Annotated in this window: 58 protein-coding genes and 1 riboswitch (2 of these 59 only partly in view); of the genes, 24 read left to right on the forward strand and 34 right to left on the reverse strand. The window is 71.4% G+C overall.

The genetic code is table 11. The features are described 5' to 3' along the window. Positions 1-118, forward strand: partial view of a M14 family zinc carboxypeptidase gene (locus tag OM076_RS25185; RefSeq protein WP_270042857.1) — the 3' end only. The gene continues 3,617 nt to the left of window position 1, outside the view; 118 of the gene's 3,735 nt are visible here — the last part of the coding sequence; its start codon lies beyond the left edge, outside the window; its stop codon occupies positions 116-118. 42 nt (positions 119-160) lie between these two features. On the opposite strand, the gene OM076_RS25190 is transcribed toward OM076_RS25185, so the two are convergent. After that, the gene (locus tag OM076_RS25190) at positions 161-334 is read right to left on the reverse strand and encodes a hypothetical protein (RefSeq protein ID WP_270042858.1); all 174 of its coding nucleotides are present in this window, start codon (positions 332-334) and stop codon (positions 161-163) included. A gap of 74 nt (positions 335-408) precedes the next feature. Between OM076_RS25190 and OM076_RS25195 the strand changes: the two genes are divergently transcribed. Both OM076_RS25195 and OM076_RS25200 read left to right on the forward strand, forming a co-directional pair. Next, the gene (locus tag OM076_RS25195; RefSeq protein ID WP_270042859.1) at positions 409-1,068 is read left to right on the forward strand and encodes a cobalamin B12-binding domain-containing protein; all 660 of its coding nucleotides are present in this window, start codon (positions 409-411) and stop codon (positions 1,066-1,068) included. Further along, a complete protein-coding gene (locus OM076_RS25200) occupies positions 1,065-1,562 on the forward strand; it encodes a GNAT family N-acetyltransferase (RefSeq protein ID WP_270042860.1) in 498 nt (165 codons plus the stop codon). The genes OM076_RS25195 and OM076_RS25200 overlap by 4 nt, the downstream gene beginning before the upstream one ends. On the opposite strand, the gene OM076_RS25205 is transcribed toward OM076_RS25200, so the two are convergent. Continuing rightward, a complete protein-coding gene (locus OM076_RS25205) occupies positions 1,559-1,720 on the reverse strand; it encodes a hypothetical protein (protein WP_270042861.1) in 162 nt (53 codons plus the stop codon). The two genes, OM076_RS25200 and OM076_RS25205, sit on opposite strands and share 4 nt — an antisense overlap. An 87-nt stretch (positions 1,721-1,807) precedes the next feature. Between OM076_RS25205 and OM076_RS25210 the strand changes: the two genes are divergently transcribed. Further along, entirely contained in the window at positions 1,808-2,140 is a 333-nt protein-coding gene (locus OM076_RS25210; RefSeq protein WP_270042862.1) for a hypothetical protein, read from the forward strand. Here OM076_RS25210 and OM076_RS25215 read toward each other — a convergent pair. From OM076_RS25215 to thrC, 5 genes are all read right to left on the reverse strand, one after another. Beyond that, on the reverse strand, positions 2,103-2,675 hold the full coding sequence (locus OM076_RS25215) for a hypothetical protein (protein ID WP_270042863.1): 573 nt from the start codon (positions 2,673-2,675) through the stop codon (positions 2,103-2,105). The two genes, OM076_RS25210 and OM076_RS25215, sit on opposite strands and share 38 nt — an antisense overlap. Continuing rightward, positions 2,672-4,207, reverse strand: a complete 1,536-nt coding sequence (locus OM076_RS25220; protein WP_270042864.1) for a hypothetical protein — start codon at positions 4,205-4,207, stop codon at positions 2,672-2,674. The genes OM076_RS25215 and OM076_RS25220 overlap by 4 nt, the downstream gene beginning before the upstream one ends. Before the next feature lie 35 nt (positions 4,208-4,242). After that, positions 4,243-5,124 carry a methylenetetrahydrofolate reductase gene (locus tag OM076_RS25225; RefSeq protein ID WP_270042865.1) on the reverse strand — a complete coding sequence of 294 codons (882 nt, stop codon included), beginning with the start codon at positions 5,122-5,124 and terminating at the stop codon, positions 4,243-4,245. A gap of 67 nt (positions 5,125-5,191) precedes the next feature. Further along, positions 5,192-5,470, reverse strand: coding sequence for a ubiquitin-like small modifier protein 1 (locus OM076_RS25230; protein WP_270042866.1), 279 nt, complete (start codon positions 5,468-5,470; stop codon positions 5,192-5,194). Continuing rightward, on the reverse strand, positions 5,470-6,699 hold the full coding sequence (gene thrC, locus OM076_RS25235; protein WP_270042867.1) for a threonine synthase: 1,230 nt from the start codon (positions 6,697-6,699) through the stop codon (positions 5,470-5,472). The genes OM076_RS25230 and thrC overlap by 1 nt, the downstream gene beginning before the upstream one ends. Positions 6,700-6,771: 72 nt before the next feature. Beyond that, a riboswitch (SAM riboswitch) is annotated at positions 6,772-6,895 on the reverse strand. A 93-nt stretch (positions 6,896-6,988) separates the two neighbouring features. Between thrC and corA the strand changes: the two genes are divergently transcribed. From corA to OM076_RS25250, 3 genes are all read left to right on the forward strand, one after another. Further along, a complete protein-coding gene (gene corA, locus OM076_RS25240; protein ID WP_270042868.1) occupies positions 6,989-7,978 on the forward strand; it encodes a magnesium/cobalt transporter CorA in 990 nt (329 codons plus the stop codon). A 29-nt stretch (positions 7,979-8,007) separates the two neighbouring features. After that, complete coding sequence (locus tag OM076_RS25245) at positions 8,008-8,916, forward strand: diacylglycerol/lipid kinase family protein (RefSeq protein WP_270042869.1); 909 nt, start codon at positions 8,008-8,010, stop codon at positions 8,914-8,916. An 84-nt stretch (positions 8,917-9,000) separates the two neighbouring features. Continuing rightward, entirely contained in the window at positions 9,001-9,123 is a 123-nt protein-coding gene (locus tag OM076_RS25250) for a hypothetical protein (RefSeq protein ID WP_270042870.1), read from the forward strand. Here OM076_RS25250 and OM076_RS25255 read toward each other — a convergent pair. The 10 genes from OM076_RS25255 to recJ all read right to left on the reverse strand — a co-directional run bounded on the left by OM076_RS25255 (position 9,120) and on the right by recJ (position 21,671). Next, entirely contained in the window at positions 9,120-9,563 is a 444-nt protein-coding gene (locus tag OM076_RS25255; protein WP_270042871.1) for a VOC family protein, read from the reverse strand. The two genes, OM076_RS25250 and OM076_RS25255, sit on opposite strands and share 4 nt — an antisense overlap. Continuing rightward, positions 9,560-11,953 carry a xanthine dehydrogenase family protein molybdopterin-binding subunit gene (locus tag OM076_RS25260; protein ID WP_270042872.1) on the reverse strand — a complete coding sequence of 798 codons (2,394 nt, stop codon included), beginning with the start codon at positions 11,951-11,953 and terminating at the stop codon, positions 9,560-9,562. The genes OM076_RS25255 and OM076_RS25260 overlap by 4 nt, the downstream gene beginning before the upstream one ends. Continuing rightward, a complete protein-coding gene (locus OM076_RS25265) occupies positions 11,943-12,425 on the reverse strand; it encodes a (2Fe-2S)-binding protein (protein WP_270042873.1) in 483 nt (160 codons plus the stop codon). The genes OM076_RS25260 and OM076_RS25265 overlap by 11 nt, the downstream gene beginning before the upstream one ends. Beyond that, positions 12,425-13,288: an FAD binding domain-containing protein gene (locus OM076_RS25270; RefSeq protein ID WP_270042874.1), complete on the reverse strand. Its 864-nt coding sequence runs from the start codon at positions 13,286-13,288 to the stop codon at positions 12,425-12,427. Before OM076_RS25270 ends, OM076_RS25265 begins: the two co-directional genes overlap by 1 nt. Next, complete coding sequence (locus tag OM076_RS25275) at positions 13,285-14,208, reverse strand: beta-keto acid cleavage family enzyme (RefSeq protein WP_270042875.1); 924 nt, start codon at positions 14,206-14,208, stop codon at positions 13,285-13,287. The genes OM076_RS25270 and OM076_RS25275 overlap by 4 nt, the downstream gene beginning before the upstream one ends. 5 nt (positions 14,209-14,213) lie before the next feature. Beyond that, positions 14,214-14,906 (reverse strand): cyclase family protein, encoded by a 693-nt coding sequence (locus OM076_RS25280; protein ID WP_270042876.1) that lies wholly within the window; start codon positions 14,904-14,906, stop codon positions 14,214-14,216. A gap of 79 nt (positions 14,907-14,985) precedes the next feature. After that, entirely contained in the window at positions 14,986-15,666 is a 681-nt protein-coding gene (locus OM076_RS25285; RefSeq protein WP_270042877.1) for a response regulator, read from the reverse strand. Continuing rightward, a complete protein-coding gene (locus tag OM076_RS25290) occupies positions 15,666-16,814 on the reverse strand; it encodes a GAF domain-containing protein (RefSeq protein WP_270042878.1) in 1,149 nt (382 codons plus the stop codon). The genes OM076_RS25285 and OM076_RS25290 overlap by 1 nt, the downstream gene beginning before the upstream one ends. A gap of 7 nt (positions 16,815-16,821) precedes the next feature. Next, on the reverse strand, positions 16,822-19,119 hold the full coding sequence (locus OM076_RS25295; RefSeq protein WP_270042879.1) for a RelA/SpoT family protein: 2,298 nt from the start codon (positions 19,117-19,119) through the stop codon (positions 16,822-16,824). Positions 19,120-19,181: 62 nt separating this feature from the next. Beyond that, a complete protein-coding gene (gene recJ / locus OM076_RS25300) occupies positions 19,182-21,671 on the reverse strand; it encodes a single-stranded-DNA-specific exonuclease RecJ (RefSeq protein WP_270042880.1) in 2,490 nt (829 codons plus the stop codon). Positions 21,672-21,723: 52 nt separating this feature from the next. Here recJ and OM076_RS25305 point away from each other — a divergent pair, with 52 nt between their 5' ends. Continuing rightward, the gene (locus OM076_RS25305; RefSeq protein WP_270042881.1) at positions 21,724-22,260 is read left to right on the forward strand and encodes a class I SAM-dependent methyltransferase; all 537 of its coding nucleotides are present in this window, start codon (positions 21,724-21,726) and stop codon (positions 22,258-22,260) included. A gap of 12 nt (positions 22,261-22,272) precedes the next feature. On the opposite strand, the gene OM076_RS25310 is transcribed toward OM076_RS25305, so the two are convergent. From OM076_RS25310 to ruvC, 9 genes are all read right to left on the reverse strand, one after another. Then, positions 22,273-23,025 carry an ABC transporter permease gene (locus tag OM076_RS25310; RefSeq protein WP_270042882.1) on the reverse strand — a complete coding sequence of 251 codons (753 nt, stop codon included), beginning with the start codon at positions 23,023-23,025 and terminating at the stop codon, positions 22,273-22,275. Positions 23,026-23,040: 15 nt separating this feature from the next. Continuing rightward, positions 23,041-24,030, reverse strand: coding sequence for an ABC transporter ATP-binding protein (locus OM076_RS25315; RefSeq protein ID WP_270042883.1), 990 nt, complete (start codon positions 24,028-24,030; stop codon positions 23,041-23,043). Positions 24,031-24,062: 32 nt separating this feature from the next. Continuing rightward, the gene (locus tag OM076_RS25320; protein WP_270042884.1) at positions 24,063-24,686 is read right to left on the reverse strand and encodes a PadR family transcriptional regulator; all 624 of its coding nucleotides are present in this window, start codon (positions 24,684-24,686) and stop codon (positions 24,063-24,065) included. Between the two features lie 89 nt (positions 24,687-24,775). Beyond that, positions 24,776-25,060 (reverse strand): hypothetical protein, encoded by a 285-nt coding sequence (locus tag OM076_RS25325; RefSeq protein ID WP_270042885.1) that lies wholly within the window; start codon positions 25,058-25,060, stop codon positions 24,776-24,778. Continuing rightward, the gene (secD, locus tag OM076_RS25330; RefSeq protein ID WP_270042886.1) at positions 25,060-27,966 is read right to left on the reverse strand and encodes a protein translocase subunit SecD; all 2,907 of its coding nucleotides are present in this window, start codon (positions 27,964-27,966) and stop codon (positions 25,060-25,062) included. Before secD ends, OM076_RS25325 begins: the two co-directional genes overlap by 1 nt. 113 nt (positions 27,967-28,079) lie before the next feature. Beyond that, entirely contained in the window at positions 28,080-28,529 is a 450-nt protein-coding gene (locus OM076_RS25335; protein WP_270042887.1) for a PAS domain-containing protein, read from the reverse strand. 51 nt (positions 28,530-28,580) lie between these two features. Next, positions 28,581-29,615, reverse strand: a complete 1,035-nt coding sequence (gene ruvB, locus OM076_RS25340) for a Holliday junction branch migration DNA helicase RuvB (RefSeq protein ID WP_270042888.1) — start codon at positions 29,613-29,615, stop codon at positions 28,581-28,583. Then, positions 29,612-30,190 (reverse strand): Holliday junction branch migration protein RuvA, encoded by a 579-nt coding sequence (ruvA, locus tag OM076_RS25345; protein WP_270042889.1) that lies wholly within the window; start codon positions 30,188-30,190, stop codon positions 29,612-29,614. The genes ruvB and ruvA overlap by 4 nt, the downstream gene beginning before the upstream one ends. Further along, complete coding sequence (gene ruvC / locus OM076_RS25350; protein WP_372518079.1) at positions 30,187-30,687, reverse strand: crossover junction endodeoxyribonuclease RuvC; 501 nt, start codon at positions 30,685-30,687, stop codon at positions 30,187-30,189. Before ruvC ends, ruvA begins: the two co-directional genes overlap by 4 nt. A gap of 104 nt (positions 30,688-30,791) precedes the next feature. Here ruvC and OM076_RS25355 point away from each other — a divergent pair, with 104 nt between their 5' ends. Further along, the gene (locus OM076_RS25355; RefSeq protein WP_272598394.1) at positions 30,792-31,460 is read left to right on the forward strand and encodes a GNAT family N-acetyltransferase; all 669 of its coding nucleotides are present in this window, start codon (positions 30,792-30,794) and stop codon (positions 31,458-31,460) included. Here the strand turns inward: OM076_RS25355 and OM076_RS25360 are convergent. Next, on the reverse strand, positions 31,446-31,829 hold the full coding sequence (locus OM076_RS25360) for a hypothetical protein (protein WP_270042892.1): 384 nt from the start codon (positions 31,827-31,829) through the stop codon (positions 31,446-31,448). The genes OM076_RS25355 and OM076_RS25360 overlap by 15 nt on opposite strands. Before the next feature lie 75 nt (positions 31,830-31,904). Here OM076_RS25360 and OM076_RS46315 point away from each other — a divergent pair, with 75 nt between their 5' ends. After that, positions 31,905-32,609: a helix-turn-helix domain-containing protein gene (locus OM076_RS46315; RefSeq protein ID WP_270042893.1), complete on the forward strand. Its 705-nt coding sequence runs from the start codon at positions 31,905-31,907 to the stop codon at positions 32,607-32,609. A 100-nt stretch (positions 32,610-32,709) separates the two neighbouring features. After that, positions 32,710-33,546, forward strand: coding sequence for a hypothetical protein (locus OM076_RS25370; RefSeq protein ID WP_270042894.1), 837 nt, complete (start codon positions 32,710-32,712; stop codon positions 33,544-33,546). 4 nt (positions 33,547-33,550) lie between these two features. On the opposite strand, the gene OM076_RS25375 is transcribed toward OM076_RS25370, so the two are convergent. Next, positions 33,551-34,300, reverse strand: coding sequence for a YebC/PmpR family DNA-binding transcriptional regulator (locus OM076_RS25375; protein WP_270042895.1), 750 nt, complete (start codon positions 34,298-34,300; stop codon positions 33,551-33,553). Positions 34,301-34,537: 237 nt separating this feature from the next. Between OM076_RS25375 and OM076_RS25380 the strand changes: the two genes are divergently transcribed. Beyond that, the gene (locus tag OM076_RS25380) at positions 34,538-36,526 is read left to right on the forward strand and encodes a hypothetical protein (RefSeq protein ID WP_270042896.1); all 1,989 of its coding nucleotides are present in this window, start codon (positions 34,538-34,540) and stop codon (positions 36,524-36,526) included. A 57-nt stretch (positions 36,527-36,583) separates the two neighbouring features. On the opposite strand, the gene OM076_RS25385 is transcribed toward OM076_RS25380, so the two are convergent. Then, positions 36,584-37,972 (reverse strand): RNA polymerase sigma factor, encoded by a 1,389-nt coding sequence (locus OM076_RS25385; protein WP_270042897.1) that lies wholly within the window; start codon positions 37,970-37,972, stop codon positions 36,584-36,586. 188 nt (positions 37,973-38,160) lie between these two features. Between OM076_RS25385 and OM076_RS25390 the strand changes: the two genes are divergently transcribed. From OM076_RS25390 to OM076_RS25410, 5 genes are read left to right on the forward strand one after another with little or no spacing between them, the layout of a single operon-like run. Further along, positions 38,161-38,808: a class I SAM-dependent methyltransferase gene (locus tag OM076_RS25390; protein ID WP_270042898.1), complete on the forward strand. Its 648-nt coding sequence runs from the start codon at positions 38,161-38,163 to the stop codon at positions 38,806-38,808. Positions 38,809-38,822: 14 nt separating this feature from the next. Further along, the gene (locus tag OM076_RS25395) at positions 38,823-39,650 is read left to right on the forward strand and encodes a bifunctional helix-turn-helix transcriptional regulator/GNAT family N-acetyltransferase (protein ID WP_270042899.1); all 828 of its coding nucleotides are present in this window, start codon (positions 38,823-38,825) and stop codon (positions 39,648-39,650) included. A 53-nt stretch (positions 39,651-39,703) separates the two neighbouring features. Then, positions 39,704-41,077: a phosphomannomutase/phosphoglucomutase gene (locus tag OM076_RS25400; protein WP_270042900.1), complete on the forward strand. Its 1,374-nt coding sequence runs from the start codon at positions 39,704-39,706 to the stop codon at positions 41,075-41,077. After that, positions 41,074-42,048, forward strand: a complete 975-nt coding sequence (locus OM076_RS25405; RefSeq protein ID WP_270042901.1) for an MBL fold metallo-hydrolase — start codon at positions 41,074-41,076, stop codon at positions 42,046-42,048. Before OM076_RS25400 ends, OM076_RS25405 begins: the two co-directional genes overlap by 4 nt. Continuing rightward, on the forward strand, positions 42,030-43,598 hold the full coding sequence (locus OM076_RS25410; RefSeq protein ID WP_270042902.1) for a Na+/H+ antiporter: 1,569 nt from the start codon (positions 42,030-42,032) through the stop codon (positions 43,596-43,598). Before OM076_RS25405 ends, OM076_RS25410 begins: the two co-directional genes overlap by 19 nt. Here OM076_RS25410 and OM076_RS25415 read toward each other — a convergent pair. Genes OM076_RS25415 through OM076_RS25425 form a run of 3 tightly spaced genes read right to left on the reverse strand, consistent with a single transcriptional unit; the run spans position 43,595 to position 46,306 of the window. Beyond that, positions 43,595-43,960, reverse strand: coding sequence for a hypothetical protein (locus tag OM076_RS25415; protein WP_270042903.1), 366 nt, complete (start codon positions 43,958-43,960; stop codon positions 43,595-43,597). The two genes, OM076_RS25410 and OM076_RS25415, sit on opposite strands and share 4 nt — an antisense overlap. Before the next feature lie 58 nt (positions 43,961-44,018). Beyond that, complete coding sequence (locus OM076_RS25420) at positions 44,019-45,362, reverse strand: NAD(P)/FAD-dependent oxidoreductase (protein WP_270042904.1); 1,344 nt, start codon at positions 45,360-45,362, stop codon at positions 44,019-44,021. Then, positions 45,359-46,306 carry a glycosyltransferase family 2 protein gene (locus tag OM076_RS25425; RefSeq protein ID WP_270042905.1) on the reverse strand — a complete coding sequence of 316 codons (948 nt, stop codon included), beginning with the start codon at positions 46,304-46,306 and terminating at the stop codon, positions 45,359-45,361. The genes OM076_RS25420 and OM076_RS25425 overlap by 4 nt, the downstream gene beginning before the upstream one ends. Positions 46,307-46,343: 37 nt before the next feature. On the opposite strand from OM076_RS25425, the gene OM076_RS25430 reads away from it, so the two are divergent. The 7 genes from OM076_RS25430 (at position 46,344) to OM076_RS25460 (ending at position 54,069) form a co-directional block, all read left to right on the forward strand. Further along, on the forward strand, positions 46,344-47,720 hold the full coding sequence (locus tag OM076_RS25430) for a proline dehydrogenase family protein (protein WP_270042906.1): 1,377 nt from the start codon (positions 46,344-46,346) through the stop codon (positions 47,718-47,720). A gap of 8 nt (positions 47,721-47,728) precedes the next feature. After that, on the forward strand, positions 47,729-49,300 hold the full coding sequence (locus tag OM076_RS25435) for an aldehyde dehydrogenase family protein (protein ID WP_270042907.1): 1,572 nt from the start codon (positions 47,729-47,731) through the stop codon (positions 49,298-49,300). Beyond that, positions 49,297-50,166, forward strand: a complete 870-nt coding sequence (locus OM076_RS25440; RefSeq protein ID WP_270042908.1) for a dihydrodipicolinate synthase family protein — start codon at positions 49,297-49,299, stop codon at positions 50,164-50,166. Before OM076_RS25435 ends, OM076_RS25440 begins: the two co-directional genes overlap by 4 nt. An 80-nt stretch (positions 50,167-50,246) precedes the next feature. After that, positions 50,247-50,576, forward strand: a complete 330-nt coding sequence (locus OM076_RS25445; protein WP_270042909.1) for a hypothetical protein — start codon at positions 50,247-50,249, stop codon at positions 50,574-50,576. 165 nt (positions 50,577-50,741) lie between these two features. Then, complete coding sequence (locus OM076_RS25450; protein WP_270042910.1) at positions 50,742-51,764, forward strand: DUF892 family protein; 1,023 nt, start codon at positions 50,742-50,744, stop codon at positions 51,762-51,764. Further along, positions 51,761-52,150, forward strand: a complete 390-nt coding sequence (locus OM076_RS25455; RefSeq protein WP_270042911.1) for a hypothetical protein — start codon at positions 51,761-51,763, stop codon at positions 52,148-52,150. Before OM076_RS25450 ends, OM076_RS25455 begins: the two co-directional genes overlap by 4 nt. An 80-nt stretch (positions 52,151-52,230) precedes the next feature. After that, positions 52,231-54,069, forward strand: coding sequence for a methyl-accepting chemotaxis protein (locus OM076_RS25460; RefSeq protein WP_270042912.1), 1,839 nt, complete (start codon positions 52,231-52,233; stop codon positions 54,067-54,069). Here the strand turns inward: OM076_RS25460 and OM076_RS25465 are convergent. Continuing rightward, entirely contained in the window at positions 54,066-55,169 is a 1,104-nt protein-coding gene (locus tag OM076_RS25465; protein ID WP_270042913.1) for an alcohol dehydrogenase catalytic domain-containing protein, read from the reverse strand. The genes OM076_RS25460 and OM076_RS25465 overlap by 4 nt on opposite strands. Positions 55,170-55,187: 18 nt before the next feature. Further along, positions 55,188-55,409: the 3' end of a cytochrome P450 gene (locus OM076_RS25470; protein ID WP_270042914.1), read on the reverse strand. Its footprint extends 1,131 nt past the window's final position; 222 of the gene's 1,353 nt are visible here — the last part of the coding sequence; its start codon lies beyond the right edge, outside the window — the gene reads right to left on this strand; the stop codon is at positions 55,188-55,190.

Consider the following 55,409-nt stretch of genomic DNA (forward strand, 5'->3'; position numbering starts at 1 on the left):
GGTCAGCGGCAAGGGCAAGGTCAAGGTCCGCCTGCGGTCCTCGAAGAAGCTCAAGAAGGCACCGAAGGTCGTCGTCAAGCTCGGCTCCGCCAAGAGCCGCACCTACACGGCGCGCTAGACGCGGTTCGCTAGGGCGCTCCGCGATTCGTCGCGGGGCGCCCTACGCGTCCTTGAACGCCGCTCGCTGTGCGAACCGCCCGGAATGGAAGGCCGCGAAGGTCGCCGCGGCGTCCGCGCTCATCCCGGTGATGTAGGCGATCTGGCGGCCGGCGTCGCCATTGGCGGAGCTGGTTACGTCGGTTTCCGCCCGCTCTTCTGTCTTTTCCTGGGCCATAGTCACACGCTACGCCTCCTTCCGGCGTACTACTACGCGCCGTACGTCCAGGGTTCTTGGCATCCTCAGCGTCGGTGAGCCTGGACGAGCACCGCGACGCATTCCTGGAGGGCCTGCTGGCGCGTGACTCCGCGCGGGCGCGGCTCGCGGTCCAGGCGGCGCTGGACGCCGGCGTTCCGATCCCGGACGTCTACCTCGAGCTGCTGCAGCCGGCGCTGCGCGAGGTCGGGCACCGCTGGGCGATGGGCACGCTCAACGTCGCGGAGGAGCATTACGCGACCGCCGTCGCCCGCTCGATCCTCGACGGGCTGTCGCGGCGCGTGCCGCGCGCGCCGAAGGACGGGCGCCTCGCGGTCGTTTCGGGGACGCCCGACGAGTTGCACGAGCTCGGGACGCGGATGGTCGCCGACTTCCTCGAGGCCGACGGCTGGGAGGTCCTGCTGCTCGGCCCCGGCGCACCCGCCCACGACGTCGCGGAGCTCGTGGAGTCCGAGCAACCCGAGGTCGTCGCGCTCTCGACCGCGACGGCGAGCGTCCTGCATGGTGTGGTCGAGCTCTTCGGCGCGGTCGCGGCGCTGAACCCGCGCCCGTGCATCGTCGCCGGCGGGCAGTTCTGGACGGCCGAGACGAGCGCGGCCGCGCTCGAGTTCGGCGCCGACCTGGTCATCCACGACCCACGGGACCTCGTCGCGACGCTGCAGGAGCGCATTCCCCCGCCGGGACTTGCCGAATGAGGATTCGCGAGGGCACACCGAACGATGCGCCGGCGGTGCTGGCGCTGTTCGACGAGGCGGTGCGCTGGCTCGTGGCCCGGGGGCAGACCGGGCAGTGGGGCACGGAGCCGTTCTCGGCTGTACAGGCGCGGGTGGCGCGGGCCGCCGAGTGGGCCGCGGGCGGCGGGTTGCGGCTCGCCTGCGAGGACGAGCAGGTGGTCGGGGCGATCGTGATCGGCGCCCGGCCGGATCACGTCTCCCCCGCGGACCGCGCCGAGCGCTACGTCGAGGCGCTGGTCACCTCACGCGCCCACGCGGGGCGCGACATCGGCGGCGAGTTGCTGCACCGCGCGATCAAAGAGACACGGACCGCCGGGATCCCGCTGTTGCGGGTCGATTGTTGGGCGGGTGCGCCGTCTCTGGTCGCGTGGTACGAGCGTCAGGGCTTCCATCGCAGCGGGACCTTCACCGTGCGCGGGTGGCACGGCCAGGTCCTCTCGATGGACCTTCCCTAGCCTTCCTGCTGGTCGCGAATGTGCAGCCAGCGCAGGCCGGTATGGAAGTCCAGGAACGTCTTGGCCGCGTCGGCACTCATGCCGGTGAGGCCGGCGACGCGGCCTTCCTCATGGGTGTCGAGCGGGTCCGGGCCGTCTGTGCGAATGGGGTTGTCCATTGGTACCTCCTGAGCACGGTTATCGACCGCGTGATACAGGGGGCACAACCCGCTCTTCTGTCCGAGGCGGCGCGTAGGTTCGCGTTCGTGGCCGCGATGACCATGTGCCCGCGCTGCGGGTCGACCTTCCTGCAACCACTGCGCTGCGAGGCCAAGGGGTCCGACGTGGTCGTCGTCGAGTTGCGCTGCCCGGATTGCATGACCTGGCTGAAGGCGCCGCACACGCGCGCCGACATGCGGGAGCTCGATCGCCGGCAGGCCGAGTTCCGCGCGGAGATCGTCAGTCAGTACGAGCGGCTCGTGGCCGAGAGCATGGAGGCGCTGGCCGACTGCTGGGAACGGGCGCTCGCGCTGGACCTGGTCAGCGCCGACGACTTCGTCGTCACGCCGGCACGCGACGACCGATCAGGCCCCAGATAAGCAACAGCAGCCCGCCGACGGCCCCGAAGGCGCCGGCGATGATCTCGATGATGCTGCGGAAGATCCCGGTGCCGCCAGGGGTCACGACGTAGGCGTCGGTGCTCGGGCCGGCGCAGTTGACGGAGATCTCTCCCCCGGGCGCGGTGAAGCGGCCGACGGTCGAAGCGCTGCCGAGCGTGACGCTCGAGCCCTGAAACGCCCCGCGGAACTGCGCGCCGCTGGAGGTCTCGCACGCCGTGCGGGCGATGATCTGCTCCTGGCGGTCGGTGTTCGAGAACACGCCGCCGCTGAAGATCACGTAGACGGTGTAGCGCTGACCCGCCTCGGCGCGGAAGCTCGTCGGCTGGCCGAGCGGCGCGCGGGCGACGGCGTTGTCCTCGATCGCGCTGCGGGCGGTGACCGCGCCGGTGATGCCGATCACGACCGCGACGCCGCCGGCGATCAGCAGCGCGAGGCCGACGATGATCCGCAGCGGCCCGCGCTTGCGGCGGGTCGGTCCGGCGCGCCAGCCGACCGGTGTGACGTCGCCGATCACGACAGCGGAGGCCAGCAGTAGCGGTACCGCGGGATGTCCTCCTCGGCGCCTTCGAACCAGTTGTCCCAGTGCAGGCGATCGATCAGCTCGGCGGCGCGCGCGACCTTGCCGAGCATCCCGCCGAGCTCGTCGGACTCGATCCGCCGCCGCGCGCCGGTCCCGCGTTCGAGCCGCGACTGGAGCTGCTCGTGCTGGTAGGCGGCCCAGCGTGCGCGGCCCTGCTCGTACTCCGGGCGGTCGCGATAGACGAAGACCAGCTGTCGGCAGCCGTGGGCGCGCATCCGGTCCTTGCCGTCCACGCACGGCTGCTTGGGGCCGGTGTTGGAGTGCGCGCCGCTGAGCCCGTGCACGCCGTCGACGGTCGCCTGGGCGCTGTAGCAGTCCTGCGGGTGCAGGCCGACGATCTCCAGGTAGGCCCGCAGCAGCTCCTGCGGCGTGCTCGGCAGGTACGGGAACGGCGACGGCGTCTCGGGCGGATGCAGCGTGCGGGTGTGCACGGCGCGGGCGATCGCGGCCCAGTTGAGCACTTCGACGCGGACGTCGGCGGGTGGGTGCAGGTACAGCGGGGCGGCCGCGCGCATGCGCGCGAAGTCGTCGCGGCCGGTCGGCGGATGCAGGGCGACCACGCCCCGCACGAGCGTGCACACGGGGTTGATGTGGTCGTCGCCGCTCTGGATCGACCGGAACTCCGAGATCCGCGCCAGGCCGGCGCACTGCTCCGGGCCGATCCCGGCCCCCACGCAGTACGCGAGGGCGAGCTCCTCGTCGAGCACCGACGGCTCGCCGACCCGCTTGGCCACCCAGTGGTCGTCGGCGGCGAACGCCGTGGCGACGATCGGCGGCGTCGTGCCGTCGGGATCGGAGTGCACGATGTCCCACTCGACCGGCCGGCCCTTCTCGGAGTGCGGCGTGAGCGCCTGGCTGATCCGGTCGGGGACGCGGTAGACGCCGAACATGCGGTCGGGCGAGAGCCCGCTGCCGTTCACGTAGGCGAGCACCTCGTCGAGCTGGGTCTTGCCGCGGGTCATCAGCCGGCTGATGTGGACCGGCACGCGCTCCGGGGCGTTGTAGGGCGCGCGGGCCTCGTCGCGCACCGCGCGCTCGTGCGCGGCGACGTGCGCTCGCTGCAGCGGGTCCTCGATCTCCCGCACGGACGAGCGCCCGAGCACGTCGCGGGCCGACTGCTTGGCCTGACGGCCGAGCTCGACGCGAGCGAACCGGAACGAGGCGCCGTTGCTCTGCGCCGCCAGCTGCTCGGGCGTCTGCAGCTCGGGTCCGTACACGGCGACCCCGGCGGGTCCGTAGAGCGCGCGCCGCTCCTCCTCGCGCGCCCTATTGCCCTCGTAGGCGAGCCGCGCGCCCGCCTCGGCGTGCTCGACCTGCGCCTGGTACGCCGCCCGGTGCTCCGGCGTCGCGTGTGCGAGCGCGGCGTCGATCTCGGCCTGGCTCGGCGGGTTGCGCGCCGCGCTGAGGCCTCTCGCCAGGTTGGCCGGCTTGAGTGCCTCCGCGGCGAGCTTGAGCGTCCGCTTCATGAGAATGCGGAAAGTACCGGAACCCTTTCGGCGGGTTAGGCGATGACGGCGGCCGGGAGCGAGCCGTGGGCGCGCAGGGCGGAGACGATCGCCCGGGTGGCCGGGGAGCGGTTGAGCGTGTAGAGGTGCACGCCGGGGGCGCCGTCGGCCAGCAGCTCCGCCGCCTGTGCCGTGGCGTAGGCGACGCCGAGCTCGGCGACGGCGCGCGGGTCGTCCTGGCGGCGCTCGAGCTCGCGGCGCAGGGCGGTGGGGATGCGCGCGCCGCACAGCGCCGCCACATGCTCGATCTGCTTGATGCTGGTGACCGGGATGATGCCCGGCAGGACCGGGACGTCGAGGGCGGCGCGGTCGATGAAGCGGCGATAGTCGTCGTTGTCGAAGAAGAGCTGGGTCACGAGGACCTTGACGCCCGCGTCGACCTTCGCGCGCAGGTGGGCGAGGTCGGCGGCCTGCCCGCGCGAGTCCCGATGCGTCTCGGGATAGGCCGCGCCGAGCACGCTGAAGCCCGCCTCGGCGGCGAGCGCGATCAGCTCCAGCGAGCTCTGGACGCCGCCCTCGGGCGCGGTCCAGGTCGACTGCCCGCGGGGCGGGTCGCCGCGCAGGGCGAGGACGTTGTTGGCGCCGCCGGCGCGCGCCTCGGCCAACAGCTCGACGAGACCCTCGCGCGTGAAGCCGGTCGCGGTGACGTGGGGGACGGCCTCCAGGCCGCGCTCGCGGGCGAGCCGGCGGACCACCGCGAGCGTCAGGTCACGGGTCGTGCCGCCCGCCCCGCAGGTCACGGAGACGAACGCGGGCTCCAGCGCCGCGAGCTCCTCGATCGCGCTCCAGAAGGCCAGCTCGGCCTCGACGGTCCGGGGCGGCAAGAACTCGAACGAGACGATCGGCTCGCCGCCGCGTAGGCGCTCGTCGAGCCTCATGCGAGCCACCGACGGTTCGTGGGTCCCTGGGCCACGCGCGTGGGCCCTCGTCCGCGGGTTGCCAGGGTCATGCTCCGCCCGCCACCGCCGGGAGGATCGTGACCTCGTCGCCGTCGGCCACCGGCGTCTCGAGGCCGTCGAGGAACCGGATGTCCTCGCCCTTGAGATAGACGTTGACGAAGCGGCGCAGGGCACCGTCACCGTCGGCGATCCGCTCGCGCAGCTCGCCGTGCTGCTCGTAGAGGTTGTTCAGCGCCTCGCCGACCGTGCCGCCGTCAACCGAAGCCGCCGTGGCGCCGCCGGCCGCGTCGCGCAGCTGCGTGGGGAGCTTGACCGTGACCGGCATCAGACGGCCACCGGGGCGAAGTGGGAGTCGAAGGCATCGATCGAGGCCGGGATCTCGGTGACCTCGAACGTGCCGCGGACCACGTCGATCGTCTTCAGGCCGTCGCCGGTGACCATCGCCACGACGCGCTCGTCGGGGCCGATGTCGCCGCGGGCCGCCAGCTTGGCCAGCGTCGCGATCGTCACGCCGCCGGCGCTCTCGGTGAAGATGCCGGTGGTCTCGGCCAGCAGCCGGACGCCCGCGCGGATCTCGTCGTCGGTGACGGCGTCGATCCCGCCGCCGGTCCGGCGGGCGAGCTCGATCGCGTACGGGCCGTCGGCGGGGTTGCCGATGGCCAGCGACTTGGCGATCGTGTCCGGCTTGACCGGGCGGACGACGTCGTGACCCTCGGCGAACGCCTTGGCGACCGGCGAGCAGCCCTCGGCCTGGGCGCCGTTCATCTTCGGCACCTCGCCGGAGACGAGGCCGGCGTCGATGAACTCCTGGAAGCCTCTCGCGATCTTGGTGAACTGCGAGCCGGAGGCGATCGGGCCGACGATCCGGTCCGGCAGCTCCCAGCCGAGCTGCTCGACGGTCTCGAACGCGAGCGTCTTGGAGCCCTCGGCGTAGTAGGGGCGCATGTTGATGTTCACGAACGCCCAGTTCGGCCGCTCACCCGAGACCTCGGTGCAGAGGCGGTTGACATCGTCGTAGTTGCCGCGGACGGCGACGATCTGGGCGCCGTACGCGCCCGTGGCCAGGATCTTCGGCTCCTCGAGGTCGAACGGGATCAACACGTAGGCGGGCAGACCGGCGGCCGCGGCGTGCGCCGCGACGGCGTTCGCGAGGTTGCCGGTCGACGCACACGCGAGCGTGTCGAACCCGAGCTCGAGTGCACGGGCGAGCGCGACGGAGACGACGCGGTCCTTGAAGGAGTGCGTCGGGTTCGCGGTCTCGTTCTTGATGTAGAGCTCGCCGAGCCCGAGCCGCTCGGCCAGGCGGTCGGCCTTGACCAGCGGGGTCCAGCCCGTCGGCAGCGCGCTGCGCGCCGGGCCCTGCAGGGGCAGGAAGTCCGCGTAGCGCCAGATGGTGTGCGGCCCGGCCTGGATGCGGCGCTTGAGCGCCGCCGGGTCGCCTTCGGGCAGCGAGTAGCTCACCTCGAGCGGGCCGAAGCACCGCTCACAGACGAAGCGCGCCTCGAGGGGGTAGGCGGTCTGACATTCCTTGCACTTCAGGGCATCTGCCGGCATGGGATTTCGATCCTCCGCCCGGGCTGTGCGGTGGAGGTTCGAGTTCGGCGAGATGCACCGGGAATGACCCCAACCGCATCTCCCAGGCTTTTCTTGGTTGGAGCCTGATGGAATTGCCACCTTCTTCCCGGCGTGCGACCGGGAGCAGGTTGGCGGGGGTTCATAGGGCCAATCCCTCCCCCCCTCTGGATGCGTCCAGCTATCTATCGGAAGCGTAGCGAACTTTCCCGAGAGGGAAGTACAATCCCCGCCATGTTGCCGCCCACCGACGATCCGCTCAGTCCCGGCTATGCCGAGCCTGCCACGGAGCCCATTCGGTCGGCGCGGTCGCGCCGCCGCTGAGGTCACCCCCGAACGCACCGAGCCGCGCGTCGACATCGTCGAGTCGCCCGGCCTGCGGTGGATCAACATCGAGCGCCCTCGCGCCCTCGAGCAGACGTGGCTCGAGGAGCACTTCGACTTCCACGCCCTCGACTACGAGGACGTCCGCTCGCGCAACCAGCGCCCGAAGGTCGATGAGTACGACGACTACCTGTTCATCGTGCTGCACTTCCCGCGCTACGACAAGGTCGTCTCGCGCCTGAACGCGGCGGAGGTCGACATGTTCGTCGGCCCCGACTTCCTGATCACGCTGCCCAACGAGCCGCTGCAGACGATCGACTACCTGTTCGAGCGCTGCCGCACCAACGAGGAACTGCGCGAATCGCTGTTCTCCAAGGGCCCCGGTTACCTGCTCTACAAGATCGTCGATGACTGCGTCGACGCCTCGTTTCCGATGCTGGGCAAGATCGGCAACAAGCTCGAGCGCATCGAGGAGGAGATCTTCACGGGCGAGGGCGACGACGTCGTGCGCGACATCTCAAACGCCAAGCAGGAGATCATCAACTTCCGCAAGATCGTCCGCCCGCAGCGGCTGGCGTTCCGCGACCTCGAGCGCAACAAGGCGCGCTACATCGCCGAGGACCTCGACATCTACTTCGACGACCTGATCGATGGTTCCGAGCGTGCCTGGGACATGCTCGAGAACTACAAGGAGGTCGTCGAGGGCCTGGAGTCGACCAACGAGTCGGCGATCGCCCATCGCACCAACGAGACCTTCCGCGTCCTGACCGCGATCTCGCTGATCTTCCTCCCGCTGACGCTGATCGCCAGCGTGTTCGGGATGAACGTGCCCGTGCCCGCGGAGCATGGCGCGCACGCGTTCTGGATCATCATCGGCGTCATGTTCGCGATCGTGGTGGCAGTGGCCGCCTTCTTCAGACGCCGCGGTTGGTTGTGAACCTCTCGGGAGACGAGCGCCCAAAACGCATGCTCGTGATCATCAACCCGGTCGCGACGAAGATGTCCGAGCGGGTGAAGGGCCTGGTCGTGTACGCGCTCCAGGGCCGCTACGAGGTCACGACGCGCAACACCGACGCCAAGGGTCACGCGATCGAGCTGTGCCGCGAGGCCGCCGAGCAGGGCTATGACGTGGTCGTCGCGTTCGGCGGCGACGGCACCGTCAACGAGGCCGCCAACGGCCTCGCCGGATCCGACACCGCGCTGACCTGCCTCCCCGGCGGGTCCAACAACGTCGTGGCCAAGCTCCTCGGCATCCCGACCGATCTCGTCGACGCCACCGAGCACCTCCTGCACCTCGCGGACCGCTGGGAGCCGCGCAAGGTGGACCTCGGGATCGTCAACGGCCGCCACTTCACGTTCGCCGCCGGCATGGGCCTCGACGCCTCCGTGGTCGAGCGCGTCGACCGCAACCCGCGGCTGAAGAAGCGCTTCGGCCCGTTCTACTTCGTCGAGTGCGCGATCGTGACGTTCCTGCACAAGTACGTCGTCAACCCGCCGCGCCTGGAGGTCCAGGTCGACGGGCGGACCGTCGCCGGCGTCTCGCTGTTCGTGCAGAACGCCGAGAACTACACCTACTTCAACGACCGCCCGATCCCGCTGGTCGAGGGCGCGCGCTTTGACTCCGGCAATCTGGCGGGCGTCGTGCTGACCCGCGCGCGGCCCTATGACGTGCCGACCGTGACGTTCCGCGCGCTCAGCGGCGCGGCGCGGATCGCCGCCCACAAGGGGATCGACGCCTTCGGCGCGTTCAGCGAGGCCGTCGTGCGCTCGACCGACGACCGCGCGATCCCGATCCAGGTCGACGGCGACCACATCGACGACGTGCTCGAAGCGCGCTTCAGGGTCGACCCGGGCGCGTTGACCGTCGTCAGCTAACTCTTCGTACGTTCGGCCAGCCCCACGTCGATTGACCAGGTAGTCGCCTGGCTCTCATCTCGGCGGCGCGAGACCATTCTTTCCATGCCCGCCACCCACCCGCAGCCCAAGCTTCCCAGCGTTGTCGCCGCCGCCCTGAAGCCGGGCCGGGCCGCGCACGATCGCCAGCGCGACCTCGTGCGCGCCAGCCTCCTGCTCGCTCGCTAGAGCAACTTCGGCACGCCGATCTCCGGCTCGTCGCCCGTCACGGCGACGCCCGTCTGCATCAGCTCGACGACGTTGCCGTCCGGATCGGTCACGTAGGCCTGCAGCACACCGTCCCCGCGGGGGCGCGGCCCACCGACCACCACGCCCCCGCGGGTCCTGACCCCCTCGAGGTATCCCTCCAGGTCGTCGACGAGGATCGCGAAGTGGCTCGCGTAGCCGGTCGCCAGCTCCTCCGACCGGTAGCCGGGATGCGTCTCCCGCGTCCTCCCCGCCTCCGCCTCGCCGACCAGGTGCAGCTGCCGGTCGCCCACGGCGACCCACAGGCCCGGGAACGTGAAGGTGACGGGCCGCTCGACCTCCTCCAAGCCGAGCACCCCGACGTAGAACGCCCGCGCCGCCTCGGGGTCGGAGATCATCAGCGCCGCGTGGTCGAGCTTCACGACGCGGCCCAGCCGACGATCTGCTCGGGCGTGATCGGCAGCGCGTCGATCCGCACCCCGAACGGCGCCAGCGCGTCTTCGACGGCGGTCGTGATGGCGCACGGCGCCACCATCCGCCCGCCTTCGCCGCCGCCCTTGACGCCGTAGGCGGTGAACGGCGAGGGCGTCTCGTGGTGCAGGACCTCGACGTTCGGAACGTCGCCCGCGAGCGGCATCAGGTACTCCTCGAAGGAGCCTGAGAGCGCGCTGCCGTCGGCGCCGTGGCGGATCTGCTCCATCAGCGTGACGCCGATGCCCATCGCGATCCCGCCGCGGATCTGTCCCTTCAGGGAGCGCGGGTTCACGACCGTGCCGACGTCGTGGACGGCGAGGAACTTCAGGAACGAGACGTGGCCGGTGTGGATGTCGACCTCGACCACCACGACGTGCACGGCGTGGCCCATCATCGGATAGAACGAGCCGAGATCGGTGCGGTCGTCCGACGGCAGCGTCGTGTACGGGTGGTCGTAGGTGAACGTCCCCTCCAGGCCGCTCTCCATGCCGTCCGGGAGCTCGTGCTTCATCCAGTAGGCCTTCATGCCGATGTCGGCGATCGACAGCCGCCGCGCCTCGTCGGCGACGCCGCGGACGCGTACGAAGCCGTCGACCAGCTCCATGTCCTCGGGGCTCGCCTCGAGCGAGTGGGCGGCGATCTGGAACATCTTGTCGCGCACCTTCCCGGCCGCGCCCCGGACCGCGCCGGAGAGCATCACGGTCATGCGCGAGCCGCCGGGGCCGGCGCTCGGGAGCCCGTGGGCGGTCGAGTCGTAGCCGATCGACACCTCCTCGGGCGCGATGCCGAGCTCCTCGGCGACGAGCTGGGCGGCCACGGTCTCGGGCGAGTTGCCCCAGAACGGCGAGAACAGCGTCACGCTGATGCCGCCGGTCGGGCCGACGGAGATCCGCACGCTCTCGGGCGTCGCCGACATCCCGACGTACGGCCCCGGGTTGTGGAACCAGAACTCGGTCGAGGCATAGGTCGAGCGCTGCTGGGCCGCAGCGAGACCGATGCCGATGTAGCGGCCCTCCTCGCGCCCGCGCGCCTGCTCGGCGCGCCAGAAGTCGAGCTCGGCGTGGGCGAGCGCCTTGTCGAGCACGGCGGGGTAGTCGCCGGAGTCGTAGATGTTGCCCGTCGGGATCTTGTACGGGAACTGGTCGGGCTGGATCAGGTTGCGCCGGCGCAGGTCGATCGGATCGATGCCCAGCTCCTGGGCCGCGCCGTCGACGAGGCGCTCGAGCACCCAGTTGTGGACCTCCGAGCCCGCGCCGCGGAAGACGCCCTGCTGGTTCTTGTTGGTCAGGACCGCCTTGACGACGTTCTCGCACGAGCCGATCGCGTACGGCCCGACCGTCTGCGCCATCGCGTTGGTGTTGCCGGCCACGGCGAACAGGAAGTACGCGCCGTAGTCGTCGACGACGTCGGTGCGCAGAGAGAGGAAGCGGCCGTCGGCGTCGATCGCGAGCGCCGCCTCGTAGCGCCGGTCGGGCGCCTGGGAGTCGTTGGCCAGCAGGTTGTCGGCGCGGTCCTCCATGAACTTCACCGGCCGACCGGTCAGCTTGCTCATCGCGCCCGCCAACGAGATCGCCTTGGCCGTGAGGTGCTTGGAGCCGAAGCTCCCACCCGTGTACATCGGGTGGAAGTCGATCAGCTCCGGCTGCAGCCGCAGCGTGCCCGACAGCACCCAGGCGGCGAAGTTGAGCATGTTCGAGTTCGAGTGCACGACCATGCGCCCGGTCGACGCGTCGTAGTCGCAGACCGCGCCCGCCGGCTCCATCGGGGAGGCGCACACGCGCGGCCAGCGCAGCGTGCGCCGGACGACGTGGGCGGCGCGCGCGAAGTCACCCTCGACGTCGCCGTGCGTGAACGTGCGCTCGTAGACGACGTTGGTGCCGAGGTTCTCGTGCACCAGCGCCGCGCCCGGCAGCGCCGCCGCCACGGGGTCCACGAGCGGCTCGAGCAGCTCGTAGTCGATCTCGACCAGCTCGAGCGCGTCCTCGGCGAGGTAGCGCGTCTCGGCGACCGCGATGGCCACCGGCTCGCCCGCGTAGCGCGTCTTCTCGAGCGCGACGGCGTGCTGGACGACCTCCTCCGCGCAGAAGCGCGGCATCGGGTCGATGATCTCCGCCAGCTCGGCGCCGCTGAGCACCGCGAGCACGCCCTCGACCGCCCGCGCGCGGGAGCAGTCGACCGAGCGGATCCGGGCGTGAGCGTGCGGACTGCGCAGCACCGCGGCGTGCAGCAGCCCCGGAACCGTGAAGTCGTTGGTGAACGTGGTGCTGCCGGTCAGCAGCGCCGGGTCCTCGCGCCGCTTGATGTCGCGGCCCACCCACTGAAGCGTTTCAGTGGCCATCGCTGCTCCCTCCCACGGCCTGGATCGCGTCGACGATGTGCTGATAGCCGGTGCAGCGGCAGAGGTTGCCCGACAGCGCGTCCCGGATCTCCTGCTCGTCGGACTGCGGGTTGCGCTCGATCAGCTCGCGCGCGGTCATCAGCATCCCCGGCGTGCAGAACCCGCATTGCAGGCCGCCGTGCTCCCAGAAGGCGGCTTGCAGCGGGTGCATCTCCCCGCCGTCGGCGAGGCCTTCGACGGTCACGACCTCGGCCCCGTCGGCCTGAACCGCGAACAGCAGGCACGAGCGGACGGTCTGCCCGTCCACGGACACCGTGCACGAGCCGCACACGCCCTGCTCGCAGCCGAGGTTGGTGCCGGTCAGCCCGAGATCGTCGCGCAGGCAGTCCGAGAGCAGGCGCCGCGGCTCGACCGCGACGTGGCGCTTGCGGCCGTTGACGGTCAGCTGGATCGCTCTGACATCCGCGTCCATCACGCCCTCCCTCCGGCCCGCTGGCCGGCGGCTCGCAACGCTCGCTCGACGACGACGCCGGCCAGGTGCCGGCGGTGCTCCGCGGAGGCCTGCAGGTCCGCGCGCGGCTCCGCGACCGCGGTGCGGGCGGTGGCGCCGGCGGCCGCGAAGGCCTCGGCGCCCGGCTCGGTGCCGATCAGCGCGTCGACGTCGACGCGCACCGGGACGTCCCCGACCCCGCCGAGCGCGACCCGCGCGCCGGCGATCAGCCCGTCCGCGTCGAGCCACAGCGCCGCCGCCGCTCCGGCCAGGCCCCAGCCGCGGCTGCGCGCCGAGACCTCGTAGTAGGCGCTGCCCGCGCCGTCCGGCAGACCCGGGAAGCGCACGGCGCACAGCAGTTCGCCCGGCTCGAGCGCGGTCGTGTACGCGGCGCGGAAGAAGTCGGAGGCGGCGAGCGTGCGCTCTCCGCCGGCCGAGCGGACCGTCAACTCCGCGTCGAGCGCGATCGCCACCACCGGCAGGTTGTTCGCCGGATCGGCGAAGGCGACGTTGCCTCCGACCGTGCCGCGGTTGCGCACGGCGGGATGGCCGACGCGGGCCGCGGCATCGGCCAGGACCGCGAGGCGGCCGCGGACCGCGGGGTCGCGGGCGAGCCGGTCGGCGCGGACGATCGCCCCGGCGAGCACGTCGCCGTTGGTCTCGAGCGTCGCCAGCGCGCTGAGGCGATTGATGTCCACGAGCGCCGCGGGATGCTCGCGGCGGGCGCTCATCAGCGGCACCAGGCTCTGCCCGCCGGCCAGCACGCGGGCGCCGTCGGCCGCCAGCAGCTCGACCGCTTCGCCGACCTCGGTCGGGGCGGCGTAGGCGAACGGTGGCGGCTTCATGCCCGCACCCCCACCGGGAGCTCGCCGCGGACCTCGGGTAGCGCCCCATCCTCGCGCCCGCGCAGCGCGAGCAGCTCGCGCGCCTGGGCCGGGGTGGCGACCGGACGGTCGAGCTCGGCCGCGATCCGGGCCGCGCGCTCGACCAGCTGGGCGTTGTTCTCCAGCGGCTCACCGCGCCGGTACATGACGTTGTCCTCCATGCCGACGCGGACGTTTGCGCCCATCGCCATCGCGATCGTGGTCATCGGGAGCTGCGTCGGGCCCATCGAGGTGACGTTGATGCGCAGGTCCTCCCACGGGACGCCGAGCGCACGGGCCCGGGCGACCATGTCGAGCAGGTTCTCCGGCGTCCCCCGCGTCCCGCCCTGGGTCGGGGTGTGCAGCACGAAGTTCAGGACGTAGGGCGGTTCGAGGATGCCGAGGCCGAGCAGGTGCGCGACCTCCTCGAGCATCGCGGCGCTGTAGATCTCGAGCTCGGGGCGCACGTCGCGGGCGGCGATCTCGTGGGCGAAGCGCTCGATGTCGGAGCGGTGGTTGGCGAAGAAGACCTGCTCGCCGCGGATGAAGAAGTTCAGCAGGCCCATGTTCAGCGAGCACATCTCGGGCGAGAGCAGGACGGTGTTCAGCCGCTCCTCGACCGGCAGCCGCGGGCTGCCGCCCGTCGTGAGCTGGATGACCGCGTCGGTCTCCGCGCACAGGCGCTCGTGCAGACCCTGGTAGATGGCGGGGTCCATCGTGTTCGAGCCGTCGGGGTTGCGCGCGTGGACGTGCAGGATCGACGCCCCGGCGCGCCACGCGGCGATGCCCTGCTCGACGATCTCGTCGGGCTGCTCCGGCAGGTTGGGGTTGGCCTCCTTGCCGTGGATGCCGCCCGTCAGGGCGCAGGTGACGATCACCGGCTCGGTGCTCGGATAGCGCATGGCGTCTAGTCCTCCACGATGGCGACGGCGCGGACAGGGCTCCCGGTGCCGCCGCGGATCCGCAGCGGGAAGCCCGCGAACGTGAACCGCAGCCCGGTCACCTGGTCGAGGTTGGCGAGGTTCTCGTAGTGCGTGATGTGCTTCGCCCGGCACATCATGTGCACCGGGTAGGTGCGGCTGATCGGGTTGTCGGGGCTGGGCGAGTCGACTCCGAAGACCTTCACGCCCTGGTTGTACAGCCACTGGCCGGCCTCGTCGTCGAGCCCCGTGTACCGGCGCGTGTACTCCGCCGTTCCGCCGTGGCGCTCGAACGCGCCGGTGCGGATCAGGAGCGCGTCGCCGCGCTCGAGCTCGTGCGCTCCCGCGTCCAGCGCCTGGACCAGGTCGTCCACGGTGATGTACTCGGGCGGCTCGACGTGGGAGACGTCGATGCACAGCGCCGGGCCGTAGAACGTGTCCAGCGGCATCTCGTCGATGCTCGGCGCGCCATCGGCGGGGTCGAGGTGGCTGATGGCGTCGACGTGCGTCGGCCCGTGGTCGCACATCATCAGACCCTGGGAGTGAAACGAGAAGCCGCCCTCGAAGAGCCTGATCGTCTCCGCGTGGGTCGCGTGATCCCAGACCACCGTCTTCAGGTGGCCCGGATAGACGCCCATCCCCTGGTAGATCTCCTGCGAGAGATCGACGAGTCTTGGCACGGACCCTCCTCCTGGGCACGCTCCTTGAACCGGACGGACGCGAGACTACGGCCTCCGGCGTCAATTGTGGCGTTTGTGGTCAGACGGGCGTGACCGAAAGCGTGTAGGTCTTCGCCGGCCGGCCGGGTCCGTCGGCGGCCGAGTCCGAGTGCGCTTCGCCCGAGGCGGCGAGGTACTCGAGGTAGCGGCGCGCGGTGACGCGGGCGACGCCGGCGCGCTCCGCGACCTGGGCCGAGGAGAGCGGGCCGGCGGCCGCGGCGAGCTCGGTCCGGATCTGCGCCAGCGTCTCCGGCGCGAGGTCGCGCGGCAGCGCCCGGGCGGGCTTGCGCCCACTGGCGCACAGGCGATCGACCTCCTGCTGCGCCAGCTCGCCCTCGTGCAACGCCTGCATGCGGTGGGCGAACAGGCCGAGCGCCTGGCGCAGGCGCTCCGGGGCGAACGGCTTGACGAGGTAGTCGACCACGCCGAGGTGCACGCAGTCGCGGACCACCTGGGTGCCGCGCGACGCGGTGACCGCGATCACCTCGACCGGCTCGCGCGCGGCCCGCAGGGTCCGCAGCAGCGACAGCCCGTCGCCGTCGGGCAGGGCGAGGTCGAGCACGAGGAGATGCGGGTGGTGCAGGGCGACGAGGCGGCGGGTCTCGGCGGCGGTCGGCGCCACGCCGGCGATCACGAAGCCCGGAACCGAGGCGACGAGGCGGCGGTGGACCTCGGCGACGGCCGGGGAGTCCTCCACGATCACCGTGCGCCAGGCGGCCATCAGGGCACCGGAATCGTGGCCGTGAACGTGCTCCCGCTGATCTCGAGCGTCCCGCCCGCCGCGGCGACGGCGTCGCGCACGAGCGCGAGCCCGACCCCCGCGTGGCCCGCCTTGGTCGAGAACCCGCGGTGCGAGAGCGCCGTGCGGTGCTCCTCGGCCACGCCCGGGCCGCGATCCGCGACCCGGATCGTCAGCGTCGCGCCGTCGTCGACGATCGCCAGCCGCACCCGCCGGCGTTCCGGTTCGAGGTGGGCGACGGCGTCGAAGGCGTTCTCGAGCAGGTTGCCGACGATCGTCACGGCGTCGGCGTCGCCCAGCCGGCGCGGCAGGCGCTCGAGCCGGCTGGCGTCGTCGATCTCCAGCGTGATGCCGCGCTGCTGGGCGATCGCGGTCTCGGCCAGCAGCAGCCCGGCGACGACATGGTGCTCGATCGCGCCGGAGATTCGGCCGTAGGCGACGTGGTGGGCGGTCTCGAGCTGCTCGACGAACCGCAGCGCGTCCTCCGGCGCGCCGAGGGCGAGCAGCCCGCGCACGGCGTGCAGCCGGTTCGCGTGCTCGTGGGTCTGCTCGCGCAGGCCGCGGACGAGCCGCGCCAGGGCGCCGACCTGGCGGGTCTGGCGCTCGATCAACTGCGCGGTCGAGATCGCGCTCGCGGCGTGCTCGCCGAAGAACCCCAGCAGTGCCAGCTCACTCGGCGGCCACGGCCCGGGGCGCGGCCGGTAGACGTTGAGCGCGCCGATGATGTCCGCGCCGGACGTCAACGGGACCGACACCATCGCGCGGTAGCCCTCGGTCCGCGCCACCTCCCTCCACGGGGCGAACTGGACATCCTGCTCGGTGTCCTCGATCGCGGTCGGCCGGCCGTGCAGCACCGCCAGGCCGGAGGGACCCTGCCCGGGCGCGAGCGCGGGCGCGCGGTCCAGCAGCGCGGCGTAGGTGGGGCTCAGGCCGAAGGCGCCGGCGAGGTGGAACGACGTGCCGCCGTCGAGCAGGAGGATGCTGGCCGACTGGGCGCCGACGACGCCCGCGGCCTCGGCGGCGACGCGATCCAGCAGCGCCTCCAGCGGGCCGCCGGCGGCGACCAGGCGGCTGACGGCGAGCATCGCCGCAAGTTCAGGGGCGGCCTCGAGCGTGTCCACGCCGGCCACCGGCACGCTACCCGCCGGCGGGGATGACGCGGTAGGCGTCGAAGACGCTGTCGATCGCGCGCAGGCGGTTGATCGCGGACTTCAGCGCCTGGGTGTCGCCGACTTCGATCACGAAGCGGTTGCGGGTCATCGGGTGCTGGACGAGGCAGCGCGCCTCGACGATGTTGATCCCCGCCTCGGCGAAGGTCCTCGAGAGGTCCTCGAGGAGGCGGTGGCGGTCCCAGGCGTCGACCTGGATCTCGACCTTGAAGCCGGTCTCGTTGTCACCGTCCCAGGAGACCGGGACGAAGCGCTCCGGGTCCTTGCGCAGGGCGGTGACGTTCGGGCAGTCGTCGCGGTGGATCGTGATCCCGCGGCCGAGCGAGACGTAGCCGACGATCGGGTCGCCGCTCACCGGGCGGCAGCACTTCGCCAGCCGCAGCGGGACGTCGGAGACGCCCTCCACGCGGATGCCGAACTTGGCCGCGTTGCCGTCCGGGCGCCGCAGCGCGGGGGCCTTGCGGCGGTCCAGCAGCAGATCCTCGCCCGGGCTGGGCTCCTCCACGCCCGCCTCGCCCTGCTTGAGGCGCTGCATGACCTTGTTGACGACGACCTTCGGCGAGATCTTGGCGCCGCCGACGGCGATGTAGAAGTCGTCGGCCTTCTTGAAGCCGAGCTCGCGGATGACGTCGGCCAGCAGCGGCGAGCCGGTCAGCTTCTGCGCGGGCAGACCGGCCTTGTTGAGGTGCTCCTGGAGCAGCTCGCGGCCGGTGTGCTCGGAGTCGTCGCGGCTCTCGGCCTTGAACCACGCCTTGATCTTGTTGCGGGCGCGGGTCGTCTTGACCAGGGCGAGCCAGTCGCGCGACGGGCCGCGTTCGCGCTTGGACGTGAGGATCTCGACGATGTCGCCCGACTGCAGCTCGTAGTGCAGCGGCACGATCTTGCCGTTGACCCGGGCGCCGACGCAGCGGTGGCCGACGTCGGTGTGGATCTCGTAGGCGAAGTCCAGCGGGGTCGCGCCCGCGGCGAGCGACTTGACCTCGCCCTTGGGCGTGAAGACGAAGACCTCGTCCTCGATCAGCTCGCCGCGCAGCTGGTCGGTGAACTCGGTCGGGTCGTCGGAGTCGGTCTGCCAGTCCAGGAGCGACTTCAGCCACTTCAGCTTGGCGTCAGTCGGGTCCATCCGGCTCTGGGTGGTGTTCTCCTTGTAGCGCCAGTGCGCGGCGACGCCGTACTCGGCCGTCTCGTGCATGTCGCTGGTGCGGATCTGGATCTCCAGCGGGCGGCCTTCGGGCCCGATCACCGTCGTGTGGAGCGCCTGGTACATGTTGAACTTCGGCATCGCCACCATGTCCTTGAAGCGGCCCGGGAGGGGCTTCCACAGGGAATGGATGACGCCGACGGCGCCGTAGCAGTCCTTCACGGAGTCGACGATCACGCGCATCGCCGTCAGGTCGTAGATCTCGTTGAACTCGCGGCCCTTGCGGGTCATCTTCGAGTAGATCGAGTAGAAGTGCTTGGCGCGGCCGGAGATCTCTGAGCGGATGCCCAGCGCCTCGAGCTCCTTCGCCAGGTAGCCGCCGGCCTTGGCGACGTAGCGCTCGCGCTCTTCGCGCTGCTGGTTGACCAGGCCCTTGATCTCCTGGTACTTGCGCGGGTGCAGCGTGGCGAACGCGAGGTCCTCGAGCTCCCACTTGATCGCGTGGATGCCGAGGCGATGCGCGAGCGGCGCGTAGATCTCGAGGGTCTCCTTGGCCTTCTCGATCTGCTTCTGCTTGGGCATCGCGCCGAGCGTGCGCATGTTGTGCAGGCGGTCGGCGAGCTTGATCAGGATGACCCGGATGTCCGTGGCCATCGCGACCATCATCTTGCGGTAGTTCTCGGCCTGCGCCTCGTCGCGGCTCTGGAACGTGATCCCCGTGAGCTTGGTGACGCCGTCGACCAGGCCGGCGATCTCCTCGCCGAACTGCTCGCGGACCTCGTCCAGGGACGCGGTCGTGTCCTCGACGGTGTCGTGCAGCAGCGCGGCGCAGAGCGTCGCCGTGTCCAGGCGCATCCCGGCGCAGATCTTCGCCACGCCGACCGGGTGGGTGATGAAGTCCTCGCCCGACTGGCGGCGCTGGTCGGCGTGGTGCTCGCAGGCGAACAGGAACGCATCCAGCACGGCCTTGCGGTCGATCGGCTCGGCGACCTCGTCCGCGTGCTCGGAGACGATCGCGAACAGGTCCGCCAGCAGCTCGTGCTCGAGCGTGGTCAGGTCGTCCGGGATCCGCAGCGTGCCGTCGTCGCCATGCACGGCGCGGTCGACCGGCCGGTGGGCGGCCACGGCGACCGGCGTCGCGTCCCCGCCCGTGAGCGGACGATCGCCGTCGGTGACGGTGTCGTCGCTCAGGCCGCTGCTCGCCTCGGATTGCTGCTGCTCAGGTATTGCTGGCCGTCCTCGAACCGTTGCTGGTAGGCCACGAACGCCGCGGAATGCTCGAGCGCGGTCCGCTGCGGGTGCTCGGCGACGGCGATCGCCGGTTCGGCGTGCTCGACCTCGACGAGCCCCAGTTCCGCGAGGACCCGCACCAGCCGGCCCGCGAGCGCCGCGGAGCGTGGCTGCGGCCCGTCGCCGCGCAGCAGCGCCTCACCCGCTTCACCGCGCACCAGCCTCGCCGCGCGCAGGGCGCGGTAGAGGACGGTCAGCGGGTCGCGCAAATTGAAGTCCCATTCGTGAATCCGTGCAGCAAAGTCTAGTTCAGGCGTACCCCACGCCAGGTGCGTCCACCCCTCCCCGTCCGGATGGTCGAGCAGGTGCCGTGTGGGTGGGTCGACGGCGACGACGTGGGTGAACGGCGCGGCGAGCCCCGGATCGTCCTCCAGGGCGGCCCATGAGGTGAGCGCGAACCCGCCCACCCGGTCGCTCAGCGCCCGCGCGCGGTGCGGGGCGTGAGCGGCGACGGCGAGCACGGGCTCGCCCGACGCGACGAGGTCCCCGAGCAGGCCCGCGATCCCGGTCTCGCGGGCGTCGCGGGTGATGCGCAGGCCGCCGCGGGGCGCGGCGTTGGAAGCCTCCAGGTCCCGCTCCAGCTCTCGCCGGAGGCCGTCGGCGAAGGACGGCTCGCCGATCAGCTCGATCCCGCGCGGGGCGCAGGTCGCGGCCTGGCGCAGGACCAGCTTCGGCGACACCGCACCGTTCCAGCGATCGATCTCCAGGCGGACGGCGGCGTCGGCCAGCTCGCCCTCCGCGACGGGAAGGGCGTCACCGAGCCCGAACGCGACGCAGCGCGAGCGCGCGCCGCCAGCGCTGAGGGTGAAGGCGACATGGCGGCCTTCGCCGATCGCTTTCGGCTCGCTCATCGTCGCCGCGGGCACCAGCAGCGAGACCGCCGGGTTGCCCATGCCGAACGGCGCGAGCTGCTGCAGCTCCTCGGCGAGGTCCAGCGACAGCGCGTCGCCCTGCGCGACGGCATCCACCCGCACCCGCGGAATCAGGTCGTCGTCGGTCAAGACCGAGTTCGCGTGCTCGAGGAACGTCTCGCGGAAGGCGTCGACCTCCGAGGCGGCGATCGTCAGGCCCGCCGCCGCCTTGTGGCCGCCATAGCGGAGCAGGTGACCGGCGCTCGCGTGCAGGCCGCCGAGCAGGTCGAAGGCCTTGATCGAGCGGCCGGAGCCTGAGCCCTCCTCCCCGTCGAGCGCGATCAGGATCGTCGGCCGGTGGTGGCGCTCGGCGATCCGCGACGCGACGATGCCGATCACGCCCGGGTGCCAGCCCTGGCCCGCCAGAACCAAGGCCCGGCCCTCCGGATGGTCCGCCACGAGCGCCTCGGCGGCGAAGCGGATCTGGGTCTCCACGTCGCGGCGCTCGGCGTTGACCGTGTCCAGCTCCTGCGCGACGGCGCGCGCCCGGTCGCGATCCTCGGTCAGCAGCAGCTCGAGCCCGGCGTCGGCGCGGTAGAGCCGGCCGGCGGCGTTCAGGCGCGGGCCGAGGCGGAACCCGATCGCGGCCTCGTCGAGCCCGCTCGGGTCCACGCGCGCGACATCCATCAGCGCCCGCAGCCCGACCTTGCGCGTGCCGGCGAGCACCCGCAGCCCGGCGCGGACGAGGCGCCGGTTCTCGCCCTGCAGCGGCACGACGTCGGCGACGGTGGCGAGCGCCACGAGGTCCAGGTCCTCGTCGGCCAGCGCCGGGTCCTCCCCCGCGCCCTCCAGCAGGGCCTGCGCGAGCTTGTGCGCGACGCCCGCCGCGCACAGGTCGGGGCACGGATAGCCGTTGACCCGCGGGTGCACGAGCGGCGCGTCGGGCAGCTGGCCGTCCGCGCGCGGCGAATGGTGGTCGGTGACCACGACGTCCATCCCGAGCGAGCGCGCCAGCGCGACCTCCTCGACCGCGGTCACCGCGCAATCGACCGTGATCAGGAGGTTCGTGCCCCGCTCGGCGAGCCGTTCGACGGTCGAGCGGGCGAGGCCGTAGCCGTCGTCGATCCGGCTCGGCAGGTACCAGTCCGCGTCCGCCCCGAGGGTGCGTAGCACCCGTACGAGGATCGCCGTCGAGCACACCCCGTCCACGTCGTAGTCGCCGTGGACGGTGATCCGCGAGCCGCGCTCGACGTGCTCGAGCACCCGCCACGCGGTCCGGGCGAGCCCGGGCCAGGCCGAGAGCGGGTGGGTGACGCCGGCCGCGAGGAACGCGCGGGCCGCCGCGGGGTCGCCGAGGCCGCGCCGCACCAGCACCTGCGCGAGCACGTGGGAGCAGCTCAGCTCGGCGGTCAGCCGCGCGGTCTGGGCGAACGCGTAGGGAGCCACCTCGACGCGCGCTCGCGTCGCTGCGCCGCGACGCTGCGCCGGACTCGCCTCCGGCGGCTCCTTCGGTGGGCTGACACCCGGCGCTTGCACGATGCGGTGAGGCTAGGCGCGCGGGAGGACGGAAACCGGGCACACTCCAGCAATGACCGCGGACTTTCCGGCCGGCTTCTTCGAGACGGTCCCGACCGGGCAGGCCGGCGCGGCCGGCCTCGACGACGCGGCGGTCGCGGCGATCCGCGATCTCTACAGCGATCTCGGCATCGACGGTCGCGTCCTGGACCTGTGCGGCGCCGGGCTCGACCAGTTCGACGTCCCGCCCGACGAGCTCGTCGTCTTCGACGGCGACCCGAACGAGCCGCTGTCCTACGGCGACGACGCCTTCGACGACGTCCTCTGCACCGGCGGCGTGGGCACCTTCACCCACCCGCGGGACACGTTCGCCGACGTCGCACGGATCCTGCGCCCGGGTGGGCGCTTCGTCTGCACCTTCACCACCCTCCTCTTCACGGAGGAGGCGGTGCGCGGGTGGGTGTCGACCGACGACGCCGGCCGCGTGCGGATCGTCCGCGCCTACTTCTCGCTCGCGCCCGCGTTCGGGCCGGCGGAGAGCGACCTGCGGACCTCGCTGAGCGGGACCGGCGACCGCCTCTGGGCCGTCTGGGCCGCCAAGCGGCGCTGAGCAGTCGGGTGGTCAGGCGCTCTGGCGCTGGAAGACGCGGGTGCCCCACCACGCCAGCAGCCCGCTGAGCGCGATCGCGATCCCGGCGCCCAGCAGGACGTCGCCGTTGCCGAAGTCGCCGCGGAACAGGCTCCGGGTCCCGTCGACGACATGCGTGAGCGGGTTGATCTTGGAGGCGGTGCTGAGCCAGCTCGGCGCCAGGCTCATCGGCAGCAGCACGCCCGAGAGCAACAGCAGCGGCAGCGACACGCCCTGGATGAACGGCGCGAAGGCGTCCTCGTCCTTGAGGATCAGGCCCATCGCGTACGACGCGGCCGAGATGCCGATCGCGAGCACGCAGATGCAGGCGAGCGAGACGGCGACGCCGCCCCATGACGGGTCCAGCCCGAACGGGATGGCGACGGCGATCAGGACGGCGCCCTGCACGGCGATCGTCACCGTGTTGGACAGCGTCCGGCCGAGGATCAACGACAGCCGCCGCGCCGGCGTGACGCGCTGACGGTCGATCACGCCCTCGCGCAGCTCCTGGATGATCCCGAACCCGGCGAAGCCGGCGCCGAAGATCGCGAGCTGCATCAGGAGGCCGGGGACGAAGATCCGCCACGAGTCGTCGCCGCCGAGGCCGCCGCCCGACACCTTCTTCAGCAGCGGGCCGAAGAGGACGAGGTAGATGATCGGCTGGGTCAGGCCGAAGACGACCCAGACGGGGTTGCGCAACAGGATGCGCATCTGGCGCTGGAAGACGACGAAGGTCTCGGTGAGCATCTCGATGGCTCCGGTCTAGGCGGGGATCGCGACCGCGTCGCCGTCGCGCAGCGTGCGGCCGGTGAGGGTCAGGAAGACGTCGTCCAGCGACGGGCGGCTGACGTTGACGGACGCCGGCGTCAAGCCGGCCCGCTCGAGCGCGAGCAGCAGGGGCGCGACAGCCGTGGCGCCTTCGTCGACGGTGACGTGCAGCGTCCCGGCGCTCGTGACGACCTCGCGCGGCGCGAGCGTGTCGCGGGCGATCTGCCCGGCTTGCTCCAGGCCGTCGGGGTCGGTCAGCGCGATCTCGATGACGTCGCCCGCGATGCGGGCCTTCAGCGCCGCCGGCGTGTCGTCGGCGACGAGCCGGCCTCCGTCCATGACCAGGATGCGGTCGGCCAGGGCGTCGGCCTCTTCGAGGTAGTGGGTCGTGAGGAGGATCGTCACGCCGAGGCGAGCGCGCAGGTCGCGGATGTGCTCCCAGAGATTCGCGCGGCTCTGCGGGTCGAGGCCGGCGGTGGGCTCGTCGAGGAAGACGACCGACGGCGAGTGAACGAGCCCGAGCGCGATGTCGAAGCGGCGGCGCTGGCCGCCGGAGAGCTCGACCAGCGCGCGGTTCTCCAGCCCTGCCAGGTCGAGCTGCGGCGCCAGCGCGGTCACCCGGGCGGTCGCGTCGGCCTTGGACAAGCCCTGCAGGCGACCCTGGGTCACGAGCTCCTCCCCGACGCGCGTCCCGGCCGCCGGCGCCGCGCCGACCTGGGCGACGTAGCCGATGCGCCGGCGGACCTCCCGCGGCTCGGCGGCCAGGTCGCGGCCCGCGATCGTCGCCGCCCCGGAGGTGGGCTCCAGCAACGTCGTCAGCATTCGCAGCGTCGTGGTCTTGCCGGCGCCGTTGGGCCCGAGCAGGCCGACGATCTCACCGCCGGCGACGTCGAAGTCGATGCCGCGGACGGCATCCAACACACCGTCGCGGGTCTTGAAGCGGCGGGCGAGGCCGCGTACCGAGATCTGGGACGAGGAGGTCACGGGAGCCATGATGCTCCCTGCCCGCCTCATAGTCAAGCTTGACTATTCCATCCGCGTCCGGGACCGAGGTCGGGAAAGCCTGGCTCGCCCGCGAAGGTGTACGCGCCGTCGCGCAGGCGCTTGCGGAGCCCCTTGGTCCACTCGATCTCGGCGCGGGTGCGCATGGAGACGAAGTCGAGGATCTCCCGGACGTGCTCGGGGATGTCGCCGTCGGCGCCGGTGGCGCCGTCCTTGATCGTCGAGCGCTGGAAGGTCAGCCCGTCCAGCGACCCCTCGAGCGCGCCGATACGCGCCTCCAGGGCGCGCACCAGCTCCTCACGCGGCAGGAACAGCAGCATGGTCAGCGCGGGGATCAGCGGCTCCTTGGGGGAGGAGACCTTCCACCACGCCTCCCGCAGCATCAGCTGGAACTCCTTCTCGCCCTCCCCCGTCAGCACGTACGTCGTGCGCTCGGGGCGGTCGTCGCCGCCGCTGCGCTCGTGCACCGCGACGCAGCCGTCCTTGACCAGCGTCCGGATCGCCCCGTAGATCGACCCCGGCTTGACGTTCGTCGTCTCCTCGAGGCGCCAGCTGACCAACTCGCGGCGGACGACGTAGCCGTGGACAGGCTGCATCGTCCTGATCGCGCCCAGGACCAGGAGACGGGTGGCCGACACGCAGTCATCGTAGTCAACCTTGACCCCCAAAAAACACCAACGGCGGGCCACATGGGCCCGCCGTCGAAACTGCTGCGCCGCGGCGCCGATCAGGCGGCGGCGACGCGCGGGGCCTCGGCGGCCATCTTGCGCACGCCAAGCCACCACATGATGCCGAGCCCGATCAACGTGCCCGGGATCGCCTCGACGCCGGTCCAGAGATCGGTGCCGCTCTCCCCCGGGATCGTCCCGAGGTTGACGATCAGCCCGAACAGGAAGGAGCCGAGCAGCGCGCCGCAGAACGCGCCCACGATCCCCCCGTAGAAGTTGTCCGGCAGGAAAACGGTGAAGTGCCAGAGGGCGAGGCCCACCATGACCCAGACGAGCGCGGCCATCAGCGCGGCCTCCCATGACGACGGTTGCGGGGCTTTCGGTCCTTCGAGTCGCCGTTCTCGCCGTTGTCCGGCGACGCCGGCGACGACGGGCCGGCCTGCGGAGCCCCGTTGGAGCCTTCGGCGCGGGCGCGGGCGCGCCTGCCGCCGGCGGGGCGGCCTGCGCCGGTCGCCGCGGGCTGGCGGGCCGGAGCGGCGGGAGCCGCTTCGTCGACGCCGAGCTCGCGCACCATGTCCTGGAACTCCGACGCCGAGACCTCCTGGCCGGGCGGAGCGGAGATGCTCTTGCGACGGCCACCCTCCTTGGGCTGGACGTCGATCGGGCCGCCCTGCTCGACCGTCGCGTACGGCGGAACCGTGCCGAGGCGCTCGAGGATGCGGGCGTGGCGGGCGCGGAAGCCCGGCTCGCGCTCCTTCCAGTGCTGGAGCACCGGGGTGGCGATGAAGATCGAGGAGTACGTGCCGGAGGCGATACCGATCAACAGCGCGAAGGCGAAGTCGCGCAGCGTCTCACCGCCGAAGAGCATCAGGGCCAGCACCGGCAGCAGGGTGCAGAAGCTGGTCGCGATCGAGCGGACGATGACCTCGGACAGCGAGCGGTTGACGATCTGGGAGAACGCCGCGCTCGGCATTCGCGGGATGTTCTCGCGCACGCGGTCGAACACGATGATCGTGTCGTAGAGCGAGTAACCCAGGATGGTCAAGAGCGCCGCGACCGTGGACGTCGTCACCTCCCGGCCGGTCAATGCGTAGACGCCGGCGACGATCAGGATGTCGTGCATCAGTGCGATCAGCACCGGCACGGCGAACTTCCACTCGAACCGCAGCGCGATGTAGATCGAGATGATCAACAGCGAGGCGATGATCGCGTAGATCGCGGACTTCGCGACGGTCTTGCCGAAGCTCGGGCCGATCTCCTCGACGTTGGGCTGATCCGCCTGGCCGAACGAGGACTTGAGCGCGCTGACCACCGCGCCGGAGCCGCCCTTCGGCAGCTCCTTCGTGGAGATCTGCACGACGTGGCTGCCGAGCTTGGGGTTCTGCAGCGTCTGGATCTTCGCGTCGGCGAGCCCGAGCGGCGCGACGACGTCGCGGACCTGGTCGACGGTCGCCGCCTTCTCCAGCGGCGCGGTGATCCGCGTGCCGCCGTCGAAGTCGATGCCGAAGTTGATGCCCTTGCTGGACATCGCCAGGGCGCAGACGAGCAGGATGCAGCCCGAGAAGGAGAAGAACCACTTCGCCTTGCCCATGAAGTCGATCCGGAACTTGATCCGCTGCTCGCCGGCGCCCAGCGCCGCCTTGGAGCGGATCAGGCGCGTGCCGCGCAGCGAGTACAGGATCGCCTGGGTGGCGACCACCGCGGTGAAGAGCGAGACGATGACGCCGAGGCCGAGGGTGAAGGCGAAGCCCTGGACCCCTGCCGTGGCGATGATGAAGAGGATGAAGGCGACGAGGAACGTGACGATGTTCGCGTCGATGATCGCCGTCAGGCCCTTTCGATAGCCGGTGACGATCGCCGTGCCGACCGATCTCCCGGCCCTTACCTCCTCTTTCACACGTTCGAAGACGACGATGTTCGCGTCAGCCGCGACGCCGAGCGTCAGGACCAGGCCGGCGATGCCCGGGAGCGTCAGCGTGATCGGGATGATCTTGATCAGCGCGTAGAAGTACAGCGCGTAGATGCACAGCGCGAGCGTCGCCACCACGCCGAGGACGCGGTAGTAGAAGATCAGGAAGAGCGCCACGATCATGAAGCCGGCGATGCCCGCCTTCAGGCCCTGGTCGAGCGCCTGCTGGCCGAGCGTCGCGGAGACCTGCGAGCGCGAGACCTCGGTCAGCTTCAGCGGCAGGGCGCCGATCTTGAGGATCTTGGCCAGGTCCTGCGCGGACTTGATCGTGAAGTTGCCCGAGATCTGCGCGCCGGTCGCGCCGTCGATGCCGTCCGGGTTCTCGCGCCAGTTGATGTACGGCGCCGAGACCAGCTCGTTGTCGAGGGCGATCGCGAAGTGCTGCGACGTGGAGATCGGGTCGCCGCCGAGCGCGTTGTCCGCGCCCCGCTCGGCGACCCGGCGCGTGATCGCCTGGAACGCCTTGCGACCCTGGCTGGTGAAGTTGAAGGTCACGATCGGCTCGTTGCCGAGGTTCGTGTCCGAGTTCTGCTGCGGGTCCTTGATGTCCGTGCCGCTCAGGCCCGGGCGGTCCTGGATGACCCACCAGCGGTCCGGCTTGACCACGGAGTTCGGGTCGTTGCTGGTGCCCGGCTGCTCGCGCAGGACGAGCACGCCGGCCGGAACCTCGATGATCTCGGGGTTCGGGTTCGTCTTGGTGTCCACCGACTCGAGCGCCTGCTCGCGCGTGTCGAACGACTGCCCGTCGCCGATCGGCTTCTTCGTCTTGGAGTCGAACGCGTAGAAGCGCGGCTTGGCGGCCGCCTGAGACTGTCCGCCGGGCGAATCGGGCGCCAGCGGGTCAAGGCCCTTGCCGACCCCGACGCTCGTGCACTTCGACGCCGCGAGGACGGCGGCACGCAGACCGACGATCGGCTGACGACCGGACGCGTTCTGGTCCGGGTTCGTCTTGCACTTGTCGTCGAGGATGTTCGCTTCCCAGTCGTAGAAGAACAACTGGGCGGTGGAGCCGACCTGCTGGGCGGCGGTCTCGGCGTCCTTGACGCCGGGCAGGTTGACCTCGATCTGGTCATTGCCCGACTGCAGGATCTCGGCCTCGGAAACACCGAAGGCGTTGACGCGCTGCTGCATCAGGTCGATCGACCGCTGCATGGCGTCGGCGTCGACCACGGGCTGCGCCGCGGTGGGCTGCGCCTTGTAGACGAGCTGCACGCCGCCCTGGAGATCCAGGCCGAGCTTGGTCGGCTTGGTCAGGACAACTGCCAGCGACGCGCCAATCAAGACGACGACGATGAGCAGAACGAAGATTGAACGGCGGCGATCGGACAAGGGTTTTTCTCGGTTGGCTACGCGGCCGACAGGAGGCCGCAGGACGGACGATTAGGTTTGCTGGACTACCGGGACGGCGTCAAGACAAGAAGGAGACCGCCGTCATCATCGTAGGCGGGGAAGAGATCGGCAACCGCTTTTGCGGGCAAATCTCCTTCCGCGTTGACGGTGACGGGCTTTCCGAGCCGACGCACCCCCCACTCTAGGGCCACACCTACAGGATCTTCTTCGCCGTGGAAGTCGAGGCCGAGTACATCGCGTACCGGGCGGCCGATCACTTTCTCGTCGGAAAGACCCGTGAGCTCGCGTGAGCCGCGGCCACAGCCGATGATCCGGCCTTCCCTGTCACAGACGAAGAAGGCGGCATTGGGGGCGGGGTAATAGTCGTCCAGCAGCTCGAACAAGAAGCCGAAACCGCACTTCGAGCAACCCTTGGGTACGTTGCGAAAACCGGCGGTGCGCTCAGTCTGAGACGTCCGGTTGCCGCAGTTCGGGCAGATGAACAGATGGGCCATTACGAATCGGGAGGGTAGCCCTCGCGCTAAAGGAGCGATATGGACATTGGCTCAGAACAGGCTCTGGCCACTTGCGGGGGGCTCGATGCCGAGGTGGGCGAACGCGTGCGGCGTCGCCACCCGCCCGCGCGGCGTGCGCTGGATGAACCCGCGCTGCAGCAGATACGGCTCGTAGACGTCCTCGATCGTGTCCTGCTCCTCGTGCACGGCCACCGCCAGGGTCGAGAGGCCGACCGGGCCGCCGCTGAAGCGCACGCAGATCGCGTGCAGGATCTCGCGATCCAGGCGGTCCAGCCCCTCGTGATCGACCTCCAGCATGTCCAGCGCCGCATAGGCCGTCGCCGCGTCGACTGAGCCGTCGCCCTCGACCTGCGCGTAGTCGCGCACCCGCTTCAGGAGCCGGTTCGCGACGCGCGGGGTGCCGCGCGAGCGCTCGGCGATCGCCCGCGCCCCGTCCATGTGCACCGGGACCTTGAGCACGCCGGCGCTGCGGACGACGATCGCCGCCAGCTCGTCGGCGTTGTAGAGGTCCAGGCGGTGCTGGATGCCGAAGCGATCGCGCAGCGGGGCGGTCAGGAGCCCCGCGCGGGTGGTCGCGCCGATCAGCGTGAACGCGGGCAGGTCGAGCGTGACGACCTTCGCCCCCGGGCCCACGCCGAGCGTGACCGGCAACTGGCCGTCCTCCATCGCGGGATAGAACGTCTCCTCGACCGCGCGCGGCAGGCGGTGGATCTCGTCGACGAAGAAGATCTGCCCAGGCTCCAGGCTCGTCAGGAAGGACGCGATGTCCTTCTTGTCCTCGAGCGCCGGGCCGGCGGTCTCGGTGATCCGGACGTCGAGCTCGCGGGCGATGATCCGGGCCAGCGACGTCTTGCCCAGACCCGGCGGGCCGGCCAGCAGGACGTGATCCAGCGGCTCGCCGCGGCCTGAGGCGGCGCGGATCGCCATCTCCAGCTGCGCCTTCAGCGCGTCTTGGCCGACGAACTCGTCGAGCGCCTGCGGGCGCAGCCGCGCCTCGGGCTCGTCGTCCACGCGTGCCCTCGGCGTCTGGATGCGCTCGACGTCGGCCCCGGGGGTCCGGATCATCGGCGCGAGGCCTTCAGGGCGTGGGCGATCAGGGCCTCCGGCGTGTCACCCGGGGCGCCGTCCAGCAGCGCGTCGACCTCCTGCGGCCCGAAGCCGAGGCCGATCAGGCCTTCGCGGGCCAGCGCGTGCGGCTCGTCGGTCCGCGTGATGACGATCGGATCGTCGACGACCGCGGCGCCGACCTTCTCGCGCAGCTCGACGATGATGCGCTCGGCGGTGCGCTTCCCGATGCCGGGAACGGCCTGCAAACGGGCGGTATCGCCGCTCGCCACCGCCGACAGCAGCTCTCGCGGCGGGCCGCCGGAGAGCACCGCGATCGCCATCTTCGGACCGACGCTCTGGACGCCGAGCAGCAGCAGGAACAGGTCCCGCTCCTCCTCGGTGGCGAAGCCGTAGAGCAGCAGCGCATCGTCGCGGACGATGAGGTGGCTGAACAAAGTCGTGGATTCGCCTACACGGGGCACGTGGCGCAACGTTTCTGCCGAAACCGCGAGCCTGTAGCCGACGCCGCCGCACGAGACGACCACGTGATCGCCGCGGCGCACCGCGACCTCACCCTGGAGCAGCGCGATCATGCGCTCGCCCGATCCAGCGCGGCCCGCAGCGGCGCGCCGTTGGCATGGCAGATCGCCACCGCGAGCGCGTCGGCGGCGTGATCGGGCTTGGGGAGCTCGGTGAGTGAGAGCAGGGACTGCACCATGCGCTGGACCTGATCCTTGGCGGCTTTTCCGGAGCCGCAGACGGCGGCCTTGACCTGCTGAGGGGTATAGGACGCGCACCGGATGGATCTTTGGCCGGCGGCCAGGATCACTACCCCGCGCGCCTGCCCCACGGCGAACGCCGAGCGCGCGTTGGCGCCGAAGTAGAGGTCCTCGATCGCGACCGCGTCGGGCTTGTAGTCGTCGATCAGCTCGCCGACGCGGGCGTGGATCGTCGTCAGGCGGACGCCCTGATCCTGCCCCGCGGGGGTCTCGATCACGCCGCCGTCGAGCGCGACCAGCCGCCCGCGATCGTGCGCGACGATGCCGTAGCCGGTGTTGGCGACGCCGGGGTCGATGCCGAGGACGATCACGTGCACGCGGGGAATTCTCCGTCCGAGCCCGGACGCCTTCCCGCGCTTGGACCGCGCGGGTCGTCGCCGATTGGCCCTGGAGTTCGGCGGGCGTGACGGCCAGCATGAGCGGCGTGACCCCGACTCCGCACCCCGCCCGCGACCGGCCACGGCGCACCGTGCTCGAGGGCGCTCGCGTCCGGCTCGAGCCGCTTGACCCCGAGCGCCACGCGGGCGACCTGTTCGCCGCCGCCGAGGGCGATCCGGCGCTGTGGGACTACCTCCCCTACGGCCCGTTCGACGACGTCGGCGCGCTCACCGAGCACCTGCGCGCGCAGGCCGCGAGCGACGATCCGCTGTTCTACGCCGTCGTCGTCGGCGGCGTGGCGTCGGGCATCGTCAGCTACCTGCGGATCGAGCCCGCGCACGGGTGCATCGAGATCGGCCACATCTGGTTCGGCGCGCCGCTGCAGCGCACGCCCGCGGCGACCGAGGCGATCTACCTGCTCGCTCGCGAGGCCTTCGACGGGCTCGGCAACCGCCGGTTCGAGTGGAAGTGCAACGCGGCGAACGAGCGCTCCCGCCGCGCGGCGGAGCGGTTCGGCTTCACGTTCGAGGGCGTCTTCCGCCAGCACATGATCGTCAAGGGCGGCAACCGCGACACCGCGTGGTATTCGATCCTCGACGGCGAGTGGCCGGCCGTGCGCGCCGGCTTCGAGGCGTGGCTGGACGAGGCGAACTTCGACGCCGACGGCGTGCAGCGGCGGTCGCTCGGCGGGCTAACCCGTCGGTAGCGACGAGCCCGCGAAGCCGAAGAACCAGACCCCGAACGCCACGAGCGCCAGGCCGACGGAGACGATCATCACCTGATCGAGGACGCCGCCGCGGCGGGTGGAGGTGCGTTCGGCCCGCATCGAGCGCAGCCACGTCGCCCGGTGACGCTCCTCGTGGCGCCCCGTCAGGCGCCCGTGCAGGCGGTCGAGCGTGCCCAGGCACTTGCCGACGATCGCCATCCCGACGGGCAAGCCGATCAGGACCAGCAGGTACGGCCCGGCGCTGGGGCGGGCCGAGTCCGCGATCCGCGACGCGAGGTAGATCAGCCCGATCGGCACGCCGATCCACATGACCACCGAGCCGAAGGCCATCAGGAGCACGAGCGCCAAGGCGGGAGGAGACCAAGAAGAGCGCAGCATCTCGGTCACTCCATGTTCCCCGTTTTCGCTGCGACAATCGTGTCGGTGTACCGCGAGTTCGCTCCCCCACCCGATCTCGCGCCCTATGTGGCCTGCGTGTGGACGACCGTCCACCGCGGCGGCATGATCTTCCCGGACGGCTGCGTGGATCTCGTCTGGCACGGGACGCGCCTGGTCGTCGCCGGGCCCGCCACCGGGCCTGTGGATCCGTCGATCGCCGTCGGCGACCGCGTCTGGGGCGTGCGCTTCCGGCTCGGCCTCGCGGGTGCCGCGCTCGGCCTCCCCGCAGGCGAGCTCACCGACTCGACGGTGCCGATCACGCAGGTCTGGGGCTCGTGGGTGGACGAGCGCGTCGCCCTCGGTGGCATGCCCGCGCTGCTCGAGATCGTGCGCGAGCGCCTGCACCTGGTCGAGATCGACCCGCTCGCCCGCGCCGCCGCACTGGGCATGGCCGGCCCCGGCGCGCGCGTCGACGCACTGGGCGCGGCACTCGGCGTCAGCGAGCGCCAGCTGCGCCGCCGCTTCACCGAGGCCGTCGGCTACGGCCCCAAGACGCTGGCGCGGATCCTGCGCTTCCAGCGGTTCCTGGCCCTGGCGGCCGACGGCGGCGAACTCGCCCGCCTCGCCCTGCTGGCGGGCTACGCCGACCAGGCCCACCTCACCCGCGAGACCCGCCGGCTCGCGGGCCGCACCCCGCTGGAGCTCGTCTCCTCCCGCGCGACGCCCGCGGGCGAACGCCTCGCGGTCTGACGCCGGGCATCGACTTTCTCGCGCTGTACTCGCGAAACTCGACGCTCGGTGGCCGATTCGTTCAAGCCGCCGGCGCGCTCGGCGCGTAGCGTCCGTCGCAATGATCGATAAGGCGCAGGAGTACATCTGGACGACGGCTCGGGTCCTCGAGCAGCGGCGCTTCGAGTTCCTGTTCGGCACCAATGGCGACGCCGTGGCGATCAAGGCCGCGCTGGAGCCGTACAAGACCGCCGACGGCGGGTACGGGTTCGCGCTGGAGCCCGACGGGCGCGGCCCGACGAGCCAGCCGCCGCACATCTGGACCGCGCTCGAGGTGCTCGAGGAGCTCGGGGAGACCGACCCCGGCATCGGCGACCACATCCAGACACTGACCGCGCCCGACGGGGGCGTCCCGGTCGCGCTGCCGAGCCTCGAGCCGTGGCCGCGCGCGCCGTGGTGGGGCATCGGGACCGAGGGGACGCTGCTCGCGACCGCGCTCCTGTACGCGCGGCTCCCCGGCGAGCACCCGTGGAAGGCGAACGCGGAGACGTTCTGCTGGACCGCGATCGCGGCGATCGAGAAGACCCATCCCTACGAGGTCGAGTCGGCGATCACGTTCCTCGACGCGGCGCCGGACCGCGAACGAGCGGCGCGCGAGGCCGAGCGCCTCGGGAAGCTCGTCCGCGAGCAGGGCCTGGTCGGCGTCCAGCCCGAGGGCTACTCGCCGGGCGAGATCCACCACCCGCACAACTTCGCGAAGTCCCCCGGCAGCCTCGCCCGCGCGTGGTTCAGCGACTCGGAGGTCGAGGCCAGCCTCGACCACCTCGAGAGCGAGCAGCGCGAACACGGCGGCTGGGAGATCACGTGGGCGCACTGGACGCCCGCGATCGCGATCGAGTGGAGCGGCCTGGTGACGATCGACGCCCTGAAGGTCCTCAGGGCGTACGGAAGGCTCTAAAGAGCTAGCCCGCGACCCGCTCGAGGATCTCGGCGTCGACGTCGAAGTTGGCGTGCACCGTGTCGGTGTCGTCCAGGTCCTCGAGCGTGTCGATCAGCTTCATCAGCTTGATCGCGCCGTCCTCGTCCAGCGGCACCAGCGTCTTCGGGCGCTGCATCACCTGCGACTCCACGACCTCGATCCCGGCGTCGACCAGTGCGGCGCGCATCGCGGTCAGGTCGGACGGCTCGCAGAGGATCTCGTAGACGTCGTCCTCGAGCACGATGTCCTCGGCGCCGGCGTCCAGCGCGGGCATCAGGTCGTCCTCGGAGTACTTCTCGCCGTCGACCACGACGACGCCCTTCTTGTCGAACAGGTAGGCCACCGAGCCGGGCTCACCGAGGTTGCCGCCGTGCTTGGCGAACGCGTGGCGGATCTCTGACCCGGTGCGGTTGCGGTTGTCCGTGAACGCCTCGACCAGCATCGCGACGCCGCCGGGCCCGTAGCCCTCGTACATCACGGCTTCCATCGTGTCGGCGTCGGCGCCCGCGCCGGTGCCCTTGGCGATCGCGCGCTCGATGTTGTCCTTGGGCATCGAGGCGTCCTTGGCCTTCTGGACGGCGAGACCGAGGGCGGCATTGCCCACGACGTCGCCCCCGCCTTCCTTGGCGGCGACGGTGATCGCCCGCGCGAGCTTCGTGAACAACTTGCCACGGCGGGAATCGACGATCGCCTTCTTGTGCTTGATCCCCGCCCATTTCGAATGACCGGCCATGGCTGAGGAGTCTAGACGGAGAAAAGCCGCCACATCCCGTCGCCACCTCCCGTCCAAGGGGCAGACAACGCCGGCGACCTAGGGGTTCTTCCCCACCCCGTTTAGACCGCGCCGCGCGTCCCTGACGACGAACAAGGAGCGCTCCCCGTGCCGGCTGCCCCAGCCGGTCGCGCCCTGCTGCCAGCGCGCAGCAGGGCCGACCTCCCCTACCCACACAACGCCACGCGGCGAGGCTTCATGCTGGGCTCGAGCGCCCTGCTCGCGAGCGTGCTGCTGCACCGGAGCGCCCCGATGGCCGCCGCGCAGTCGAAGCCCTGGGACGACGTCGCGTACTGGGCGTTCGCCGATCGCATGCAGGACCAGCTCGACCGGCACTGGGACGGGCGCTACTACACGCCGACGAAGGCGACGGTCAACTCGAACCTCCTCCTCACCCACGCCGCCGCCGCGCTGGCCGGGCACGACGGACCGGCGCGCCGCGACGATCGCGCGAAGACGCTGATCAAGGCGCTGTGCGAGGGCCCGGCGTGGGTGACGAAGCCCACCGACAGCAGCCAGGGCCACAAGCCGGGCTGGCGCGACGGGATCGCGGGCGGCGGGATCCAGCACCTCGTGGTCGACACCGAGATCGCCTGGCCGCTGATGATCGCGTGGCAGGCGCGCGACGCGCTCGGCCTCGACCAGGCCACCGCGGACCTGATCGCCGACCGCATCATCAGCACCACCAAGGGCAGCTTCTGGAAGTGGCCGACGCTGCGGCTGAACCAGATCAACTGGTACACGCGGATGTATGTCGCTGCCGCGACCGTGGGCGGCGACCGCAAGGACCTGCAGAACCAGCTGCTCGAGCAGGTCCGGCGCTTCGTGGACGGTGTGCGCAAGCCGATGGCCGGCGCGACGGTCTCAAACCTCGGCGGCGGGTACCGCTTCCACTACCTCCCGGGCGCGGTGGAGCGGCATAAGTACAACCTGGACAGCGCCGAGTACGCGAACATCGTCCTCGGGTTCCTCGTCGCCTACAAGCAGGCGCGCGACGCCGGGATGCCGCCGCTTGACTCCGCGCGCGCCGAGGTCGTGCGCGCGTGGTCGGAGCGCGTCTTGTCGGGCTACTGGACCCACGCCGGATACCTGAACTGGGACACCGGGCTCGGGTTCAAGCGCTGGCACCAGGGCAAGAAGCTCGGGCTCTCCCAGGCGGCGCTGCTGGGCATCGCGGTCTGCCCGGAGCTCGCCCCCAACCAGTCGTGGGCCAAGCACCTGCTCGACCGCGGCTTCGAGCTCTTCGACCGCTGGACGCAGCGCGACCGCGGCCTCCCGCCCGCCAACGCGTTCTCGGTGCCGTCGATCGACGACGACGAGGCCTCGCAGGTGCTCGCCGCGGCGCGCGTGCAGGCCAATGCCGCGCAGGCGGTGCTCTACGGGCTGGGCAAGGCACGCAGCGAGGAGCCGCCGCCGCTGTACGCCTACGACCCCGACGTCGGCCGGCTGGCGATCACCACGCCCACCTACAACACCGCGATCGTCGCCGTCTCGCGCGATGCGTTCCCGTACGGCGGGGTCGACATCGCCCGGCTCTTCGACGGCCAGCAGGACGTCGCCGGCGGGGTCGGCGGGCGCCCGCCCGCGTCCTTCGGGGTCGTGGTGCGCAGCGGCGGCAAGATGATCGCGGCCTCCCAGCACGCGGTCGCGGGCGGAAGCACCGACCCGCTCGAGCTGCTCGAGGCGCCGCGCGGCATCGGCAACAACCCGCAGCCGTTCCCGCACCGCCCCTACGCGGGCGCCTTCAAGATGCTGCGCGTGCGTGGCACCGCACGTGCCAACGGGATCGCGATCCAGACGACGCACCGGTTCGAGGCGACCTTCATCGAGACCGAATGGCGCGTCACCGGCGCCGGCGGGAAGGTCATCGAGGCGATCTTCCCGAGCTGGGGCTCGCGCGCGAAGGTCACCGCCGTCAACCGGCGGGGCGAGCGGCGCGCCGTCACCGACGGGATGTCGCTGCGTGACGTCGACTGGTTCCACGTCGAGAGCGAGCAGACCGGCTACGTGGTCGTGGTCGAGGGCGGAAAGAGCGCGACCAAGCCCCGGCCGAGCAAGCAGTCGAGCGCTCCCAAGCCGGGCCCGACGCTGACGATCCGGGCCAGCGGGACCACGATCAAGGCCAGGATCGCGCCCGCCAAGACGGTGGACGAGGCGCGCGCGATCGCGGTTCAACTGGTCGGCTGACGCGCGAGCGTGCACTTCCTCGGGCTCAGGCCGAGGAAGTGCACGCTCGGTGGTGTGTCAGCCGGCGGGAGTCGCGGTCGGCGTGTCGGTTGCGGTCGGGGACGCGGTCGGCGTCTCGACCGGAGCGGCGCTCGGCGTGGGTGTCGGAGCGGGCGGCTCCGGCGTGGCCGTGGCCGTCGGGACCGGGGTCGCGGTCGGGGCCGGGGTCGGAGCGGCCGTCGGGACCGGCGTCGCGGTCGGCGCCGGCCGCACGATCCCCTTGCGCGGCGGGGAGGTGGGATTGGGGATGTGGTACGCCGCGATCGTGAGCTTCGACAGGGCGAGCGCGCGCTGGCTGCTGCCCTTCGGTTGCTTGCGGAACTTCGCGAGCAGGGCCTGCATGCGCTGTGTCTCGGCCGGTGTGGGATTGCTCCGGTCGAACGCACGCATCGCGTAGCGGAGCCGCCGGGTCTCGGACAGGGTGAAGATCGCGCTGTGCGCGATCGGGCGCTTGGCCGGACGCGCGTGCTTGACCTTCGTCCTCGCCGTCGCCGTCGGGGTCGACGCGGCCGCCACCACGAAGTGGGGCGCGTCGGCGGCCGCAGTCTTCGGCGCGGGCTCGCGCTTGTGGGACGTCGGGCGCGCGGCCTGGACGACGATCTCCGGATCGACGGACGCGAGCTGCGGCACGCGGCGCTCATGCACCGCCAGCTCGGGCACGGCGACCGCGCCGCCGCCCACGACGAGCGCGCAGCACGCGCCCACCGCGACCTTCTGCACGCCCGCGAGCCCGCCGCCGCCGAGCAGTTGCGCGACGACGCCCCACGGACTCCACCCCGCCAGCCGGCGCAGGCGCGACGGGGTCGTGCGCAGGTCGCGCTGGTAGGCGCGGCAGTCCGAGCAGGACCACAGGTGCCGGCGCGCGATCTCGCTCGCCCGCACCCCGGCCGAGGCGGCCTCGTCCAGCGCCGAGCACACCGACGTGCAGGCGGTCTCGCGCGCGGCCGCGGTACGGCGCAGGTTCTCGCGCGCCCGGGCGAGCAGCGAGCGGGTCGTCTCGACCGTCGTCTGCAGCCGCCCCGCGACCTCCTCGTGCGAGAGCCCGTCGATTGCGCTCATCACCAGCACCGAACGCTGGCGGTCGGGCAGCCGGTGGATGTCGCCCAGCAGGGCGCGGGCCTCGGCCCGGCGGGCGAGCTCGTCGGGCAGCTGCGCGCTCAGGGCGGGGACGCCGTCGAGCTCGACGTCGCCGACGGGGCGGGTGCGCCCGCGGCGCAGCTCGTCCACGCACGCGTTGTGCACGAGCCGCAGCAGCCACGCGCGCGGCTCGAGTGGCACCACCCCCGCGCGCAGTGCCGTGTGCACGCGCAGGAACACGTCCTGCAGCACGTCGTCGGTCTCGTGCCCGGAGGCGTACAGGATCCGCGCAGCCTGGCGGCGCAAGGCGGGGCGGTGGCGTTCATACATGACCGCGAGCGACTCCTCGTCGCCCGCGGCGAATCGCGCGAGGAGGGCGCGGTCCTCTAGAGATGGGGAGATGGCGGTATGCAGGTGGGAGTTCGGCCGGCGTCGATGGTGCAGACGTGGAGCTATCGACTATGTGTCGCCTCTTCTTGGTTCCTTACATACCTTCCGCAACATATTCTGTGGGAGAAATGCGTTCCGGAGAGCGTGCCGCCCGCGCCGCGGCCTACGAGCGCGCCCGGCCGGAGATCCTCGAGCACGTTCCGCGCAGCGCCCGGCGCGTGCTCGATCTCGGATGCGCGACCGGCACGACCGGCGCCGCGCTCAAGCAGCGCCAGGCCGTCGAGGTCGTCGGCGTCGAGCTCGAGCCCGACTACGCGCGCGAGGCCGCGACCCGCCTGGACCAGGTGCTCACCGCCGACGTGGAGAGCGCCGCTCCCGACGGCCGCTTCGACGTCCTGATCGCGGCCGACATCCTCGAGCACCTCAAGGACCCGTGGGGCACGCTGAAGCGCTACAGCGCCCTGCTCGAACCCGGCGCCACGGTGATCGTGAGCCTCCCCAACGTCGCCCACTGGAGCACCTACGCCCACCTCGCCCGCGGGTCCTGGCCGCGCAAGCCCGAGGGGATCTTCGACGCCACCCACCTGCGCTGGTTCACGTTGCGCGACGCCAACGACCTCCTCCGACAGGCCGGCCTGACGCCGCAGACCGTCGTGCGCCGCGGGTGGATCTACACGCGCGGATCGCGCCTGGACGTCATCGCCCCGCCGCTGCTCAAAGTCCCGGGCATCCGCACGCTGATCACCTTCCAGCACATCATCACCGCCGTTCTCTGACTATAGTCAGAGATATGCAGATCGAGTCTGTCCGTTCCTTCAATCGCACCGTCACCGAGCGGATCGGTGCCCTGCAGGACTCCTATCTCGCCTCCAATCGCCCGCTCGGGGCCGATCGCGTGCTGTGGGAGATCGGCGACGGCACGGACCTGCGCACGCTCCGCACGCGGCTCGGCCTCGACTCCGGCTACCTCAGCCGCCTGATCGCCTCGCTCCAGCGTGAGGGGCTCGTCGAGACCGCGCCGGGCGAGGACAAGCGCGTCCGCGCGGTCACGCTGACCGAGGCCGGCCGGGCCGAGCGCGCGAGCCTGGACCGCTGGAGCGACGAGCTCGCCCAGGCGCTGCTCGCCCCCTTGAGTGCCGCGCAGCGCGACCGGCTCGTCGAGGCGATGGCGACCGTCGAGCGGCTGCTCACCGCCGGGCTGGTGCAGATCGCCGCCGAGGATCCGGCGAGCGCGGACGCGCGGCGCTGTCTCGCCGCGTACTACGAGGAGCTCGACGCGCGCTTCGACGGCGGCTTCGAGGCCGCCAAGACGCTGCCGAGCGACGACGCCCTCTTCCTCGTCGCCCGCCTGCGCGGCGAGCCCGTCGGCTGCGGCGCGATCAAGACCGCGACGGGCGACATCAAGCGCATGTGGGTCTCCCCCGCGGCCCGTGGGCTCGGTCTCGGGCGGCGGATGCTGAGCGAGCTCGAGCGCTATTCGGAGACCGGCACCGCCCGCCTGGAGACCAACCGCAGCCTCACGGAGGCGATCGGGCTCTACCGCGCCGCGGGCTACGAGGAGGTCGCGCCCTTCAACGACGAGCCCTACGCCCACCACTGGTTCGGCAAGCGCCTCTGATAAGCGGGGGGTTCCGGGGGGCGGCAGCCCCCCGGTGATTATCCTGCGGCGCCATGCCCGTGACCGACCTCGCGAAGATCTTCAAGGCCTACGACGTCCGCGGCATCTATGGGGACGACATCGACGGCGACACCGCGGAGGCGATCGGGCGCGGCCTCACGCGAGCGCTCTCCGACCTGTCCGGCAAGCCCACCGGCGAGCTCCGGATCGGCCTGGGGCGCGACATGCGCCTGTCGGCGCCGGAGCTGTCGGAGCGCTACCGCGACGGCATGGTCGCCGAGGGCGCCCACGTCGTCGACGCCGGCCAGGTCGGCACCGAGATGGTCTACTGGCTCGTCGGCTCGCGTGACCTCGACGGCGGCCTGATGTGCACCGCCAGCCACAACCCGAAGGCCTACACGGGCGCCAAGATGGTCGAGCGCGGAAGCGTGGCGCTGTCCGGCGATCGCGGACTGCAGGAGATCCGCGCCCACATCGAGAACGGCCTCGGCGAAGCCCCCGGCGGCGGCTCCTACGAGGAGGTCGACATCTATGAGGCGTTCCAGCGCGAGGCGCTGAAGGTCATCGACACGAGCGCCGTCCGGCCGCTGAAGGTCGTCCTCGACGGCGGCAACGGCATGGCCGGGCCGATGATCGGGCCGATCCTGAAGACGCTCCCGCTCGAGCTGGTCGAGACCTACTGGGTCCCGGACGGCGAGTTCCCCGGCCACGAGCCGAACCCGCTGCTGCCCGAGAACCGCGAGTTCATCGTCCGCAAGGTGATCGAGGAGGGAGCCGACCTCGGCATCGCCTGGGACGGCGACGCCGACCGCTGCTTCTTCTTCGACGGCGAGGGCGAGTTCGTCCCCGGCGACTTCCTGACCGCGCTGCTCGCGTCCTCGGTGCTGGAGAAGACCCCCGGCGCCGACATCCTCTACGACGTCCGCGCCTCGCGGGCGGTGCCGGACACGATCACCCGCCTCGGCGGCCGCGCGCTGGTCAACCGCGTCGGCCACGCGTTCTTCAAGACCCGCATGCGCGACGAGGGCGGCGAGTTCGGCGGCGAGGTCTCCGGCCACTACTACTTCAAGGCGTTCTACAACGCGGATTCGGGCACGATCCCGGCGTTGCTGATCCTCGAACTGCTCTCCAAGCGCGAGACGACGCTCGCCGCGCTGCTATCGGACCTGCGCTCGACCTACTTCATCTCCGGCGAGATCAACTCCACCGTCTCCGACCAGCAGGGGAAGATCGAGGAGATCAAGGCGACGTTCGCCGACGCCGAGATCACCGAGCTCGACGGCGTCTCGGTCGACTACGCGGACTGGCACTTCAACGTGCGCCCGTCCAACACCGAGCCGTTGCTGCGCCTGAACCTCGAGAGCCTGATCTCCCAAGCGGACATGGAACGGCGGCGCGATGAGCTGCTGGCGCTGATCCGGTCGTGATCCACCGGCTGCCGATCCCGACGCCGTTCCGGGTCGGCCCGGTCAACGCCTACCTGGTCGACGACGACCCGCTGACGCTGGTCGACGTCGGCCCGAACTCCGGCGACTCGCTGGTCGCGCTGGAAAGCGCGCTGGCCGAGCACGGCCGCAAGGTCGAGGACCTCGAGCGGATCGTGATCACCCACCAGCACACCGACCACGTCGGCCTTGTCGGCGTGCTGGCCGAGCGCTCAGGCGCCGACGTGTGCGCACTCGACCTCTTCGCGCCGGTCGTCGAGGACTTCGCGGGCTATGCGGACCGCAACGACGAGCTCGCGCAGGCGCTGATGCTGCGGCATGGGATCGCGCCGGAGATGGTCACCGCGCTCGCCGCGATGTCGCGCGCCTACCGCGGGTGGGGCGGGAGCGCGCCGGTCACGCGGCGCCTGCACGACGGCGGCGAGCTGGAGTTCGCCACGCGCAGCTTCCAGGTGCTCCACCGGCCGGGCCACTCGCCCTCGGACACGATCTTCTTCGACGCGGCCAGCGGCGACCTGCTCGCCGGCGACCACCTGATCAAGGCGATCTCGTCGAACCCGCTGATCGCGCTCGCACTGGGCGGGCGGTCGGGAGAGCCGGGCGGCGAGCGCCCGCGGGCGCTGCTGATGTACATGGAGTCGCTGCGCGCCACGGCGGCGATGGACGTCGCGACCGTGCTGCCCGGCCACGGCGAGCCGTTCGGCGACCACGCGGCGCTGATCGCCGAGCGCTTCGAGATGCACGAGCGCCGCGCCCGCAAGATCGCAGGCCTGATCGCCGAGCGGCCGCGCACGGCGCACGAGATCGCGCAGGCGATCTGGGGCAACGTCGCCGTCACGCAGGCCTACCTCACGCTCTGCGAGGTGCTCGGGCACGTCGACCTGCTCGCCGAGCGCGGCGAGGTGAGCGAGGTCGCCGACGAAGGCGTCGTGCGGTGGATGGCGTCGAAGTAGTCATCGTCGCGCTGTTCGTCTCGGTGGTGGTCCTGGCCGCCGCGGCCCGCGCGATCAACGTCCCGTACCCGATCGTGCTGGTGATCGGCGGGGCGATCCTCGGTTTCGTCCCCGGGCTGCCCGACGTGCAGCTCGATCCCGACCTCGTGCTCGTGCTCTTCCTGCCCCCGCTGCTGTACACGGGGGCGTTCTTCGCGAACCTGCGCGAGCTACGGACGAACCTGCGGCCGATCGCGCTGCTGTCGATCGGGTTGGTCATCGCCACGGTGCTGGTGGTCGCGTGGGTCGCGCACACGCTGATCGACGGGCTCTCGTGGCCCGCAGCGTTCGCGCTGGGCGCGATCGTCGGGCCGACGGACCCCGTGGCGGCCACGGCGATCCTGCGGCGCCTGGGCGTGCCGCGAACGCTGGTGACCGTGCTCGAGGGCGAGTCGCTGGTCAACGACGCGACGGCGCTCGTGGCCTACCGGATCGCGCTCGCGGCCGCGGCCGGTGCGGGGTTCTCGCTGCTCGACGCGACCTGGGACTTCGTCTGGAAGGCCGCCGGCGGGATCGCGATCGGCCTGATCGTCGGGTGGGTGATCGCGTGGGTGCGCTCCAAGCTCGACGACCCGCTGGTGGAGAACACGATCGGCCTGCTGTCGGCCTATGCGGCGTACGTGCCCGCCGAGCACCTCGACGTCTCCGCCGTCCTGGCCGCGGTCACGGTCGGGTGCTACGTCGGCTGGCAGGCGCCGCGGATCGCGTCCCCCGCGACCCGCATCCAGGGCTTCGGCATGTGGGAGCTGTTGCAGTTCCTGCTCAACGCGATCCTGTTCGTGCTGGTCGGATTGCAGCTGCCCGTGGTCCTCGACGGGCTCGACGGCACCCACTGGACGACGCTCCTCGGCTACGCGGCGGCGATCAGCGCCGCGGTCGTGATCACGCGGATGGTCTGGCAGCAGACCGTCGTGTTCCTCATCCGCGCGGTGGACCGGCGCGAGTCGGTGCGGGCGCGGCGGTCGACGTGGCAGCTGCGGGTGATCGGCGGCTGGGCGGGGATGCGCGGGGCGGTGTCGCTGGCGGTCGCGCTCGCGCTCCCGCTGGACTTCGAGCAGCGCGACCTGCTGATCTTCCTCACCTTCGCGGTGATCTTCGTGACGCTCGTGCTGCAGGGCCTCACGCTGGCGCCGCTGATCCGCTGGCTCGGCGTGATCGACGACGGCACGCAGGAGTCACACGAGGAGCTCAAGGCGCGGCTGGTCGCGACCAAGGCCGCGCTGGCGCGGATCGAGGAGCTCAAGGCCGAGGAGTGGACCCGCGACGACACGCTCGACCGGATGCAGGCCCAGTACGAGTACCGCAAGCGCCGCCTCGCCGCGCGAGCGGGAAAGATCGAGGACGACGGCTATGAGGACCGATCGTTCAGCTACCAGACGGTCCTGCGCGAGGTGTTGGAGGCGCAGCGCGTCGAGGTGGTGCGACTGCGCAATCAGGGCACGATCTCAAACGAGGTCATGCACCGGATCGAGCGCGAGCTCGACCTGGAGGATCAGCGCCTCGAGATCTAGGCAGGCCGGGCGAAGTCGGCCGGCTCGATGAGCCCGTGCCGCAGCGCGCCGATCATCGTCTCCACCTGCTGCACCATGCGCTCGCGATCGAGCTTGTGCAGGGCGCGGTGGATCAGGTCGGCGCGACGGTCGAGCTCGACGTCGAAGCGCTCGGCGACCTTGTTCGTGACCGTGACCTCGCGATAGGTCTCGCATTCACCGCAACGCAGCTGCATCCACCAGGCCTCCGGCGTGACCGGCTCCCAGTTGACGGGGTTGACGTAATCCTTGCCGCACGCTGCGCAGTGGTGGAGATCATCGTCAGCCGGACGCTTGTTCCGACCAAGAGCTCGGGAGAGCCAGTTGGAGTCCGGGGAGGTCATGTCCCCAAGTATCGGCAGGCGCTGCCCGCTTCTCCAGGGGGATAAACCGAACTTTTCGTTAGGGGAGCCACCCCAACATCGCCTCGGCTGCCTCGTTCCCTTCGCGGACCGCGTAGTTCGTCCCGCGGTCCTCCGGGAAGATCTGCGTGGTATTCGCCAGAACCAAGCCGCGCGTGGGCGTCTGCATCGCCGGGATCTTGTCGCGGTAGCCGACGGTGACGATCGGCTGAGCCGCCGGCTCGCGGTGCAGCCAAAGCTGTTTGATCCAGGCGCGTTCGAACTCGCCGTTCACTGCCCTGAGTCCCGGTGTGTAGCGCTCCAGCAGGGTTTCGGGGTCGAGGTCGAGCAGCTCATGGCCGCGCGGCAGGTAGTTGGCGACGTACAGGAAACGGCGGCCGCCGTAGCGCGCCGGCTCGATCAGGTTGGTGTGCTCGATCAGCCCGACGAAGGGCAGTGCGTCGTCGCCGATGTTGGTCCAGTAGTAGGGCGAGAACCGGCGGTCGAGCTCGATCAGCAGGCAGAGCGCGGTGAAGTACTCGATCCCGCGCAGCTTCGCGAGGTAGGCCTCGGGGACCAGCCCAGGCGCCGCGAGCTGCTCGAAGACGTCGCTGGGCACGGTGGCCAGGACGGCCTCATAGCGCTCCGGCTCGAGCGTCTCGAAGTCGCGCGGGTCATGGCCCTTGCGGAACGAGTGCGGCGCGCCCGGGGTGATCACGAAACCGGGCTCGACCTTGGCCGCGGGGCGGTCGATCAGCACCCGCCCGCCGCCGGCCTCGATCTTGTCCCGCAAGGCGTTGAAGAGCAGCTCCCACGAGTGCTTCGGGTAGCCGAGCTTCTCCTCGGCCGCGTCGTCGCCGCGGCGCAGCCGGAACTTGTTCTGCAGCCAGACCATCGCGACGTCGTCGGCGCGCTCGCCGAACTTCCCGCGAAGCAGCGGGCCCCAGAGCGCGCGGTAGGCGTCGCGGCCCATGTAGCGCTCGATCCACTTGCGCGCCGTGATCCGCTCGAACGGCGCGGGGTTGCCCGGGCCGCGCTGGATCGCCAGCACCGCGGCGCCGAGCCGGACGCGCGCCAACGGCGGCAGCGGCTTGAAGCGCAGCAGGTCCATCGGGGTCACGAACGGCCACTGGCGGCCTTGCGTGAAGTAGGCCACGCTCGAAGAGATCCACTCCAGCTCGTCCTGCATCCCGAGCTCGTCGTAGAGCGCGGCGATGTGGCGGTCGGTGGAGAAGAGGTGGTGGTAGTAGCGCTCGAGCAGGTGCCCCTGGCCGACGTCGAGCGTCGCCGCCTGGCCGCCCAGGCCAGGCCAGCGCTCGTAAACGTCGACCGTATGGCCGGCCTCGGTCAGGCGCATGGCAGCGACGAGGCCGGCGACCCCGGCCCCCAACACGGCGATCCTCATCGGTCCGCGGGCTCCTTGAAGTTGATGCGCTCGCCGACGACGTACAGCGGGCGGTGCTTGACCTCGTCGTAGATGCGTCCGACGTACTCGCCGATGATCCCGAGCGTGATCAGCTGGATGCCGCCGAGCAGCAGGACGACGATGATCGTGGTCGGCACGCCGCGCTCGAAGATGTTCGCGTAGCGGGCGATGACGGTCAGCGGGATCGCGAGGAACGCGACCAGGCTGAAGAAGAAGCCCAGGAACGTCGCCCACTGCAGCGGCCGGCTGCTGAAGGAGGTGATCGCGTCAAAGCTGAACCGCAGCATCTTGCGCAGCGGGTACTTGGTGACGCCCGCGTGGCGCTCCTGGCGCACGAACGGCACGGCCATCTGCGAGAACCCGATCCAGACGGTCATCCCGCGCAGGAAGCGGTTGCGCTCGGGCATCGCCAGCAGTGCGTTGAGCGCCTTGCGGTCCATCAGCCGGAAGTCGCCGGACTCGACCGCGAGGTCGAGGCCGGTGAGGCGCCGGAAGGTCTTGTAGAACCCGCGGGCCGTGATGCGCTTGAACGCCGTCTCCCCCAGGCGCTGCTGCCGGACCGCGTAGACGACGTCGATCCCCTCGCGCCAGCGCGCGAGCATCTCTGGGATGACCTCGGGTGGGTCCTGAAGGTCGCCGTCGATCATCACGATCACGTCGCCGGTCGCGTGCTCCAGGCCCGCCGTGAGCGCCGGCTGGTGGCCGAAGTTACGGGCCAGCGAGACGATCTTGATCCGCGGGTCGCGGGCCGCGGCGGCCGCCATCGCGTCGCGCGTGCGGTCCTTGGAGCCGTCGTTGACCAGGATCAGCTCGTAGTCGAGGTCGCCCAGGGCGGCTTCGACCCGTTCGACGAACGGGTCGACCGTGTCCTCCTCCTCATACATCGGCGCCACGACGCTCAGCAGCCCCACCTCGCGGTTCATGGGCGCCAGGGTACCGGCGGAATACGCTGTGCAGCCTATGGTCGACGACGCGGCGGTCGAACGCGAGCTGTTCGAGGTGGGCCGCCGGCTCGCGGCCGCCCTGCCGACCACGCGCAACCCGCTCAAGGCGCTCGACGACAAGGCGATGGACCTCGCCTCCTCGGACGCGGAGCTCAAGGCCGCGCTGTTCCGGTTCGTCGACGTCGTGCCCGCGTGTCGCAACCTCGACGACCTGGCGCGCCACCTGACGGCGTTCCTGGAGGACGTGGACGAGCCGCCGCCGCCCGTCGGGGTGGCGTTGAAGATGGGCAACTCCAAGGCGGGCCGGCGCGCACTGGGCATGGCGGCCGCGTCGGGCGTCAAGCACATGGCGCATCGCTTCATCGTGGGTGAGGACCCCAAGGCCGCACTGGGCGACCTGCGTGAGCTGTGGAAGGACGGCGTGGCGTCGTCCGTCGACCTGCTCGGCGAGGCGACGGTCACGCAGGGCGAGGCGCAGCGCTACGCGGACCGGTGCGCCGAAGCGCTGGACACGATCGCGAGCGCGGCATCGAAATGGCCGGCGCGCGAGCAGCTCGAACGCGACTCCGCGGGTCCGGTGCCGCGGGCCAACCTGTCGGTGAAGGTGAGCGCGCTGACACCGCTCCTGCGCCCGGACGCGCCGGAGCGCGGCAAGCGCGACGCGGCCGACCGGCTCCGGCCCCTGTTGCGGCGGGCGCACGAACGCGGCGCGCATCTGCACATCGACATGGAGTCGATGGACTCGCGCGACGCGGTCCTCGAGCTGATCCTCGAGCTGCTGGCCGAGCCGGAGTTCCAGGCGGGGCCGAGCGCCGGGCTGGTGCTCCAGGGCTACCTGCGCGACTCGCCGGACACCCTGGACACGATCCTCACCTGGCTCGACGGACCGGGCGCGGGGCGCGCGCAACCGCTGACGATCCGGCTGGTGAAGGGCGCCTACTGGGACCACGAGCTCGTCCAGGCCGCGCAGCACGGCTGGTCCACCCCGGTCTTCGAGGTCAAGGCGGACACCGACGCCAACTTCGAGCTGCTCACCCGCCGGCTGCTCGACGCGCGGCCGAAGGTCCGCGTGGCGATCGCCTCGCACAACCTGCGCAGCGTCGCTCATGCGATCGCCTACAACCGGCTTCAGGGCGGCGCCGATTCCGACCTCGAGCTGCAGGTGCTGCGCGGGTTGGGCGATCCGCTGCAGGCCGCGATCGCCGCGCAGGGCCTGCGCGTCCGCACGTATTGCCCCGTGGGCGACCTCGTGGCGGGGATGGCGTACCTCGTCCGCCGCCTGCTGGAGAACACCTCCAACGAGTCCTTCCTGTACGAGCAGGCCCGCGGCGTTCCGCTCGAGGTGCTGCTGGCGCGCCCGGGCGGGACCGTGCCTCGCCGCGCCTCGGCATGATGTCGCGTGTGTCCCTGACGCCGTTCAAGAACGAGCCGATCCTCGAGCTGCGGCGGGCGCCCATTCGCGCGCAGCTGAAGGGCGCCCTGGAGGCGTTCGACGACGAACCCGTCGTGCAGGTCCCGGTGTGGGTGGGCGAGGACACGCGCCAGGGCGGCGCGCTGCAGTCCCTCGACCCAGGCGACCCCGAGCGGCTCGTGGCGCAGTCCGCGGTCGCCACGCAGGCCGACGTCGACCACGCGCTGGACCTCGCGGGCCGCAGCGAGTGGCGGCACGTGCCCGCTGCGCAGCGTGCCGAGGTGCTGATCCGCGCCGCCGCGTGGTTGCGCGCCCGACGGCTCGAGGTGGCCGCGCTGGAGGTCCGCGAGACCGCGAAGCCGTGGCGCGAGGCGGACGCCGACGTCTGCGAGGCGATCGACTTCCTCGAGTACTACGCGCGCGCCGCGATCGCCCTCGCCGAGCACCCCGCGTTCGACGCCGAGCTGCTCCAGCCGCCCGGCGAGCGCAACGAGCTGCGCTGGAACCCGCGCGGGGTCGTGGCCGTCATCTCGCCCTGGAACTTCCCGGTCGCGATCCCGCTCGGGATGGTGTCCGCCGGCCTGGCGACCGGCAACGCGGTCGTGCTCAAGCCCGCCGAGCAGGCGCCCGCGTGCGCCTTCATGCTCGTGCGCGCCCTGCGCGAGTCCGGCCTGCCCGCGTCGGCGCTCGCGTTGCTCCCGGGCGAGGGTCCGGTGGGCGCGGCGCTCGTCGGCGACCCGCGGGTGCACACGATCGCGTTCACCGGCTCCGGGCCGGTCGGGCTGGAGATCGTCCGCCGCGCCGTGGAGCAGGCGCCCGGCCAGAAGCACCTCAAGCGCGTCGTCGCGGAGATGGGCGGCAAGAACTGCGTGATCGTGGACTCCGACGCCGACCTCGACGACGTCGTGCCCGCGCTGGTGAAGTCCGCCTTCAACTACGCGGGCCAGAAGTGCTCCGCCGCCGCGCGGGTGCTCGCCCACGAGGCGATCCACGACGCGCTGGTCGAGCGGCTCGCGGGCGCGATCGAGGTGCTGCACGTCGGGCAGGCGTCAGACCCCGAGATCGACGTCCCGCCCGTGATCGAGCTCGAGGCGCAGGAGCGGGTCGCCCGCTACGCCGCGACGGCGGAGGCGTCCGGCCGGATCGCGGCGCGCGCGGCCGAGGTCCCGGACCGCGGCTACTTCGCGACCCCGACGCTGGCGACGGACCTGCCCGCGGACTCGCCGGTCCTGCAGGAGGAGATCTTCGGGCCGCTGCTGGCCGTCGAGCGGGTGAAGACGATCGAGGAGGCCTGCGACCGCGTCGACGCGTCTCCGTACGGGCTCACGGGCGGGCTCTTCTCCCGCTCCCCGCGCACGGTCGACTACGTGGCCGACCGGACCCCGGTCGGCAACCTCTACGTCAATCGCGAGATCACGGGGGCGATGGTCGGGCGGCAGCCGTTCGGCGGCAACCGGCTCTCCGGCACCGGCACGAAGGCCGGCGGGCCCGCGTACCTGCTGCAGTTCGTCGAGCCGACGGTGATCACCGAGAACACCGTGCGGCACGGGCTCGTCGTATGAAGGGCGTCTTCGCAGCGGTGCTCACGCCGATGCGCGACGATCTCGCGATCGATCGCGCGGCCTTCGCGCAGCACTGTCGCCGGCTGCTCGACGCGGGCTGCCACGGGCTCGGCATCTTCGGCACCACCGGAGAGGCCAATTCGCTCTCCGTCGGCGAGCGGATCGAGGCGTGGGAGGCGCTGGTCGCCGCTGGCATCGAAGCCGAGCTGCTGCTCCCCGGTACCGGCGCGTGCGCGCTGCCCGACGCGGTCGAGCTCTCGCGCGCGGCGCTCGCCCTCGGCACGCCGGGGGTCCTCGCCCTGCCGCCCTTCTACTACAAGGGCGTCTCCGATGACGGCCTGTTCCGCTTCTTCGCCGAGCTGATCGAGCGCGTCGGCGACGACCGCCTCCGCCTGTTCCTCTACCACATCCCGCCGCAGATGATCGTCGGCTTCTCGCCGGAGCTGATCGGCCGGCTGCTCGACGCCTATCCGGGCATCGTCGCCGGGACGAAGGACTCCGCGGGCGACGCGGCGCGCATCGAGCGCCTCTGTGCCGAGTTCCCGCAGCTGGCCGTCTTCGCCGGCACCGAGGCGCTGCTGCTGGACACGCTGCGCTGGGGCGGCGCCGGCACGATCTCGGCCACGGTCAATGTGACCGCGAACCTGGCGCGCGAGGTCTACGACCTCCACGCCGCGGGCGAGGACGCCGAGGCCGCCCAGACGCGCCTGACCGAGCGCCGGCGCTACCTGGAGCGCTTCCCGGTCATCCCCGCGCTGAAGGCGATCGTCCGCGAGCAGACCGGCGACGCGCTCTGGGCCAATCTGCGCCCGCCACTCGACCCGCTCGACGCACCGGCGGTGCGCGAATTGCTCGCCGGGCTGTGATGCACCGCAATCTATGAGTGTTCGTGTACGGACATGTTCTGGGTAAGCGAGGCGAGACCGCCGATAACAGGACTGTTCCCATGCCGTATCGCGAAGACACGCTTCCCCTGCAGAACTACGACCGCCAGAACGCGGGCGCGATCGCCGCGAAGCTGTCGGCGCTGACGCAGCGCGAGCTGCGCCAGGTCCGCGAGTACGAGCTCGCGCGGGAGAACCGCCAGGTCGTCCTGGACCGGATCGCGGAGCTGACCTCCGACGAGCCCTGGGAGGGCTACGACGAGCAGGACGGCGCCACGATCGCCGAGGTGATCGCCTCCGCCGACCCGGACACCGTGCGCTTCGTCGTGGACTACGAGCGCGAGCACCGCTCACGCGCCCAGGTCATCCGCGCCGCCGCGCGCGCCCAGTAATACGAACGCGAGTTCGGCCCGACCGTGTGTGCGCCCTGTCACAGGCGCGAACGCTTGTTTGCGCGCGCCGGTGGGTAGAGCCGAGAGACAGAGACGCACCGCCCAGCCCCCTGCCGCGTCTCTCGCCCCGGACACCTCGCAGTTCAGAGATTGGAGGACGAAGCCATGAGCTCGTCCAAGCAGAAGGTCCTGCAGTACCTCAATGAGGCGCACGCCACCGAGCTGAGCCTCACCCGCGTGCTCCAGGCGCAGATCGCGATGACCCCGCGCGGGTCCTACCGCTCCGCGCTGGAGTCGCACCTCGTCGAGACCCACGATCACGCCGATCGCGTGGCGCGCCGCCTGGAGGCGCTCGGCAACGGGCAGAACCCGCTGCTGGCGGCTGTCGGCTTCGCCGGTGGCGCCCTCGGGCAGCTGCTCGCGCTCGGCAAGACGCCGTTCGACCTCCTGCGCGGCTCCGGCGGCGAGGAGAAGGTGCTCAAGAACGCCAAGGACGCCGCCGCCAGCGAAGCGCTGGAGATCGCCACCTACACGGCGATCGAGCGCCTGGCGACGGCTGTCGGCGACGACCAGACGGCCAAGCTGGCCGCGTCGATCCGCGCCGACGAGGAGAAGATGCTCGCCCGCGTCCTGCGCGAGCTGCCCAAGCTGACCGACGCCGTCGTGCGCGCCGACGTCGACGGCAAGCCGTCCTACGACCTCGCCACCACCGGCGCCGGCGAAGCCGTCCGTGACGCCGCCACCGCGACCAAGGACGCCGCTCGCAAGACGTCGGCCGCGACCAAGCGCGCCGCCCGCCAGACCCGCAAGGTCCCGGGCGTCGCCCAGGTCGAGGGTCAGGTCAAGGGCGCCGTCGCGTCCGAGGACGACCTCGCGATCGCGCGCTACGACAAGCTCACCGCCGACGAGATCACGTCGCGGCTCCCGGAGCTCTCCCAGATCGATCTGGCGAAGGTCGACTCCTACGAGCGCCGCCACGACAACCGCACGACGGTCCTGAGCCGGATCACCTCGCTGCGCGGCGACGAGCCGTGGACGGGCTACGACGAGCTCACCGTCTCCGAGGTCCAGTCCGTCCTCTCCGAGGGCGACGACGAGCGCGCCAAGCAGGTCGTGACGTACGAGCGCACCCACAAGAACCGCGCGGGCGTGCTCAACGCCGCCGAGCGCGAGACGGCGAACGCATGAGCCTCGCCGACAAGGCCCGCAAGGTCCCCGGAGTCGCCGCCGCCGAAGGTGCCGTGACCGGCGCGTTCGCCACCGAGGACGACCTGCCGATCACCGACTACGACAAGCAGACCGCCGACGCGATCGCGTCCAAGCTGAACGGGATGAGCCAGCGCGAGCTGCGCTTCATCGGCGCCTACGAGGCCAAGCACGCCAATCGCGCGACGATCATCGACCGGATCGCCAAGCTCACCGGCGACGAGCCGTGGTCGGGCTATGACGAGCAGACCGCCGATGAGGTCACGTCGGCGCTGCGCGCCGCGGACGCCGCGAAGGCGCGCGAGGTGATCGCGTACGAGCGCGACCACAAGGCGCGCGCCACCGTGATCGACGCCGCAAGTCGCTAGCGCCATTATGAGAGCGAAACCGGTACTGCGGGGCTAAGCGGTTCAGGGGTCGGTTGTCGGGCCGATGACAGAGGGCGACCATGTCCGCCCTCACCTCACGTCTCGGCATCCGAGCCCAGCTGCTCGTCGCCCCCGCCGTCGTCCTCATCCTCACCGCCATCCTCGGCGTGACCAGCATCCGCCAGCTCAGCGCTTCCGCCGAGATGGCGACGCAGTCCGCCGCGGAGACGACGGCCGTCGAGATCCTGCGCGACTCCAACTCGCGCCAGTTCGAGGGCGATCGCTTCCAGAACCTCGCGTTGCAGTCGCCGACCCAGAAGGAATTCGACGACAACCGCGCGGAGGCCGCGGACGTCATGAAGGAATCGGCGGACGGCTTCGACGCGTTCGCTCGCGGAGCCCGGACGCCCGCGCTTCGCGCCGATGCGGAGAAGCAGGCCGCGCTGATGCGGCGGATCCAGAGCGAGCGCGAGCGCGCGTTCGCCCTGGTGCACGTCGGAACGCCGCTCTCGGCGGAGGGCGCGAAGATCATCGAGGGCGTCGAAGCGCTGATCGAGCAAGCCGATGCGTCCAACGACGCGCTGGTCACGGACGAGCAGAAGATCACCGATCGCATCGCCAAGGACGCGAGCGCGACCGCGGCGCGGGGCAAGCGCCTCGTCGTCATCCTGCTGGCGCTCGCGGCGCTGCTGGCCGCGCTCGTGAGCTTCGCGATGGCACAGCCGCTGGTGCGCGCCGCTCGCCGCCTCCTGGCGGCGGCCGGTGGGATCTCGGCCGGTGACCTCGACCAGGACGTCAACGTCGGCGTGGGCGGCGAACTCGGCGCGACCGCCGAGGCCTTTGAGGACATGGTCGCCTACCTGCGCGAGATGGAGCTCGCGGCGCAGCGCATCGCCGACGGCGACCTGACCGCCGACGTCGAGCCCAAGTCCGACCGCGACGCGCTCGGTCACGCGCTGCGCGGGATGACCCTGAACCTGCGCGCGATGATCGGCGAGGTCGTCGCGACCGCCGGCACGGTCAGCACGTCCTCCGACGTCGTCACACGAACCTCCGACGAATCCGGGCGCGCGGTCGCCGAGATCGCCGGCGCGATGGCCGAGATCACGTCCGGCGCCGAGGCGCAGCTGCGCATGGTGTCGAGCGCGAACGAGTCCGCCGCCGAGATGTCGCGGGCCGTCGATGCCTCCGCGGAGGCGGCACGGCAGTCGGCCGACGCGGCCCAGGAGGCCCATGAGCTCGCCCGCGAGGGCGTTGCGGCCGTCATCGAGGCCACGACAGCGATGAACGCCGTCCGCGACTCCTCCCGCTCGGCCTCGCTGGCGATGACCGAGCTCGAGGGCAAGTCGGGCCAGATCGGCTCGATCGTCCAGCGCATCACCGAGATCGCCGAGCAGACGAACCTGCTCGCGCTCAACGCCGCGATCGAGGCCGCTCGCGCGGGCGAGAACGGCAAGGGCTTCGCCGTCGTCGCCGACGAGGTGCGCCGGCTGGCCGAGAACGCGGGTGGCGCGGCGCGCGAGATCGCCGGGCTGATCGCCGAGATCCAGTCCGAGACCCGCGCCGTCGTCGCGATCGTGTCCGACGGCGTCGCGCGGACCGAGGAGGGCACCGGCACCGTCGAGCTGACCCGCCACGCGTTCGAGCGCATCGACGCCGCGATCGAGAAGATGAACGTGCGCATCGGCGAGGTCGCCGACACCGCTCGCGAGGTCGCGGCGGGGACCGAAACGCTGCGCAGCGACCTCAACGAGGTCGCGGGCGTCGCCGAGCGCTCGACCGCCGCGAGCGAGCAGGTCTCCGCCGCGGCGCAGCAGACGACGGCGTCATCGACCGAGATCACGTCCTCGGCCGCGCGCCTGCACGGGACGGCCGAGGAGCTGCAGGGCCTGGTCTCGCGATTCCGCCTGACGGCTTAGAGCTCGATCACGCTCCTGATGCCGTCCTGGTTGTGCATCAGCTCGAAGCCGTGGTTGACCTCGTCGAGCGTGATCCGGTGCGAGATGAACGGGTCGACGTCGAGATCGCCGTCGAGGTAGCGCTGGACGAGCTGCGGGACCTGGTCGCGGCCCTTGACGCCACCGAAGGAGGAGCCGCAGACGCGGCGGCCGGTGATCAGGTAGCGCGGGACGATGTCCAGCGTCTCCCCCTTGCCGGCCACGCCCGCGACGGTGCACAGGCCCCAGCCCATGCGCGCCGACTCGACCGCCTGGCGCATCACGGACACGATGCCGGTCGCCTCGAAGGTGTAGTCGGCGCCGAAGCCGCCGGTCTCGTCGAGCACGCGCTGGACGGTGTCCTCGCCGCCGATCCATGTTTCGGTGGCGCCCTGGCCCTTGGCCAGCTCGAGCCGGTCCTCGGACAGATCGACGCAGATGATCCGCTCGGCACCGGAGAGGCGGGCGCCCGCGACGGCGCCGAGGCCGACCATGCCGGCGCCGAAGACGACGCACGTCGAGCCCGCCTCGACCTTGGCCGTGTACAGCGCCGCGCCCAAGCCGGTGGACAGGCCGCAGGCGAACAGCGCGCAGCGGTCCAGCGGCGCCTCCTCGGGGACCTTGGCCAGCGCGATCTCCGGCATCACGGTGTACTCGGCGAACGTGCTCGTGCCCATGAAGTGGCGGATCGGCTCGCCGTCGCGGGAGAAGCGGGTCGTCCCGTCGGGCAGGTGGCCGAGGTTCTGCTCCGCCCGGATCGCCATGCAGAGGTTCGTCCGCGGGCTCAGGCAGTGGACGCATTCGCGGCACTGCGGCGAGAAGAGCGTGACGACGTGGTCGCCGACCTTGAGATCCTTGACGCCGTCGCCGAGCTTCTCCACGACGCCGGCGCCCTCATGGCCGAGGACAGCGGGCGCGTAGCCCGACGGATCCGCCCCTGAAGCCGTATACATGTCCGTGTGGCAGACCCCGCAGGCCACCAGGCGAACCAGCACCTCGCCGGCCTTGGGCTCGGCCAGGTCGATCTCCTGCACCGCCAAGGGCGCACCGAATTCCTCGAGCACCGCCGCTCGCACCTTCATCTCAACGCCCTCCGGGTCTCAAAGTTTGGACGCGGGCACCATACGCGGGCGCAGCGCGACGCGTAGCCCCGCCGGCCCCATGGTGAAGCCGAAGCGCTCGCGCGGCGGCGGGCCGGCGAGCTTCCAGGTGAAGTTGCGCGCGAGCATCGCGAGCGCGGCCTTGGCCTCCAGGAACGCGAGATTGCGCCCCGGGCAGAAGCGCGGGCCGGCGCCGAAGGGCAGGAACACGGGGTTCTCGCC

This window comes from Solirubrobacter ginsenosidimutans, assembly GCF_027587205.1.

Bases quoted from the DNA above. Each gene is read 5' to 3' on its own strand.
- OM076_RS25190 (WP_270042858.1), bottom strand. From the start codon at position 334: ATGGCCCAGGAAAAGACAGAAGAGCGGGCGGAAACCGACGTAACCAGC.
- OM076_RS25200 (WP_270042860.1), top strand. From the start codon at position 1,065: ATGAGGATTCGCGAGGGCACACCGAACGATGCGCCGGCGGTGCTGGCG.
- OM076_RS25205 (WP_270042861.1), bottom strand. From the start codon at position 1,720: ATGGACAACCCCATTCGCACAGACGGCCCGGACCCGCTCGACACCCAT.
- OM076_RS25220 (WP_270042864.1), bottom strand. From the start codon at position 4,207: ATGAAGCGGACGCTCAAGCTCGCCGCGGAGGCACTCAAGCCGGCCAAC.
- OM076_RS25225 (WP_270042865.1), bottom strand. From the start codon at position 5,124: ATGAGGCTCGACGAGCGCCTACGCGGCGGCGAGCCGATCGTCTCGTTC.
- OM076_RS25230 (WP_270042866.1), bottom strand. From the start codon at position 5,470: ATGCCGGTCACGGTCAAGCTCCCCACGCAGCTGCGCGACGCGGCCGGC.
- thrC (WP_270042867.1), bottom strand. From the start codon at position 6,699: ATGCCGGCAGATGCCCTGAAGTGCAAGGAATGTCAGACCGCCTACCCC.
- corA (WP_270042868.1), top strand. From the start codon at position 6,989: ATGCCGAGCCTGCCACGGAGCCCATTCGGTCGGCGCGGTCGCGCCGCC.
- OM076_RS25245 (WP_270042869.1), top strand. From the start codon at position 8,008: ATGCTCGTGATCATCAACCCGGTCGCGACGAAGATGTCCGAGCGGGTG.
- OM076_RS25250 (WP_270042870.1), top strand. From the start codon at position 9,001: ATGCCCGCCACCCACCCGCAGCCCAAGCTTCCCAGCGTTGTCGCCGCC.
- OM076_RS25260 (WP_270042872.1), bottom strand. From the start codon at position 11,953: ATGGCCACTGAAACGCTTCAGTGGGTGGGCCGCGACATCAAGCGGCGC.
- OM076_RS25265 (WP_270042873.1), bottom strand. From the start codon at position 12,425: ATGGACGCGGATGTCAGAGCGATCCAGCTGACCGTCAACGGCCGCAAG.
- OM076_RS25270 (WP_270042874.1), bottom strand. From the start codon at position 13,288: ATGAAGCCGCCACCGTTCGCCTACGCCGCCCCGACCGAGGTCGGCGAA.
- OM076_RS25275 (WP_270042875.1), bottom strand. From the start codon at position 14,208: ATGCGCTATCCGAGCACCGAGCCGGTGATCGTCACCTGCGCCCTGACG.
- OM076_RS25285 (WP_270042877.1), bottom strand. From the start codon at position 15,666: ATGGCCGCCTGGCGCACGGTGATCGTGGAGGACTCCCCGGCCGTCGCC.
- OM076_RS25305 (WP_270042881.1), top strand. From the start codon at position 21,724: ATGACCGCGGACTTTCCGGCCGGCTTCTTCGAGACGGTCCCGACCGGG.
- OM076_RS25310 (WP_270042882.1), bottom strand. From the start codon at position 23,025: ATGCTCACCGAGACCTTCGTCGTCTTCCAGCGCCAGATGCGCATCCTG.
- OM076_RS25325 (WP_270042885.1), bottom strand. From the start codon at position 25,060: ATGGCCGCGCTCGTCTGGGTCATGGTGGGCCTCGCCCTCTGGCACTTC.
- OM076_RS25335 (WP_270042887.1), bottom strand. From the start codon at position 28,529: ATGGCCCATCTGTTCATCTGCCCGAACTGCGGCAACCGGACGTCTCAG.
- ruvB (WP_270042888.1), bottom strand. From the start codon at position 29,615: ATGATCCGGACCCCCGGGGCCGACGTCGAGCGCATCCAGACGCCGAGG.
- ruvA (WP_270042889.1), bottom strand. From the start codon at position 30,190: ATGATCGCGCTGCTCCAGGGTGAGGTCGCGGTGCGCCGCGGCGATCAC.
- OM076_RS25355 (WP_272598394.1), top strand. From the start codon at position 30,792: ATGAGCGGCGTGACCCCGACTCCGCACCCCGCCCGCGACCGGCCACGG.
- OM076_RS25370 (WP_270042894.1), top strand. From the start codon at position 32,710: ATGATCGATAAGGCGCAGGAGTACATCTGGACGACGGCTCGGGTCCTC.
- OM076_RS25375 (WP_270042895.1), bottom strand. From the start codon at position 34,300: ATGGCCGGTCATTCGAAATGGGCGGGGATCAAGCACAAGAAGGCGATC.
- OM076_RS25380 (WP_270042896.1), top strand. From the start codon at position 34,538: ATGCTGGGCTCGAGCGCCCTGCTCGCGAGCGTGCTGCTGCACCGGAGC.
- OM076_RS25385 (WP_270042897.1), bottom strand. From the start codon at position 37,972: ATGTATGAACGCCACCGCCCCGCCTTGCGCCGCCAGGCTGCGCGGATC.
- OM076_RS25390 (WP_270042898.1), top strand. From the start codon at position 38,161: ATGCGTTCCGGAGAGCGTGCCGCCCGCGCCGCGGCCTACGAGCGCGCC.
- OM076_RS25395 (WP_270042899.1), top strand. From the start codon at position 38,823: ATGCAGATCGAGTCTGTCCGTTCCTTCAATCGCACCGTCACCGAGCGG.
- OM076_RS25400 (WP_270042900.1), top strand. From the start codon at position 39,704: ATGCCCGTGACCGACCTCGCGAAGATCTTCAAGGCCTACGACGTCCGC.
- OM076_RS25415 (WP_270042903.1), bottom strand. From the start codon at position 43,960: ATGACCTCCCCGGACTCCAACTGGCTCTCCCGAGCTCTTGGTCGGAAC.
- OM076_RS25420 (WP_270042904.1), bottom strand. From the start codon at position 45,362: ATGAGGATCGCCGTGTTGGGGGCCGGGGTCGCCGGCCTCGTCGCTGCC.
- OM076_RS25425 (WP_270042905.1), bottom strand. From the start codon at position 46,306: ATGAACCGCGAGGTGGGGCTGCTGAGCGTCGTGGCGCCGATGTATGAG.
- OM076_RS25430 (WP_270042906.1), top strand. From the start codon at position 46,344: ATGGTCGACGACGCGGCGGTCGAACGCGAGCTGTTCGAGGTGGGCCGC.
- OM076_RS25440 (WP_270042908.1), top strand. From the start codon at position 49,297: ATGAAGGGCGTCTTCGCAGCGGTGCTCACGCCGATGCGCGACGATCTC.
- OM076_RS25445 (WP_270042909.1), top strand. From the start codon at position 50,247: ATGCCGTATCGCGAAGACACGCTTCCCCTGCAGAACTACGACCGCCAG.
- OM076_RS25450 (WP_270042910.1), top strand. From the start codon at position 50,742: ATGAGCTCGTCCAAGCAGAAGGTCCTGCAGTACCTCAATGAGGCGCAC.
- OM076_RS25455 (WP_270042911.1), top strand. From the start codon at position 51,761: ATGAGCCTCGCCGACAAGGCCCGCAAGGTCCCCGGAGTCGCCGCCGCC.
- OM076_RS25460 (WP_270042912.1), top strand. From the start codon at position 52,231: ATGTCCGCCCTCACCTCACGTCTCGGCATCCGAGCCCAGCTGCTCGTC.
- OM076_RS25465 (WP_270042913.1), bottom strand. From the start codon at position 55,169: ATGAAGGTGCGAGCGGCGGTGCTCGAGGAATTCGGTGCGCCCTTGGCG.